49 protein-coding genes (1 of these 49 running past the window's edge) are annotated in these 57260 nt (G+C 60.8%); 28 read left to right on the forward strand and 21 right to left on the reverse strand.

The features are described from left to right. The coding region (locus ASD03_RS40140; RefSeq protein ID WP_210177767.1) for a hypothetical protein at window positions 1-297 on the forward strand (297 nt) is incomplete at its 5' end. 71 nt (window positions 298-368) lie between these two features. On the opposite strand, the gene traG is transcribed toward ASD03_RS40140, so the two are convergent. The 3 genes from traG to ASD03_RS17175 form a co-directional block, all read right to left on the reverse strand. Further along, window positions 369-2291, reverse strand: a complete 1923-nt coding sequence (gene traG, locus ASD03_RS17165) for a Ti-type conjugative transfer system protein TraG (protein WP_057214372.1) — start codon at window positions 2289-2291, stop codon at window positions 369-371. A 14-nt stretch (window positions 2292-2305) separates the two neighbouring features. Further along, a complete protein-coding gene (locus ASD03_RS17170; protein ID WP_057214376.1) occupies window positions 2306-2518 on the reverse strand; it encodes a conjugal transfer protein TraD in 213 nt (70 codons plus the stop codon). A gap of 73 nt (window positions 2519-2591) precedes the next feature. Continuing rightward, complete coding sequence (locus tag ASD03_RS17175) at window positions 2592-2792, reverse strand: TraC family protein (protein ID WP_057214379.1); 201 nt, start codon at window positions 2790-2792, stop codon at window positions 2592-2594. A gap of 199 nt (window positions 2793-2991) precedes the next feature. Between ASD03_RS17175 and traA the strand changes: the two genes are divergently transcribed. Beyond that, complete coding sequence (gene traA, locus ASD03_RS17180; RefSeq protein WP_347376827.1) at window positions 2992-7599, forward strand: Ti-type conjugative transfer relaxase TraA; 4608 nt, start codon at window positions 2992-2994, stop codon at window positions 7597-7599. Window positions 7600-7838: 239 nt separating this feature from the next. Here the strand turns inward: traA and ASD03_RS17185 are convergent, their stop codons facing one another. Beyond that, the gene (locus ASD03_RS17185; RefSeq protein ID WP_057214385.1) at window positions 7839-8081 is read right to left on the reverse strand and encodes a hypothetical protein; all 243 of its coding nucleotides are present in this window, start codon (window positions 8079-8081) and stop codon (window positions 7839-7841) included. A gap of 265 nt (window positions 8082-8346) precedes the next feature. Between ASD03_RS17185 and ASD03_RS17190 the strand changes: the two genes are divergently transcribed. Further along, window positions 8347-9801: a TrkH family potassium uptake protein gene (locus ASD03_RS17190; protein ID WP_057214389.1), complete on the forward strand. Its 1455-nt coding sequence runs from the start codon at window positions 8347-8349 to the stop codon at window positions 9799-9801. 137 nt (window positions 9802-9938) lie between these two features. On the opposite strand, the gene ASD03_RS17195 is transcribed toward ASD03_RS17190, so the two are convergent. The 9 genes from ASD03_RS17195 to ASD03_RS17235 all read right to left on the reverse strand — a co-directional run bounded on the left by ASD03_RS17195 (window position 9939) and on the right by ASD03_RS17235 (window position 21334). Further along, window positions 9939-12296 (reverse strand): Wzz/FepE/Etk N-terminal domain-containing protein, encoded by a 2358-nt coding sequence (locus ASD03_RS17195; protein ID WP_057214392.1) that lies wholly within the window; start codon window positions 12294-12296, stop codon window positions 9939-9941. A gap of 71 nt (window positions 12297-12367) precedes the next feature. Beyond that, complete coding sequence (locus ASD03_RS17200) at window positions 12368-13273, reverse strand: UTP--glucose-1-phosphate uridylyltransferase (RefSeq protein WP_057214395.1); 906 nt, start codon at window positions 13271-13273, stop codon at window positions 12368-12370. Window positions 13274-13277: 4 nt separating this feature from the next. Further along, window positions 13278-14294 (reverse strand): glycosyltransferase family 2 protein, encoded by a 1017-nt coding sequence (locus ASD03_RS17205; RefSeq protein ID WP_057214398.1) that lies wholly within the window; start codon window positions 14292-14294, stop codon window positions 13278-13280. Beyond that, window positions 14291-15217, reverse strand: a complete 927-nt coding sequence (locus ASD03_RS17210) for a glycosyltransferase family 2 protein (RefSeq protein WP_057214475.1) — start codon at window positions 15215-15217, stop codon at window positions 14291-14293. The genes ASD03_RS17205 and ASD03_RS17210 overlap by 4 nt, the downstream gene beginning before the upstream one ends. Window positions 15218-15234: 17 nt before the next feature. Continuing rightward, window positions 15235-16233: a glycosyltransferase family 2 protein gene (locus tag ASD03_RS17215; protein WP_025428867.1), complete on the reverse strand. Its 999-nt coding sequence runs from the start codon at window positions 16231-16233 to the stop codon at window positions 15235-15237. Then, window positions 16230-17432 carry a hypothetical protein gene (locus tag ASD03_RS17220; RefSeq protein WP_057214478.1) on the reverse strand — a complete coding sequence of 401 codons (1203 nt, stop codon included), beginning with the start codon at window positions 17430-17432 and terminating at the stop codon, window positions 16230-16232. The genes ASD03_RS17215 and ASD03_RS17220 overlap by 4 nt, the downstream gene beginning before the upstream one ends. A gap of 105 nt (window positions 17433-17537) precedes the next feature. Next, window positions 17538-18320 (reverse strand): glycoside hydrolase family 16 protein, encoded by a 783-nt coding sequence (locus ASD03_RS17225; RefSeq protein WP_025428865.1) that lies wholly within the window; start codon window positions 18318-18320, stop codon window positions 17538-17540. A gap of 2 nt (window positions 18321-18322) precedes the next feature. After that, the gene (locus ASD03_RS17230) at window positions 18323-19438 is read right to left on the reverse strand and encodes an acyltransferase (protein ID WP_057214401.1); all 1116 of its coding nucleotides are present in this window, start codon (window positions 19436-19438) and stop codon (window positions 18323-18325) included. Between the two features lie 411 nt (window positions 19439-19849). After that, window positions 19850-21334, reverse strand: coding sequence for a lipopolysaccharide biosynthesis protein (locus tag ASD03_RS17235; RefSeq protein WP_057214481.1), 1485 nt, complete (start codon window positions 21332-21334; stop codon window positions 19850-19852). Between the two features lie 124 nt (window positions 21335-21458). Between ASD03_RS17235 and ASD03_RS17240 the strand changes: the two genes are divergently transcribed. Then, window positions 21459-22424 (forward strand): glycosyltransferase family 2 protein, encoded by a 966-nt coding sequence (locus ASD03_RS17240; protein WP_057214402.1) that lies wholly within the window; start codon window positions 21459-21461, stop codon window positions 22422-22424. A gap of 85 nt (window positions 22425-22509) precedes the next feature. After that, window positions 22510-23460, forward strand: coding sequence for a polysaccharide pyruvyl transferase family protein (locus ASD03_RS17245; RefSeq protein WP_057214406.1), 951 nt, complete (start codon window positions 22510-22512; stop codon window positions 23458-23460). Window positions 23461-23504: 44 nt separating this feature from the next. Here the strand turns inward: ASD03_RS17245 and ASD03_RS17250 are convergent, their stop codons facing one another. Both ASD03_RS17250 and ASD03_RS17255 read right to left on the reverse strand, forming a co-directional pair. Beyond that, a complete protein-coding gene (locus ASD03_RS17250) occupies window positions 23505-24527 on the reverse strand; it encodes a glycosyltransferase family 2 protein (RefSeq protein WP_057214484.1) in 1023 nt (340 codons plus the stop codon). A 152-nt stretch (window positions 24528-24679) separates the two neighbouring features. Continuing rightward, on the reverse strand, window positions 24680-24964 hold the full coding sequence (locus ASD03_RS17255) for an exopolysaccharide production repressor protein (protein WP_057214409.1): 285 nt from the start codon (window positions 24962-24964) through the stop codon (window positions 24680-24682). 784 nt (window positions 24965-25748) lie between these two features. Here ASD03_RS17255 and ASD03_RS17260 point away from each other — a divergent pair. The 4 genes from ASD03_RS17260 (at window position 25749) to ASD03_RS17275 (ending at window position 30188) form a co-directional block, all read left to right on the forward strand. Then, window positions 25749-26429 (forward strand): sugar transferase, encoded by a 681-nt coding sequence (locus ASD03_RS17260; protein WP_057214412.1) that lies wholly within the window; start codon window positions 25749-25751, stop codon window positions 26427-26429. Window positions 26430-26573: 144 nt separating this feature from the next. Continuing rightward, on the forward strand, window positions 26574-27776 hold the full coding sequence (locus ASD03_RS17265; protein WP_272502213.1) for a polysaccharide biosynthesis/export family protein: 1203 nt from the start codon (window positions 26574-26576) through the stop codon (window positions 27774-27776). Window positions 27777-27888: 112 nt separating this feature from the next. Further along, on the forward strand, window positions 27889-29172 hold the full coding sequence (locus tag ASD03_RS17270) for an O-antigen ligase (RefSeq protein WP_057214415.1): 1284 nt from the start codon (window positions 27889-27891) through the stop codon (window positions 29170-29172). Between the two features lie 14 nt (window positions 29173-29186). Further along, on the forward strand, window positions 29187-30188 hold the full coding sequence (locus tag ASD03_RS17275; RefSeq protein ID WP_057214487.1) for an acyltransferase: 1002 nt from the start codon (window positions 29187-29189) through the stop codon (window positions 30186-30188). Between the two features lie 40 nt (window positions 30189-30228). Here ASD03_RS17275 and galE read toward each other — a convergent pair whose 3' ends face one another. Next, window positions 30229-31215: a UDP-glucose 4-epimerase GalE gene (gene galE / locus ASD03_RS17280; protein ID WP_057206363.1), complete on the reverse strand. Its 987-nt coding sequence runs from the start codon at window positions 31213-31215 to the stop codon at window positions 30229-30231. A 307-nt stretch (window positions 31216-31522) separates the two neighbouring features. Here galE and ASD03_RS17285 point away from each other — a divergent pair, with 307 nt between their 5' ends. The 7 genes from ASD03_RS17285 (at window position 31523) to ASD03_RS17315 (ending at window position 39083) form a co-directional block, all read left to right on the forward strand. After that, window positions 31523-33163: a TIGR04028 family ABC transporter substrate-binding protein gene (locus tag ASD03_RS17285; RefSeq protein WP_057214418.1), complete on the forward strand. Its 1641-nt coding sequence runs from the start codon at window positions 31523-31525 to the stop codon at window positions 33161-33163. Window positions 33164-33232: 69 nt separating this feature from the next. Continuing rightward, complete coding sequence (locus ASD03_RS17290) at window positions 33233-34177, forward strand: ABC transporter permease (protein ID WP_057214421.1); 945 nt, start codon at window positions 33233-33235, stop codon at window positions 34175-34177. Beyond that, on the forward strand, window positions 34174-35058 hold the full coding sequence (locus ASD03_RS17295) for an ABC transporter permease (protein ID WP_057214425.1): 885 nt from the start codon (window positions 34174-34176) through the stop codon (window positions 35056-35058). Before ASD03_RS17290 ends, ASD03_RS17295 begins: the two co-directional genes overlap by 4 nt. Beyond that, a complete protein-coding gene (locus ASD03_RS17300) occupies window positions 35055-36704 on the forward strand; it encodes an ABC transporter ATP-binding protein (RefSeq protein ID WP_057214428.1) in 1650 nt (549 codons plus the stop codon). The genes ASD03_RS17295 and ASD03_RS17300 overlap by 4 nt, the downstream gene beginning before the upstream one ends. A gap of 29 nt (window positions 36705-36733) precedes the next feature. Then, the gene (locus tag ASD03_RS17305; RefSeq protein WP_057214490.1) at window positions 36734-37780 is read left to right on the forward strand and encodes a putative FMN-dependent luciferase-like monooxygenase; all 1047 of its coding nucleotides are present in this window, start codon (window positions 36734-36736) and stop codon (window positions 37778-37780) included. Between the two features lie 60 nt (window positions 37781-37840). Then, window positions 37841-38458, forward strand: coding sequence for a CMD domain protein (locus ASD03_RS17310; RefSeq protein ID WP_025428848.1), 618 nt, complete (start codon window positions 37841-37843; stop codon window positions 38456-38458). A 19-nt stretch (window positions 38459-38477) separates the two neighbouring features. Continuing rightward, on the forward strand, window positions 38478-39083 hold the full coding sequence (locus ASD03_RS17315) for an alkylhydroperoxidase domain protein (RefSeq protein WP_057214432.1): 606 nt from the start codon (window positions 38478-38480) through the stop codon (window positions 39081-39083). 234 nt (window positions 39084-39317) lie between these two features. On the opposite strand, the gene ASD03_RS17320 is transcribed toward ASD03_RS17315, so the two are convergent. Together ASD03_RS17320 and ASD03_RS17325 are read right to left on the reverse strand one after the other, a co-directional pair. Then, a complete protein-coding gene (locus tag ASD03_RS17320) occupies window positions 39318-39728 on the reverse strand; it encodes a DUF983 domain-containing protein (protein ID WP_025428846.1) in 411 nt (136 codons plus the stop codon). A 186-nt stretch (window positions 39729-39914) separates the two neighbouring features. Beyond that, the gene (locus ASD03_RS17325; RefSeq protein ID WP_057214434.1) at window positions 39915-41312 is read right to left on the reverse strand and encodes a PLP-dependent aminotransferase family protein; all 1398 of its coding nucleotides are present in this window, start codon (window positions 41310-41312) and stop codon (window positions 39915-39917) included. Between the two features lie 616 nt (window positions 41313-41928). Here ASD03_RS17325 and ASD03_RS17330 point away from each other — a divergent pair. After that, window positions 41929-42582, forward strand: a complete 654-nt coding sequence (locus ASD03_RS17330; protein ID WP_244494647.1) for a pentapeptide repeat-containing protein — start codon at window positions 41929-41931, stop codon at window positions 42580-42582. A gap of 13 nt (window positions 42583-42595) precedes the next feature. On the opposite strand, the gene ASD03_RS17335 is transcribed toward ASD03_RS17330, so the two are convergent. Then, complete coding sequence (locus ASD03_RS17335; protein WP_057214437.1) at window positions 42596-43171, reverse strand: nucleoside 2-deoxyribosyltransferase; 576 nt, start codon at window positions 43169-43171, stop codon at window positions 42596-42598. A 225-nt stretch (window positions 43172-43396) separates the two neighbouring features. Here ASD03_RS17335 and ASD03_RS17340 point away from each other — a divergent pair, with 225 nt between their 5' ends. Next, complete coding sequence (locus ASD03_RS17340) at window positions 43397-43816, forward strand: acyl-CoA thioesterase (RefSeq protein WP_057214496.1); 420 nt, start codon at window positions 43397-43399, stop codon at window positions 43814-43816. Window positions 43817-43837: 21 nt separating this feature from the next. Here ASD03_RS17340 and ASD03_RS17345 read toward each other — a convergent pair whose 3' ends face one another. Then, window positions 43838-44797, reverse strand: a complete 960-nt coding sequence (locus tag ASD03_RS17345; RefSeq protein WP_057214440.1) for a LysR family transcriptional regulator — start codon at window positions 44795-44797, stop codon at window positions 43838-43840. A 141-nt stretch (window positions 44798-44938) separates the two neighbouring features. Here ASD03_RS17345 and ASD03_RS17350 point away from each other — a divergent pair, with 141 nt between their 5' ends. The 9 genes from ASD03_RS17350 (at window position 44939) to ASD03_RS17390 (ending at window position 53495) form a co-directional block, all read left to right on the forward strand. Next, the gene (locus ASD03_RS17350) at window positions 44939-45721 is read left to right on the forward strand and encodes an ABC transporter substrate-binding protein (protein ID WP_057206382.1); all 783 of its coding nucleotides are present in this window, start codon (window positions 44939-44941) and stop codon (window positions 45719-45721) included. A gap of 80 nt (window positions 45722-45801) precedes the next feature. Further along, window positions 45802-46449, forward strand: a complete 648-nt coding sequence (locus ASD03_RS17355; RefSeq protein WP_057206385.1) for an amino acid ABC transporter permease — start codon at window positions 45802-45804, stop codon at window positions 46447-46449. A 13-nt stretch (window positions 46450-46462) separates the two neighbouring features. After that, window positions 46463-47122, forward strand: coding sequence for an amino acid ABC transporter permease (locus ASD03_RS17360; protein ID WP_057214443.1), 660 nt, complete (start codon window positions 46463-46465; stop codon window positions 47120-47122). Next, window positions 47119-47883 carry an amino acid ABC transporter ATP-binding protein gene (locus tag ASD03_RS17365; RefSeq protein WP_057214447.1) on the forward strand — a complete coding sequence of 255 codons (765 nt, stop codon included), beginning with the start codon at window positions 47119-47121 and terminating at the stop codon, window positions 47881-47883. The genes ASD03_RS17360 and ASD03_RS17365 overlap by 4 nt, the downstream gene beginning before the upstream one ends. An 8-nt stretch (window positions 47884-47891) precedes the next feature. Next, a complete protein-coding gene (locus ASD03_RS17370) occupies window positions 47892-49529 on the forward strand; it encodes a N,N-dimethylformamidase beta subunit family domain-containing protein (protein ID WP_057206451.1) in 1638 nt (545 codons plus the stop codon). A gap of 12 nt (window positions 49530-49541) precedes the next feature. Next, window positions 49542-50909 carry an aspartate aminotransferase family protein gene (locus ASD03_RS17375; RefSeq protein ID WP_057206390.1) on the forward strand — a complete coding sequence of 456 codons (1368 nt, stop codon included), beginning with the start codon at window positions 49542-49544 and terminating at the stop codon, window positions 50907-50909. Between the two features lie 10 nt (window positions 50910-50919). After that, entirely contained in the window at window positions 50920-51867 is a 948-nt protein-coding gene (locus ASD03_RS17380) for a 3-keto-5-aminohexanoate cleavage protein (RefSeq protein WP_057214450.1), read from the forward strand. 61 nt (window positions 51868-51928) lie between these two features. Next, window positions 51929-52441 (forward strand): GNAT family N-acetyltransferase, encoded by a 513-nt coding sequence (locus tag ASD03_RS17385; protein ID WP_057214498.1) that lies wholly within the window; start codon window positions 51929-51931, stop codon window positions 52439-52441. Between the two features lie 22 nt (window positions 52442-52463). Further along, complete coding sequence (locus ASD03_RS17390) at window positions 52464-53495, forward strand: histone deacetylase family protein (RefSeq protein WP_057214452.1); 1032 nt, start codon at window positions 52464-52466, stop codon at window positions 53493-53495. Between the two features lie 34 nt (window positions 53496-53529). Here the strand turns inward: ASD03_RS17390 and ASD03_RS17395 are convergent, their stop codons facing one another. Beyond that, window positions 53530-54480, reverse strand: a complete 951-nt coding sequence (locus ASD03_RS17395; protein ID WP_082555511.1) for a LysR substrate-binding domain-containing protein — start codon at window positions 54478-54480, stop codon at window positions 53530-53532. 263 nt (window positions 54481-54743) lie between these two features. Between ASD03_RS17395 and ASD03_RS41130 the strand changes: the two genes are divergently transcribed. Next, window positions 54744-57260: the 5' end (the start) of an Ig-like domain-containing protein gene (locus ASD03_RS41130; RefSeq protein ID WP_057214501.1), read on the forward strand. 3420 nt of this gene lie beyond the right edge of the window; only the first 2517 of its 5937 coding nucleotides appear in the window; the start codon lies at window positions 54744-54746; its stop codon lies beyond the right edge, outside the window.

Consider the following 57260-nt stretch of genomic DNA (forward strand, 5'->3'; position numbering starts at 1 on the left):
CTGGTTCAAGAACCGAACGGCAGATGCCTGTCGCGCGGAAGGAAGAGATTTAGCCGATCGGCGCAAATGCCGATCAATAACCAACCGAACCCAAGGAAAGCCGCCAATCGAAGGCGTTTCGCCCCTTGTGTTCTTTCATTGGAGATGACGATGACGATCGAACAGCACATCGAGGAACTGCGCGCTGAATTGCAGTATTGCCCGGACGCCGAGGAGCGCCACCAGATCGAAGCCGAACTGGAAGCGGCACGGCAGGAACTCGTCCGTCGCAACACCGATGACCCGCCTCCAGAATAGAGGCCGTGCGTCATCTTGCTTCGACCGCAATCTTTTGGACGTATCGCCGAGCGGTGACAGGATGTGATCGTTCAGGTCGCCGGTGCCTTGACGAACCGGTTGGGTTCGACCGCCGCATTCATGTCTTTTCTCCGGAAATAAATCGCCCGTCCGCAACGCAACGGACTGTGACCCTGGACAATGATGATCTGCTCGTCCTTGCGCATCGACTGGATGATTTCGTGCGGCATAATCAGCGGTCTGCGCTGAAGGCTGACACTCTCTGACCGCCTCGAAGCTTTGTCAGAGCTGCTCCCGCCGATATTGCGGGACCGGCCCTCGACCTCAACGGTCATTTCGCCACATTGAGCGGAAACGTTCCGGGCCGTGTCGAGCGCCTTGATTGCCGCATAGGATGCAAAGGCGCATCCATCGATCCATGAGGTCGCGCCATCACGGCCGAAGTGCTTTTCGAGCTGGCCGACCGATTGATACATCAACATCAGCGTGATGCCGTATTTCCGGCCGTAGTCGCGGGCATCCTCGAGCACGCGCATGAAGCCGAGCAGATCGATCTCATCGAGCATGAAGAGTGCGCGGCGGTCGAAGGCCCCGTCGGCCTGGATCATGGCATTGATCAGTGAACCGACGATGACGCGGGCAATGCCCGGATAGCTGCGCAGGATCGAGGCGGGAATGTTCAGGAAAACGTCGATCGCGCCCTTGACGATATCACCCGATTTGAATGCCGTCCCGCAGACGAGCGCGGCATAGTCGTCGAGCGATAGCCATTGTGTATCCTTCGACGCGGTAGAATAGACGCCACTGAAAGTCTGTTCCGTCATATTGGTGAAGACGCCCAGCGTCTCGCGGACAAAGGCCGATTGCGATGTTTCCTGAATGTCGCGCAACATCGCCAGGACTGACGGTTCGGGCTCGGAAACAATCTGGCGCAGACTGCGAAGATCGCGACGGCCGGCATAGTCCGCAGAGAGCATGATGTGCGCCAGCAAACCTGTCAGAAGATTGTGCGCCTGGTTCTGGAAATATGACCCCGTCGATGTTTCGATCCGAGAGCTTTCCGACAGAAGCATGTGAGCAACCGCGACGATGTCCTCTTCCTTGGATTTCGAGGTTTCAATCCAGTCGAGGACGTTGAAGCCCCAAGCGGGATTGGATGGGCCAAGTACGATGCAGTTTCGTTTGAGCTTCGTTCGCCGATGGGCAACAACCATCGGCGCTACTTCGGTCGAGGGATCGAGGCAGATCAGTGGTCCGGTATAGCGCAACGCTGTCGGAATAACATTGCTCGTGGTCTTGTATCCGCCTGAACCAGCGAAAAACAGCATATGAGTGGAATCGAAATCTTGCCTATAGGTGAGCAGCGGTGCCTTGCCGCCTTTCCCCCAGGTTGACCGGTCGTCAGGCCGAAAGGGGACACGGTGGATCGTCTCGAGATCGACCCGGTAGCGCTCGCCAATGACGATTTCGCCATCCGCCGGAAACTGAGTGGCGGCGGCAGACATAGACAGCCAGTCGGCGTCGCCGAAGGTGCCCCGCCGGGCTCGTTTTACCGGTCCACCGATGATTATGGACATACGGGCGGAGATCGCCACGATGGCAAAGCCGCCGATTGCGCCTGCGGCTGCGTAGAGATCGAGATAGGAAAACGCCGCTGCCCAGCTGACCACTCCAGTCTGAACGAAGGGGGACAGTCGGGCGTGTTCCCGCACAGCGTAAAATCCGCCAATGCAGAGAAACGTGATGACATTGACAAGCGCGATCGGTCTGCGCCGGTGCAGAGGCAAGATTGCCACAGTAATGAGCCCCGAAATCGGTCCAAAGAAAAGATTGGGAATCGGGGACGCACGCATGAACCAATAGGCATACTCGGGCGCAACCATAGTCGCCATCGTCGGCCACTTGTAAGCTGTGATAAGCAAAGTCGCGAGGCTCACTGCTATTGGCACGAGTGCCAGCAGGACCATCGGGCTGAGTCGTCGTTTCGCCGCCATCCCGCACTCTCTGTTTATAGTTTGATCAGTGCGCGGGCCTCCGCCCGAAAGGCCTTCGCACCGAGGGCGCATAGCCGATCATGCTCCGCCGCCCCGACTGGAACCCGGCTCGCCTCGATCAGCGCTCCGAGCAGAAACGCCCGATCGGCGTTCCTTAAGCCTGCCTTGATGACCAATCCGCCGAGGATGATCTTTTCGCGGGTTTCGCGCTTGCGCTCTTGAGTCATCCTGCGTTGCAGCTTCCGTTCGAGAAATACAATCCGCTGGTCAAGCCGCCTAAGCGGATGGACCGTCGGCCCCTCAGACCCTTTCGCGAAATCGCGTGACGATCTCTGCAAAAATGGCGTCGAGCTCGCTGTCGGGAATGTCGAGTTCGGCGAGACCGGCTTTCTGCGCCATCCGGGCGAAACGCTCGTTGGCTTTAACCAGTAGGTTCTTGCGTTTCGCCCGCAGTGTTTCGATCTGAGCGTCGATATCGGAAATGGTTGTTTTTGCGCGCACCTTTCGTCCTTCCTCTGTCTGCGATGAGACGCGATTATACTGTCTTAAATTTAGTAGTCAAATCGTCGGAAATGAGGTATTGGAAAATGAAACTCCGAGCCAAAGATGAATCATGAAGTGCTACTAAGTAGGCGGATGGCGCAATATACGTCGCAGTTGCGACGCGCTTGGGAGGGGAGCTTGACCTGAATTGGCTATCATGTTTGTGAGGGCTCAGGTGATCAGCCGGAGTGCCGGACGCAGTATCATCTCTGCAGCTGCCTATCGTCATCGCACCAAGATGATGGACGAACAGATCGGCAAGGAATTCCGCTACTATGGCGATGCTGCGGAACTGGCGCATGAAGAACTTGCTTTGCCCGCCGAGACACCCGCATGGCTGAAGGCGGCCATAGATGGGCGGACGATCGCTGGTGCCAGTAAAGTGCTTTGGAACGCGGTCGACCGTTTCGAGACGCGCTGCGATGCGCAGCTTGCCCGCGAGATCATTCTCGCGCTTCCGGTGGAATTAAACCGCAAGGAGAACATCGAACTTGTGCGCGACTTCGTGCGGGAAAACCTCACGTCGCGGGGAATGGTCGCCGATTGGGTTTATCACGACAAGGACGGCAATCCGCATGTTCATATTATGGCAACGCTGCGCCCTTTGGCCGAGGAGGGGTTCGGGCCAAAGAAAGTCGCGATCGTCGGTGAAGACGGCCAACCGGTACGCGTCAAAACGCCCGACCGACCTGAGGGGAAAATCGTTTATCGGCTGTGGGCAGGCGACAAGGAAGCGATGAAGGAGTGGAAGGTTGCCTGGGCGGAAACGGCAAGCCGCCATCTGGCGCTTGCCGGTCATGACTTCCGCCTTGATGGTCGTTCCTACGATGAACAAGGACTTCGCGGACTGGAGCAACGGCATTTCGGTCCGGATCGTGCTGCGCTTGTTCGTAAAGGCGTCGAACCCTATTCTTCACCGACTGCATTGGCCAAGCGCTATGAGATTGCCGACCGGCTCACGGATGATCCGACCTTGTTGCTCAAGCAACTCGCCATCGAGCGATCGACCTTTAACGAGAGGGATATCGCCCGCGCGCTACATCGTTATATCGACGATCCGATCGTCTTTGCCAATATACGCGCCAGACTGATGGCATCGGACGATCTGGTGATGCTGCAGCCGCAACGGCTAAACAGTGAAACCTGCAAAGTAGAGTGTCCGGCGGTGTTCACGACGCGCGCTCTGGTCCGAACCGAATATGAAATGGCACGCTTGGCAATTAAGTTGTCGAAGATGAAAGGCTTCGGTGTCTCTAAGTCCCGCGTTGACGCTGCCGTTACATCAATTGAATCTGAAATGTCTGCCGGTGGTGTTCGGCTCGCAACAGAGCAAATCGATGCCGTCCGGCATGTTACCGCCGGTGGCGCAATTGCCGCGGTCGTCGGTGTGGCCGGCGCCGGTAAATCGACATTGTTGAGTGCCGCCCGTACTGTTTGGGAAAATGAGGGGCGGCGTGTCGTCGGTGCGGCACTGGCCGGCAAGGCTGCTGAGGGATTGGAGGAAAGTTCCGGTATTCTCGCCCGCACCATCGCCTCCTGGGAACGTGCCTGGGAGCGAGGTAACGATCTTCTCGGAAAAGGGGATGTGCTGGTCGTAGACGAGGCCGGAATGGTGTCGTCCCAACAAATGGGGCGTTTGTTGAAGCGTATCGAGGTCGCGGGCGCAAAGGCGGTGCTCATTGGTGATCCGATGCAGCTTCAGCCGATTCAGGCCGGTGCGGCTTTCCGAGCGATTGTCGAGCGCATCAACTCTGTAGAGCTGGCCGGTGTCCGGCGGCAGAAAGAGGAATGGGCGCGTACGGCCTCCAAGCAATTTGCCCGCGGCGATGTGAAAGCGGCGCTTGCCGCTTATGGCGAACGCGGGCATATCGTTAGCGCCGAGACCCGTCAGGCTGCCATCGAGCGCATCGTCGTAGACTGGACAGCTGCACATCGCGAATTGGTAGCGAACGCCAGGGCGGAAGGTCGCAAACTTCGTGGCGACGAACTGACTGTACTTGCGCATACCAATGACGACGTGAAGGTGTTGAACCGTTCTATTCGCAATGTGCTTTCGACGGATGGACTGTTGTCGGACAGCCGGCCGTTCCTGACCGAGCGCGGTATGCGGGAGTTCGCGGTTGGTGATCGGATCATCTTTCTCGAAAATGCCCGGTTCGTCGCGCCGCATGCCAAGAACCTTACTGTTCAGCACGTGAAGAACGGCATGCTCGGGACGGTTTGCTCGACGGCAGCCGGAAGCGGGACGGCGCTGCTCACGGTGCGGCTCGACAATGGACGCGATGTCGTTTTTGCCGAGGATACCTATCGCAATGTCGATCATGGCTACGCCGCGACCATCCACAAAAGTCAGGGTTCGACTTTTCATCGCGCCTTCGTGCTGGCGACCGGCATGATGGACCAGCATCTGACGTATGTCGCGATGACCCGCCACCGCGATCGCGTCGATCTTTATGTTGCTGCGGAGGATTTCCAGCGGAGGCGGGAACGCGACAGAGCGCCGCGTGCCGACTACACCGACGGGGTTAGCGGCGAGCTTGTCGAAACAGGAATTGCGACGTTTCGACCGCGCGACGATGTAGGTCCAAGTCCCTATGCCGATCTTCGTATTGAAGATGGAATGACTCATCGTCTGTGGGGCGTCAGTCTGCCGAAGGCGCTGAAGAATGGCGGGGTGCAGGTCGGCGACACCGTAATGCTTCGAAAGGATGGAACAGAGAAGGTCACGGTCAAGGTTCCAGTCAACGATGAAGACACTGGCAAAAGACGCTTCGAAGAGCGTGTTGTCGAGCGCAACATCTGGAGAGCGGGTCTGATCGAAAAAGCAGAGGACCGACAACGACGGATTGCCAAGGAAAACCGTTTGCCGGACTTATTTCCGCAGCTGGTTATACGGCTCTCGCGTTCGGGCGGAAAAACGACCACGCTCGATTACGTGACGCAGGATGCATACCGATCACTGGCAGAGGACTTCGCGAAGCGTCGCGGAATTGAGGTAGTGTCTGGCTGGAGTCTTGTTGAGAAGGCGGATCGTACACTGAGCTGGCTTTCCGATCAGCGTGGTCGAGTGGTTAGACTATGGCAACGCGCCAACTCCGCGCTTGATATTGCGGCTGAGCATGCCGAAGGCATTGAGGCAAGTAGCAGTGCAGCCAGGCGGCAGGTTCCTAAGGTCAGTGCGGATGAGGATCCAGAATTACTCCCGGCAACGATTTCGTTCTCGCGGACACTCGAGGAAGATGCTCGACTTGCGCACCTCGCATCACCTGCCTGGGCGGAGCAGGAAGCGATCATCATGCCTTTGCTCAAGCGGATTTACCGCGATCCGGCGGCCGCGCTTGCGCGGTTGAACGAACAATCCTCGAATACCGCCAAGGATCCGCAGCTGATCGCAGACCGGCTTATTCGATTCCCGAAAGCACTCGGGAAACTGCGTGGCGGCGCTAACCTTGTCGACGGTCAAGCGGCCAGGAAGGAGAGGGCGGCGACCTTGTCAGCTGTGCCAGAGCTCGCGCTTTTGGCGCGAGCTCTGGCGACGGAGTTTCGTAGCCAAGAAGAGCGCTTCCTCAACCGCGAGCGAATGCGCAGATTGCATATGAGCTTCGTTGTTCCGGCACTTTCCAAAAATGCAAGAGCGCGGCTTTTGGAGATCGAAACGGCCTGGGAGAAAGGGGGAGATGAGGCATATCGATCCGCTTTCCGGATCGCCACGGAGGATCGCTCAGTGGTCCAGGAGGTCAAGGCCATCGACGATGCACTGACCCGTCGGTTCGGATGGCTTGCGTTTTCCGACAAGGCAGATGGCTTCGCTAAGCGCGATACGGCGATGCGTTTTCCGGAAAGCATGGTGGAGGAAAGGCAGGCCGAACTGACTGTGCTGTTTTCGGTCGTTAGACGGTTTGCGGCGGAGCAGCGCATGATAGAAAAACATGAGCCCGCTCAACTCATCGCGCCGGCAGCATTTGCTCCGCAGTATGCGGTCGCGTGCTTGCCAATGTTGCCAGCTGTAACCGAATTCAAGATCCGTGTGGAGGATGAGGCGCGGCTCAGGGCGGTGGAGGCCCAGCATTACAGGCAGGAGAGAGCGGCACTCGGGCGAGACGCAGTTCGGATCTGGCGCGATCCGGCCACCGCGGTTACGACGATCGAAAGCCTTGTAACAATGAAGATCGACCCCGAACGCATTGTGCATGCCATTGTCGCTGATCCCGCCGCCTATGGCGCCTTGCGTGGCTCGGACAGGGTGTTGGACAGGCTCCTGGCAGCAGGACGAGAGCGTCGGGAAGCGATGCAGTATGTCAATATCGCTGCCGCCTCCATTCGCGCCATGGGGCGCTCCTACGCCGCCGCCTACGAGGCGGAGTTTTTGGCGGTCAGGACTGAACGAAACCGCATGAGTGTCGCTATACCAGGGTTGACCAAAGAAGCTGAGAGTGCGCTCCGTCGTTTGACGGACCAGACGGCGAAGAATGCGAAGCATCTCGCGGGGAAGGTTCGGGCGCTTAATCCGGAGATCCGTGCGGAGTTCACGACTGTCTGCAAGGCGCTCGATGCACGTTTCGGACCGGGAGCACTCGCCCGCGGCGACAGACATGCGATTAAAATGGTGCCGAAGTCGCAATGGGCGGCATTTGAGGCGATGCGCCATCGTATGCGCGGGCTTCTGCGCGCCACCGGCGCCTACGAAGCTGAGGAGGCAAGCGTCGGGAACCAGCGCCGCGCCCTTGCCAGATCGGGCCGACGGGAGCCGGAGAGCGGCACATGACTATGATCCGGCGTATCAACGCCGGGGCCACTTCTAGTGTATCAAATCACGCAGGATCTTGCGGCATTGACAGAAGCTCTCTTTCCAAGCTGGCACCGTGCCCGACGATGCACAACGTTCCAGCCATCCGAGCTCTGAACAAGGTCGGGCGATGTTGCCGCGAAGCTCTTTAAAGCCGAGCGCGCACAATCCCCTCGCGGAAAAATTCTGCGCTGCAGCCAACTCGGTGCTGATGATCGCTAGCGCCGCGCCGCGCGGCTGCTCGCCGGCTCCAGCCCTTTGCCGCGATAGGCCACGGGGATGCCCACTGTCTCGTGGGCCGTTGCCAGCGTTTCGAGCCAGGTTGCCAGTTCGGTGGGTACCTTCTCGTCGCCGGTCTCCATCGCCTCGATCCACGCTAGATTGCAATGGAGCGCGCTCGCGAGATTGATCGGCGTCCAGCGAAGGGCAAGTAGGCATTGGGTAAATCGCGCGGGGGTCATTTCAGGGCTCAAGTTTGCAGGGGCGTCGGTTCGATGAGGCTATACACGCAGAAATAAGTCAAGGTGATGACTTGTCGCGCCACGATGATGTGATCGCGTTCTGGTCCACAGCAATCGTCGACACTAGGAAAAACTGCTGTGATCGTTAAGCGGGATGTCCAACTTGCGTTCGTCGGCGCTGGCCGCTAATCCCGATGTTGATGGCAAGTGACAGCGACTCGCGCGGGCGAGTGGACAAGGACAGCCAAGACCGGGGCATTGACCGTTGAACGCGACCATTTACCAGTCTGCCATCAACATTGCCGCAAAGGTCGGCCTCTATCTTTCGCTCGCGATGTTCATTCCGGCGCTGGTCGATCTCTATTTCGGCCATCCGGACTGGAAGGTTTTCGCTGTTTCGGCGTGTCTGATGGGTAGCCTTTCGCTGGTCACAATGGCGGCTACGCAGGGCGGACCACCGGCATTCAACCGGAAAATGGGCTTTCTGCTCGTCAACCTGTTGTGGCTCGTCGTCTCGTTTGTCGGTGCCATTCCATTCTGGCTATCCTCGGTCAATCTCGATTTCGCCGAGGCGCTGTTCGAGTCTGTCTCTGGCATCACCACAACCGGCTCAACTGTCATTGCCGGTCTGGACAATGCGCCACCCGGTATTCTTGTTTGGCGTTCGCTGCTCCATTGGCTCGGCGGCATCGGGATCGTCGCGCTCGGGCTGTTCGTCATGCCGTATCTGCGCGTCGGCGGACTGTCGTTTTTCAAGATGGAATCGTCCGATACCACCGAGAAGCCGTTTGCGCGCATCGTCACCTTCACTCGTGCCTTTATACTGATCTACATCGTCCTGACGGTCACCTGCGCGATCATCTACGGCTATCTCGGAATGGATCGCTTCGATGCGATCAATAACGCGATGTCGACGATTGCGACCGGGGGCTTTTCCACCCACGACGCCTCGCTCGGCTATTTTAACAGCCTGCCGATCCTGTGGGTGGCGACCTTCTTCATGACGGTCAGCAGCCTGCCGTTTTCCGTGCTGATCATCTTTATCGTGCGCGGCCGGCTGGACACGCTGAAGGACCCGCAGATCATTGTTTTCCTTTCCTACCTCACTGTGCTCGCGATTGGGGCCAGCTTGTTTCAACGGTTGGAAAACGGCATCGACTTTCACGAGGCGCTGGCGCATTCGTTCTTCACGGTATCGTCGATCCTGTCGACAACAGGCTTTGCCAGCGATGACTACATGCTGTGGGGCGACTTCATCGTCGCACTCGCCTTTGCAGCGACCTTCATGGGCGGGTGTTCGGGCTCGACCGCTGGCGGCATGAAGGCATATCGCTTCATCATCATCTTCAATTCCATTCGGGCAGGGCTCTATAGGCTCATCTACCCGAACGCGATCCACACGGTTCGCTACGGCAAGGCGCTGGTCGATGTCGACGTGCAGCGGACCGTCTTTTTGTTCTTCACGGCCTACATGATGATCTGGGCCTTCGGCAGCCTGGCCATGGGCGCTTTTGGCTATGACCTTTTGACGTCGGCGTCGGCGATCGCCACGGCGCTTTCAAATGTCGGTGCCGGGCTCGGCCCGATCATCGGGCCGGCTGGAAACTTCTCCACCTTGTCCGATCCGGCGCTCTATCTGCTGTCGGTCATGATGCTGCTCGGCCGTCTCGAGATCCTGACCGTTCTGGTCATCCTGACGCCGCTGTTCTGGAAGGATTAAGGCACGAGCGTTTCCGGGTTGAACGAAATTGCATAAACGGCTGTATCTCTTTGTTATTACGCATTTCTTGACGGGAAACCGCTACGCACTTGCCCTGGAAATGCTCTGAGAGCCCAAGCGAGTCGGGCTCTCGAGGTTCAGACCGGCTCCACTTCGCGCCGGGTCGCTGAGTTGTCGACGTAGTATTTTTCGAAGCGGTGGCGATAGTGTTCGGCTGCGCCGAAGTCGCTGTATTTCGCCAATTCCCGCATATCCGTCTTGTTGAGGATGACGCCGAGGATCTTCGAGTTGATCTGCGGTTCGGCGTGGAGCAGGTCGCGCACGAGCCGTGACGGTGTGCGGCCCCATTCGGCCACGAAGAGGAAGCCGTCGGCAAGCGGCGAAAACGCCTTGCCATCAACGACAGGGGCGAGTGCTGCGAGGTCGACGATCACATAGTCGAAGGACTTGCGCGCGTTCGCGATCAATTCCTCCATGGCCGGCGAGGCGAGCAACTCGTGGCTGTCATGCGGGTAGTGGTTGGTGGCTTCGCCACCGACCGGGAAGATCGCAAGCTTCGTCTTGTGGTCGATCTTGATACCGGCCGGCCAGGATGTCTCGCCGGTTAGCGCCTCGACAAGTCCGGTCTTGGGCGCCGGCGTGATCATCTTGCTAAGGCCGGGCCTGCGGATATCCGCATCGATCAGCAGCGTCCGCTTGCCGCTGGCGGCGAGAAGGGCGGCAAAATTGGCAGCGACGATTGATTTCCCTTCATCGGGAACCGCCGACACAATGCCGACCACACGGCAGGCATTTCCATGCAGCATCTGGTCACAGGCGAGCTTGGCGTTGCGGAACGTCTCGGTAAAGGAGGAGCGCGGCGCGTCGAGCACGATGCGGCTGACGCGTTCGAAGGGCACCGGCTCCGGTGTCGGTTGTGGTGGTCCCTTGTCCTTCACAAACCGGGCACGCATATGGTCTGTGGCTGTCGCCGGGCGCGGGCCGATCAGCGGGACATAACCGAGCGCCCGATGCCCGAGGATCGAACGGACGTCGCCTTCGAGACGGAACGTGCGCTCCCGGAATTCCTGAAACGCCGCAAACGCCCCGCCTGCCATCATGCCGAGCACGGCGGAGAGGGCCAGGATCATCGTCTTCTTCGGGCTTGAGGGCGAAACAGGCACGCCGGCTGCGGAAATCACCCGAGCCTTGGCAATCGGGAAGGAGCGCTGTTGTGCTGCCTGCTCATAGCGGCCGAGATAGGATTCATAGAGTGTCTTCAGAGCTGCGGCCTTCTGCTCGAGTTCGCGCAGATGGACGAGCGAGCGGTTTGCGTCGGAGTTCCGGCCGGTGGTTCCCTCGATGTTTTCGCGCAACGAGGCTTCGCGGGACCGCGCGACCTCGTATTCATTGCGATAGCTCGAGGTCAGCTGCTGCAGTTCCTGATAGATCTGGCGGCCGATATCGTTCTTCTCCGCCCGCAGCGATACCGCCTGGGGATGATCGGCGCTAAAGCTCTGGGTCACCTCCTGCTCGCGTTTGCTGACGGTCAGATAGCGGGTCCTGAGGTCGCGGATCACCGAATTGTCGCCGTCCTTCGACGAGATCGTCGCATTGTCGACCGCCTTTTCAGGGCCCTGTTCGACGATCGCCTGAAACTGCTTGTAGCGGGCCGAAGCGGAGGCCGTGTCGGCCTGGGCAATGATCAGCTGGCTGTTGAGATCGGCGAGCTGCTGCTCGGACATCAGTTCTCCCCGCGCCGAGGTCAGCCCGTTGTCGGTTCGGTATTGTTCGACTTCCAGCGAAGCGACCTGCGAACGCTGCCTCAGGTCGGCCAGGCGCTCCTGCAACCACACGGATGCCCGTTCGGTCGCCTCGAAATTGGCGTTCAACTGGTCGGTCAGGTAGGAATCGGCATAGGCGCGCACCACCTGCGCTGCCAGCTGCGGATCGCTCGAACGGTAGGCAAGGGCAACGACCGAGCTTCGCGAGACGCGTTCGACGGCGAGGCCCTGCTGGATAAGCGCGGCTGCCTTCTGTCGCCGGCCGCTGCGTGCGGCCTCTTCCGAAACCGCAGAGCCGCCCGTAAACACACCGGTGATCGATTTCATCCAATCCTTGACCACAGCGAAAGCCGAGCGTGGCGGATTGACGATCGTGTCGTTGTCGGCAAGGTTGATCTTGTCGACGACGCGCAGAGCCAATTCGCCTGATTTGAGGATCTCGACGGCGCTGGCAAGTTGGGTATCGAGCAGCTGGCTGTTTTGTGGGGAAGCTTCTTCTTCCGCGAATTTCGAGAGGTTCTCGTCGAGCAGGATCTGCGTCATCGAGGTATAGTTCGGCGTGGCGAAAAGCAGGTAGACACCGCCGAGAACGACGAACAGGGCGACGAACAGCCCGACTGTCTTGCCGCGACGAACCACCACCGAAAAAAGCCGGTCAAGGTCGATGAAGCCATCGGATTCCTCGGCTTCGCGGGGCAATACGCTACTGAACGGTAGACTTCTTTGTTTCATTGGGTCGCTCTGTCCGTTTTCATATAGCTATCGGCCGGSGCCCCCACATCTCGGGGCGCCGGAAACCGGGTTTATGCCGCGCGGATGCGGCCTTCGTGAGACAAAACCATGTCCCTGACGGATTCGTAGACCAAATCGCCGATATCCGAACGAGCAAGAGCGAAGGCGACGTTCGCCTCGATGAACCCATGCTTGGAGCCGCAATCGAAGGTTCGGCCATCATAGGGGTGGGCGTGGAACGCCTGGTCCTTGGACAGGTTCAGCATGCCGTCCGTCAGCTGAATTTCGTTGCCGGCGCCGCGCTGCTGACGGGCGAGAATGCCGAAGATCTCAGGCTGGAGAACGTAGCGACCGTTGAGGTAGAAGTTCGAGGGCGCCTCTCCCGCTTTCGGCTTTTCGACCATTTCGGTGACCGCGAAACCATGCGAAACGGACGTTCCCTTGCCCACGATGCCGTATTTGGAGGCATCCTCCGGCGCGCATTGTTCGACGCCGACGACATTGCCTCCGGTTTGACGATAGAGATCCATCAGGCCAGCCATGCAGCCGCGCGCGCCATAGGAAAGCATGTCGGGCAGAAGCAGTGCAAAAGGCTCGTCGCCGATCAGGTCGCGCGCGCACCACACGGCATGTCCGAGGCCGAGCGGCGCCTGTTGCCGGGTGAAGCTGACGGAGCCGGCCCTGGGCAACATGGCTTCGAGCTCGGAAATCTGGGCGTTCTTGCCCGAGCGCGTCAGCGACGAAATCAGCTCGGGCGTATCGTCGAAGTGGTCTTCGATCGCCTGCTTGTTACGGCTGGTGACGAAGACGATATGTTCGATGCCGGCCTCGCGGGCCTCATCGACGGCATATTGCACGACCGGACGATCGACGATCGTCAGCATCTCTTTCGGCACAGCTTTGGTCGCGGGAAGGAAACGCGTGCCGTTGCCGGCAACCGGAATAACTGCTTTTCTGACAGTTCTGATACGGTCCATGGCATTATCCTTTTCTCGTGTGAGGGCTTTTGCCCGAGGTGGATCGTTCAGCCGCCACCGTCATTGTGGCGGGCTTCAAGCGCGACAGCGGCGCAACCAGGCGGCGCAGTCGCACGGCGATCGGCATCCTGAGATGCCGGAGCGCGCGGGGGTTGGAGAGCGCGGTTCTGATGGCGCCGCCCAGCGATCTGGATTTGATGTGTTCAACGAGTGCCAAGAAGGCGCGCGCCTCGTAAAGGCTGCGGCTGCGCTTGCGCTGCATGGCCATCGCGCTTGCGTCGATGGCGTGGGTGCTGAGGAAGTCTGTGTCGGCGGCGATCATCGCATCGACGTGGCGCAGTTCCAGCACGCGCGAGATGGAGCCTTCGCGGATGTGATAACGATAGCCGGCGGACGGATCGACGACACAGCGCCCGCCTTCGGCAAGGGCCGAGGCCAGCAGGATATAGTCTTCGCCGATGCGGATCTCTTCCTTGAAGCGGAGGCGCTTTTGCTCAAGAAACCGACGTTCGAAGATCGGCTTCATGTAGCCGAAATTATAGGTCGACCTGAAAAGCACGTTGGATTCGATGAAGGCGGCAAGGGTGAGAACCGGTGTATTCTCAAGCGTCGTGTCGTCAAACATCCGTTCGCGCCGGCCATCAAGGTTCAGAACCTCCAGATTGTCGACGGCGATATCAGCGCTTTCGCGGCGTGCCCGTGCGATCATTCGCGCAAGTCTTCCGGGGCGAACCGTGTCGTCGGCATCGAGGATGGCGACCCATTCGCCGCGGGCTGCGTCGAGACCGGCGTTGCGCGCGCCGCCAGGGCCCCGGTTGGCCGGAAGTCGGATCACCCGGATACGCGGATCGGCGATAGCCTCGAGGACAGCCGCCGTATTGTCCTGCGACGCATCGTCGACGACGATGACTTCGACCGAGACATCTTCCTGGGCGAGCGCACTGTCGATTGCGCGCGTGATTGTATCAGCCGCCTTGAAGGCCGCGATGACGAAGCTGACATCTGGATTGGTTGTCGTCATGGCGCCGCCACTTCCGATGTGCCGTATTGCTCGAGCTCGCGAACGCCGAAAAGGCCGCTGACGACGCCGGCATGCATGACGGCACGCAGGGCATAGCGCGAACGCGCGACCGGCGAGGCGAGCAGGATGAGGCTTGCGGCAGCGCAATACCCGCACTTTGCGGCGGCACGAACGATCTCGACGGCTTTTCCGCTGCCTGCAGAGGCCTGTGCGAGCAGGCGTCCATGTGTCTGGCCCGAGCGAAAGCGTCGTTTTGCCAACCATTGGAAGCTGGCGCGCTTTTCCGGCACTATTTCGTAGACCAGGGCATCCGACGCATAGGCCAGACGGCCGCCGGCCTTGTGCATATGGGTGAAGAACTCCGTATCTTCACCGCCGGTTCGGCCGAGCGCGAGGTTGAAACGCCGGCCGGCAAGTGCCGGCGTTTTTCGATCGAGCAAGACGTTGCAGGTGTAGCCCGTTATGATCTCGCCGCCGACCCAGACGGGTCGCGTCGAGTGGAAGTCACCGCGGCGCATCCAGGACGGCGCCGAAAGGTCATATTCGGCTCGGACCGGGCCGAGAACCGCCTCGGCCCCGGTGGCTGAGGCCGTCTCCAGCAGACGCACCAGCCAGTCGCGAGCAACCGTTTCGTCGTCATCGACGAAGGCGAGGTAGTCGCCCGATGCGTTATCAAGGCAGGCGTTACGGGCGATCGAGATGTTGCTCGCCGGGCAATGCACATAGTCGATCCCGAAGGGAATTTCCGACCTCAATGCGTCGACAAGACCTTCGGCACTTGGCTGTAGATCGTTGTCGGCGACGATGATCCGAATTGCCGTCCCATCCGGCACGGTAATGGCAGCCAGCGAACGCAGGGTTTCGGCAAGCTCTCGCCGGCGAAACGTGCAGACCGCGATGTCGACCCGAAGGCCGGCGGCCATTTTCTTCGTTGCCTCAATCATGGTGCGACCCGCCTGTTGCGAAGGTCGAGCAGCTCGCGCCAGAAACCGGCGGACCAGGCGAAATGCATCACCATGGCCGAAACCGCTGCCAGCGGGCCGTAGGGGTTTTTCTGGCCGAGCGCCATCCAGGCCCCGTAGCCGATGCAAGCTGCAGCCCAAAGTACGACCGGCACGGCGGCGACCCAGTTGATGACGGCGAGCAGGGCGCCGATTGCGATCGGTGCCACGGCGAGCGGCAACAATTGACGCAGGCTTGGCGCGACGCGATGCTTCAGCACGTTGCGGGCTCGCCCGCGGCCGTAGCTGAAATACTGCCGAAACAGCGGCCCGATCTTTGCCCGGGGGTAATAGACCATGCTCGTTCTGTCGGTCATCCAGATGCGATAGCCGGCCTTGCGGAACCGATAGTCGAACTCGGCATCTTCGTTGTGACTGAAGCTCTCGTCGTAACCGCCGATCGCCTTGAAGGCTGCAATGCGCATCAGCGCATGATGGCCGTGGTCGGCCCAATGGCTTGTGGCCCCGAGCCGGTGTTTGGCGCCGCCATTTCCGAGCTTGGAATTCTGGGCATAGGCCGTCGCCTTCTGAAACGGCGTGAAGCCGACTGTCTCCATGGCAACGACGACGGAGTCGGCGCCGGTTGCGATCACTTCGTCGACGAGCTTCTGGCAATAATCATCAGGATAGGTGCCATGCGCATCGATGCGGATCAGAAAGTCGAAGGATGAGCCATACTCGGCCACCGCAAGATTGATTGCGGCGCTCTGGATGCGCTTGGGATTATCGAGCGCCAGGACGGACGGATCGCCTTGGGCCAGCCGCGCTGCGATTTCGCGGGTGCCATCGGTACTGCCGCCGTCGGCAATCAGGATGACCGCATTAAGTGGCGCCAGTGACGGACGAAGCTTGTCCACCAGAGCTTCGATATGTTCAGCCTCATTGAGGCAGGGGATGACGATCAGGCTGCGCGTCGACGTCAGATCTGTTGTGTTCATGACAAACCACCTTCGTTTTGACGGGCTTGAGAAAGGGGCGTCGCGGGCTCGGGGGCCGTCGATGAAATTGCCGAAAGGCGCCTCACGAGGTTCTCGCAATCGGTGTGGCGAAAGACCCAGGTGTCGGTGTTGCAGGCGGCAACCCGCCCAGACGCATCGGCGTGGCTGTTGGCATCGACCGCTCCAAGGAGCGAAACGAGGTTGTCCGGCTCGGGTTCATCAAGCAGAAAACCAAGACCGCGGACCGCCAGAAAACGGGCCGTCTCCGTGCCGCGCATGGCGATCGGAACCCGTCCGTGTCGGCAGCCCTCATAGAGCCGGTTCGGAAGCAGCCATTTGGAGTTCTGGCCCTCCTCGAAAAAATCGATCGCCCAGGTGAAATCGATCTCGTCGTAGATCGCGCCGAGGTCTTCCGGGCTGCGGTAAGCGCCGTGGAAGGTCATGTGCGGCTCATTGCGAATGAAACCGTCGAAATCGTCGAACTCGGAATAGGCGGGCCGGCCGCGTAGTACGATCTCGAAACGGCCCTCCATGCGGCGCGAGAACGTCGAAAGCAGTTCGAGCGACTTGCGGCAGCGTAGCGCACCGAACCAGCCGATCCGCCAGGGGCCGTCCGGTCGCGCTGTGGGGGCCGCGGAAACCTGCAGGCAATCTCGATCGCCGAGCTCCAGCACCTTGTTCTCCAGCAGCATGACTGGCGTCTCCAACCCGGAGAGTGGGCGGAAATAATGCTCGACGAAGGCGGGAGAACTGGTGATCAAAAGGCGCGCATTGCGTCCGAGATAGGCTTCGCTGGCGCGCATGGCGCGTCCAGCCACGTCCTTGCGCAGAAGCAGGCGGTGAATGTCGAGGCATTCATAGACAATAGGGACATCACCGCCGAACATGGAAACCGCCTTGTTGGCGACGGCGAGCATGTCGAGGTTGCGGGCGATGATCAGGTCGGGCCGGCCGACCGCGCGCAGCTTGGCGGGTAGCGACAGGCAGGCCTTGGTGATCGCTGAGACCCGCTGGGCAAAGCGACCGTCGCGCGTCGTGCCGAGCTCGATCGGATCGATGCCCTCGATCGCGGCCAGTGCGTTCGCGCCCCGGCGAAAGCCGGCCAGCGTCACGCGCGCACCGCCTGCCTTCAACATCAGGATTCGACGGCGAACCGCGGGGTCAGCCAGATCCTGCGCGAAATAAAGTATCTGCAGCATGAAAACATCCGTTTTCGTGCTTAGCCCGAGCCAAGCTTGATTCAAGAAATCGTGCATCGCAACGGTGGCGTTGCGATGCACGGATGCGGCGGCGTTGTGCCGTCCTCAGTTCAATTTGCAGGCGACGGACTCGGCGAACTGGCACTTGTCGTTGGGTGCGGTGAAGGCGATCCGGTCAACCTGCAGCGCTGTCGGCCCCTTGTAGTTAAAGGTGCCCATCCAATCGCTGAGGGTGTCGGTGCCCCACAGGCTGAAGAAGATCTTCTGGGCGTTGGACGGGATCTTGGCGGGATCGGTCACTTCGTGAACCAGTTCACCATTGACGTAGTAACGGATACGCTCCTTCTCCCAGACGAAGGCGTAGTCGTTGAAGCCTTGGTTGGCGCCGCCCGGTACGTCGGCGAGCTTCTCGTTGCCGCCCTTGGCGGAGACGTACTGATTGAGCTGCACCTTTGCCGGGTTCTTGCCGAGCACTTCGAAGTCGATCTCGTCATGCGCCTTTTTGTCGGCAGGACCGATATAGGTAAAGAAGGCTGAGTTCAGCCCCGATCCGTCGGCGGACTTGATGCGGGCTTCGTAGGTCCCATAGCCGAACCGCTTGCGGGTCTGGACCTCGCCGCAGGCATAGTTGCGTTCGCCTGTCTTGCCCTCCTCGAACTTCAGTTCAAGGATGCCGTCAACGACCACCGCCTGCTCCTTCGACCAGGTGCAGTTCTGGTGCGGCCCGTTGTTCCAGCCATCCGAAACATACCAGTGGCCGGTGTCGAGCGTGTCGAAGTTGTCGAGGAACGACGTGCCGGTGGCACCTTCCTGTGCCATTGCGGAGCCGGCAAGGCCGGTGGCGAGACATGTGAGAAGGGCGAGGCGGTGAGGTCTGATCGATCTCATGGTCAGGTCCTTTGCTGTGGCGAGTAGTCGGAGCGACGGCCGGTATCCGGGCGCGCGTTGGCTTGGGAGGAGCCGGTGCGGCTGCCGGTCAGGACGGCGGTGAGGCCCGGTGCCAGGCGCTTGGCAAGCCCATGCGCGGCAACGAGAATGGCGATCGTGATGAACGGGATCGTGAAATAGAACAGGCGATAGTCGGCGATCTCGGTGCGATTCCAGACCATCCAGGAAACGATGAGCAGGGGGTAATGGGCACAGAAGATCCAGAAGCTGAGGCCACCGGTACGCGCCAGGCGTTCGCCGAGCCGGGTGCGCACGAGAAGCGCTGAAACGGCCCAGGATCCGACGATGCCGGAAAGTGCCGTTAGGCTGCGCAGCATATCGACCCAGACCGGGAACTCCGGACCGGTCTGGTAAAGAACGATCGAGAGCGCGACAGCGGCGGCGAGGAAAACGGCGGTGATCGATCGGGCATAGGGGTCGAGCAGCTTGGTATCGATGCGATGCAGGCTCAGATAGATACCGGTGCAGAAGCCGAAGAGGATGGATTTCTTCAGGAAGATGCCATTCGGCAGCGGGAGCACGGCGAAGGCGAGCAGAACACCAAGCGTTTGCAGCGGATAGCGCTTGATCAGCCAGGCCAGCAATGGCGAGAGCAGGATGCATAGCAGCAGATCGCGCAGAAAGTAGAGTGGAACGTTGATCGGCAGCGCCTCAAGTGCGAAAGCAAGGCTCAGCCATTCGCGTGGCGTGGCATTGACCACATCGGGAAGGTAGCCGAAGCCAATATTCTTGAGCTGCGCCACATAGACGAGAGCGAGAAACGCGAGGTTCCACAGAAGGAAGGGAAGCAGCACCGTGCGCGCCTTGGTCCGAAGAGTCTTCTTATAATCGAACGTGTCCAGACCGCGTCGGAACATGAGATAGCCCGAGATCGCGCTGAGGCAGGGAACGCCGACGCGAAACAGGCTGTCGCCCAAAAACACGCGCAGCCAGTCCAGAAACCCATAGGTTCCCAGGAACGGGCTGGTTTGCGGATCATGCGGCACATGTACGAAGACGATGCCCGAGATCAGCACGATGCGCATCAAATTGATCCGCGAGGAAATGTTCGCGTCCATAGCCACGATATCCGTCACTCCTATCTGCCAGCGTCATTTTCGGCGCCGTTTCAACAGAGCAGACTAGAGCCCGCATCGATTAAACTAGGGCAGGGGCGTGGATAAAAATATGGCGCTGCAACAAAAGAATCAGCCATGATTTGTTGCGGTGCAGCATTCGCCACATTTCGAGTTAGCGGCAAAACAACAGGGAATCGACCCCTTCAATCCTTAAAAGCGCACGTATTGTCGCATGTTGTGGAATATGCTCATATTCTCATGAACCAAAGTCTGTGATTGAACACACGCCGATTAATTGCGATCAAAAATTGCAGATTTTTTTTCGTTGATCATTGTCAAATCGGAGTTTTTTTGCTGCCGGCGGCGCGAATTGCGGCGAGTGTAAGGCAGGGCCGAGCTCGCCATTTACGATCATTCCGCAGGTTCTGGCGAAACACCCACCGCGCCGCGCTGGCGGATCATCCGATGTAGTTTCACCAGCAACTGCCGCTCGGTCAGAACCATCAGAATGAGATAGATGAGACCGCCGATGGCAGCCCCGATCAGCACCTGCAAGATGGCGTTGGGAACCAGGGGGCCGAATCGCTCGAGCAGAAAACGCACGGCAAGCGCCATGGCAAAGGCCGCAAACATCGGCCGCGTTGAGACGAAGAAGCCTCTCACGAACGGCATATGGTCGGCCCGGAAGACCACCCATGAATATCCGACCAGCGTCAGAACGTTGACGATGCAAAGCGCGATCATCGCGTCGATCAGTGAGCCGTTGATGGCCCCATACGCGACCGCGCCGGTGGTGATGACAGCTCGGATCACAGCCCACCAGAACAGGACGGCGCCCTGGCCGATGCCTTTGAGATAGGGCACGTAGGTGCTGCAGGGGGTCAGGATGCCCTTGGACAAAGCCAGAAGGCCGAGAACGGGCCAGGCCGCCGCCCATTGGCTGCCGAAGAGGACGAGCATCGCTGGTTCGGCGAGCGCCCACAGCCCGAACATCATCGGAGCAAGCAACACCGTGGTGACCTGCGTGCTTAGCATCAACGCCTGCGACCGGCGCTCGCGATCCTCGCCCATATGGCTGAAGGCGGGGAAAAGCACACCCATGACAGCTGAAAGCACGATCTGGTTTGGAATGCTGGAGAACCGGTTGGCGGCGGAATAGGCGCCGGCATCGGAAAGACCGAGATAGCGGGAGATCACCACCATTGGCGACTGGAAGGTAATGAAATTTGCGATTTCGGAGCCCATCATGCCGAGACTGAAGCGGCTTAATATCCATACGCGCCGAAACGAGAAGACCAGCCTCGGTACGTAGCCGGAGACGGCATAAAGCCCGAAAAGGCGGATCAACGCCGATACGAAGAGCTGCCCGAGGAGCGACCACACGCCGAAACCGGCGAGCGCCATGGCGACGGCGACGAGAGCGCCGAGCGTTTCCGAAATCATGCTCCAGGCGGCATCCTTGCTGAAATTCATGCGCCGGGCCAGGAGCGCATAAGCGACATCGCCGCCGAGCTGAAGCGGAATGAGCAGGCTCATCATCTTCAATAGGTAGGCAGCTTCCGGCGCCCCCAGCAGCGTTGCGAGCGGTGCGGCAAAGACAAAAAGCCCAAGCGCCATTGCCATTGAAATCGCCAGATTCGCCCAGAATGCGGAATGGACAAGGTCCATTTCCTCGTCGCGCTGAATGATCAGCGCGGAGGCCAGACCGGCGCCGCCGATCATTGCCAGAAACTGCACGACGGTGAGTGCGACAGCGACTGTTCCGAACTCTTCAGGCGTCAGGATGCGCGCAAGAATAGGCACGGTGACAAATTTCAGCCCGAATGTGCCTGTCTTTGAGAGCACGCTCCAGCCGACGTTACGGGTGACGGATTTGGCATTGACGGTTGAGGGCATGGCGAACATCCCGTGAGCCCTTTGAAAGAATGAGTGACAAAGGACAAGCGATAGACATACGGCCGCGACCCAGTGGGAGGAGACCACGCAAGACTCTTTGTAGAGAAGCCTCAGGGGCGAAAAGATGGCAAAGCTGACGATTATTATACCTTACTACCAGAAGGAGCCGGGCATCCTTCGGCGGGCGCTTTCGTCCGTCTTCGCCCAGACATTTCAGGACTTCCATGTTTTGGTCGTCGACGATCAATCTCCTTATCCTGTTGATGAGGAGCTGGCGCCGCTCAGCGAAAACATGCGCGAGCGCATCACCATCGTGCGCCAACCCAACCAGGGACCGGGCGGCGCACGCAACACCGGGCTCGACCATGTTCCTGAGGATTCGGAGTTCGTAGCATTCCTTGATTCCGACGACGTCTGGACGCCGGATCACCTCAGAAATGCCTATCAAAGCCTGACGCGATTCGATGCCGATTGTTATTGGGCGTCGATAACGGGAGGCGATGCATTCTACTACCATTTTGGAGTCGCCGATCTCCTGAAGAGCGATACCTGCATCCGGCTGCAGGAGAGCCCGCTGGTCGTGGAAATCCCCGATCTATCCAACGTCATGCTGAGGAATTGGAGCTTTCTGCACCTTTCCTGCATGGTGATCGGGCGCTCGCTGTTCGAAACGATCCGCTTCGATGCCGCACTCCGGCTGGCAGCCGAGGACGTGCTGTTCTTCTGCGATTGCGTGCTGTCGGCGCGACGTGTGGTCCTTTGCGATGCCGCGGGTGCGGAACGCGGCGAGGGCATCAACATCTTCCATTCGATCGACAACGATTCGCCGGAATTTCTGCAGCAGCAGTTCAACACTTTCGTGGCGCTTGAAACGCTTGAGGGCCGCTTTTCGCGCCGGCCGCAGGAAATCGCCTCGATCCGCTCCTATCAGCATACGGCCCGCCGTCAGGCATTGTGGAGTCAGGCTCGGCGCCTGCGTCGCAGGAAGGTGCCACAGTTCAGGCTGCTTGCCCGCTGGGTATGGCGCGATCCGAAATTGTTGCAAAGCGCCCTTGAACTGGCCGTCGGCAAACTGTCACCGCAACACTGATCACGAAGACAGCATCCCTCAGAAGGGAGAAAGACCCGCCGCTTGCGGCGCCGGACACATTTTTATTTGAGAGAAGGGACCGCTTATGAAGCCCTATTACTGGGAATCACATCACGGAAATTTTGGAGACGACCTCAATCTTTGGCTCTGGGATTTCCTCTTGCCTGGTTTCCGCGACAGCCATGACGACATTCTGCTCGTCGGCGTCGGTACGGTGCTCAATCGAGCGTTATTACCCGACGGCATGCGAAAATTGGTGCTTGGCAGCGGCTTTGGCTATGGCACGCTTCCGGATATGCGCGATACGGCGGAATGGGACATTCGTTGTGTGCGCGGCCCGCTGACGGCCGAAAAGGTCGGTATCGAACCCGAACGCGGCATTGTTGACCCGGCGGTGATGGTCGCCGAGATGCCGGAGTTCCAGAACTTGCCCAAGATCCACAAGCGTAGCTTCGTGCCCCATTGGGAGAGTGCGATTGCCGGCATGTGGCCGACGACCTGCGGCACGGTCGGCCTGCACTACATCGACCCGCGTGGAGAGGCCGGAGCCGTGATCCGGGAGATCGCGCAGTCCGAGCTGATCGTGGCCGAATCGATGCACGGAGCGATCCTCGCGGACGCCTTTCGCGTTCCGTGGGTCGCGGTCTCGACTTCGAACAGCATCAACAGCTTCAAATGGAACGATTGGGCCCGGACGGTCGGGGTCACCTATCGCCCTCGCCATGTCCCGGTTTCAAGCCGGGCGGAAGCGATGATCAAGGGGACCCGGTTCTGGGGCATGGGTTTTGATATCGCCGAGACCTATGGTGAAGACCCGAACCGGCGGCAGATCGACGGAGACCTGGTCGTCGGAGCGACCCAGCCAAGGCAAACTTTCTTGCGTGGAGCGGCCAAGCAGCTTCTGGCGGCGCCGTCGACGTTGGCATTGTGGCAGGCAAGCAGAGCGCAGCCGCAATTGAGCGAAGACCGCGTCCTGGCCGAACGCAAGGCACGCTTCCGCGACGTACTCGATACAGTTCGTCGCGATTATCTCTAAGGGCTGAGATCAAGCGGCGCCCCGAGCGGGCGCCGTTTAGCCTATCATTGGCTCAACTCAGCGGAAGCTGGGAGCAGGTAGCGCAGCCGCCCCGAGCCGCCGAGTTCCACCGGAGCGTCCGGCTTGCCCGATCGCATACGTTCGGTCTTATCGGCAAAGATCCCACCGGCGACTGCCGGAACGGCCCCCGGCTTGCCGAGCAGGTAGGTGACGGCAGCCATTGGGCCGCCCTCGCGCTTCAGGTCGAGAAAGCGCCGATGTTCGTAACGTCCCCGGATATGGCGTTCATGCCGGCGGATCACGGCCGTCGCTTCTGCACTCAATTGATTGTCGGCGAGGATGGCACGGTCGGCCTCATAAAGGCGCTTCAGGTCTTCGGTGCGGTGACTACCGCTGAGCGAATTGCCACGCACGATCGCCGCATAGCCGCAGCTGTGGATGATCTTGTAGCGTGCACCCTTGGCAAGCGCCCGCAGATAGAGGTCGTAGTCTTCCCCGAGGCGGAGGGTCTCGTTGTAAGCGAGTTGATGGCTGGACAGGAACGCACGCCGCATGAGGGGTTTGAGAAAACCGATCTCGCCACGCCTGACACCGCGGCGCGAGATATTGCCTTCGACGAAGCCGGTGAGATCGAGAAGGCGCGGCTCCGGTTGGAACCGGCCCACGTCGGCCGCTGCGCTGGCGGCAGCCGTCTCGTCCATGAAGGCGATGTTGTCGGCGACAAAATCCCAATCCGAAACCCCAAGAAGCTGGGCCAGCCTGCCGGGCAGAAAGAAATCGTCGGCATCGAGGATGGCGAGGATAGGCGAGCGGCTGATCGAGATCGCGTGGTTTCGTGCTGCAGCCGGCCCCCTGTTTTTTTCAAAGCGCACGACGTTCAATCGCCCGGTGTCATCGGCAGCGGACAGGGCGGCTGATGCGGTCGTGTCGGTCGAGCCGTCGTCGATGACGATGACCTCGGCCGTTTCCGGCTCGGCCAGAGCCGAAGCGACGGCCCTTGCGATCGTTTCGGCGGCATTTTTTGCGGCGATGATGACACAAACGTCCATCGTTGCAGCTGCGGTCATTGTGGCCTCCAGCGTTACGTCGGGCATGGCCGGCATTGGTATTCCTTGCTGGCCCGCCGCACGATGCAACGGGATCATGTCGCAACCGCGTCAAAACGTTGACATTTTTGTTGTAGGCATCGCGGGCGGCGAGGGGAGCTCCCCACCGTGCCCTACGGGTTGAAGTGACCCGGCCTGTTCAAACGCCCCGGCGAAACCTTACCCGCCTGTTTTTCATCGGTCGTTGCGCGTGCGTTCTCGGCCGCCTGCCTGTCGCGCTCGCGGGCCTTCTGCCAGACGAGAAAAACGACAGCCAGAAAATACCCGACCTGCATCAAGACGGCGCAAATCAAGGTTTGAAAAAGGGTCGAGGTAAGCGAACCGTTCAGCAGATAGGTGACGATGGCAAAGACCGCCAAAGCGCCAATCATGCTCGCAAAGACGCGTGGTGCGAACATCGCGCTACCTTGCCTTCGGGGCTGTTGTTGGTGTCTCCATATGAGCTAAGGCCCTTCCCACCACAGAGGTTCAATATATTGGCGGTTATCCCTCGGTTCAACCGACAATAACCGCACATGCGATATAAGCCGCTATAGCCCCTAAAATGTTTATGTCGCCTTTAGAACAGGCCGCCTCCAATCAAATTCCGTTGATTGCACGGCGTGGGGCGGATGCAAGGAATCAGTTTGCGGCCGGCCATATCGAGGTTGGTTAGGGGTTTAACGGGGCGAAATGTGTCGCTCGATATTCCACCCTCCGTGGGTTTCGCCCTGTTTCGCTCGTCTCGAAGTTGGCCTCGCTCTCACTTTGTTATCAACTTTTGTTACAAGATTCGCGTTTGTGAAGGTTTTGTGCGTGCAGTGCAAAAGAATGCTGCGCCGCAAAAAGCGCCCGTGAATTTGACGGATTTCAATTTACAGAGGGGGAAAATCTTCTGATGCAAGACGAAAGCAAACATCACTAGTTCAAGGTAAGGCCAATTTTTTCATGAGTAAATTCGGTTTGCCCGCGAACTACATCGAAATCGACTGGAAGCCACTTGGCTCGCCATGAATAGATGATCTTCGGTCCCGAAGAAATATTACATATTCGCGATCGATGATATACGTCCGCGAACCGCGGGCACGGCACCGGCCATCATTTCGCCTTTAAAAACCAAATTCTAACCATACACTCATTCTTGGATACGAGTGCGCCCCCACAGGGGACCGACCAATCGCCAACGTAAATGGAGTCTTCTCTATGAAGTCTGCGACTCGATCGGCCAATTCGCCGTTTTTCAGTACCGCAGAGTCGGGAGCATTTCGTCCGGTAGGAGGAATATCGAAGCGTGGCTTTGATATTTTCACCGCTTCACTGGCTCTCGTCTTTCTCAGTCCGCTCTTCCTGCTCTTGATGATGCTCGTCAAGTTTTCCGATGGTGGATCCGTTTTTTACGGTCACCGCCGTATCGGCCATAACGGCCGTGCATTCCGCTGCCTGAAATTCCGCACGATGCGGGCAGACGGAGATCGGCTCTTGCAGGACTATCTCCGCAACAATCCGGGCGCCTACGAGGAATGGCGTGCGACGCGCAAGCTTCAGGACGACCCGCGCGTGACCATTGTCGGCAGCGTTCTGCGCAAACTCAGCCTCGACGAGTTGCCGCAGCTGATCAACATCATCCGTGGTGAGATGAGCATCGTCGGCCCGCGCCCTGTCGTGGAAGACGAACTCGAACTCTACGACGCCGCAGCCGTGTTCTATCTGCAGTCTCGCCCGGGTCTTACCGGCCTGTGGCAGATCAGCGGCAGGAATGACGTTTCCTATGCCGCCCGCGTCGCCTTCGACACGCACTATGTACAGAACTGGTCGCTGATCCGCGACTTCTTCATCGTCGTCAAGACGATCCCCGCAGTCTGCTTTTCTCGCGGCAGCTACTGACAAACGCTGCGCCACGGAGCCTGACGACCTCGTCGTCGGACGCCGGCGCGCGCGACCAGCAACCGGGAAACCGTAATGAAACATCAAATTGCCAAGGGGAGATCGCGTATCTCCCTCCGAAAGCCGTATTCTCTGAAGGTCGCCATGCTGGCGGCCATAACTGTGTTCGGCACCTTGCCTGTCCATGCCGACGAGTACCATCTCGGCGTCATGGACAAGTTGAAGATCCGCGTGGCCGAATGGCAGACCGCAGAAGGTGCTGTGCGCGACTGGTCGGTGGTCAGCGGCGAATACACCGTTGGTGCCTCCGGCATGGTCTCCATCCCCTTCATCGGCGATCTGCCGGCGGCGGGCAAAACGACCAACGAGATGAGCGAGGCGATCGGCCTCAAGATGCAGACGCTGTTCGGCCTGCGTGATCGGCCTTCGGCGTCGGTCGAGCTCGCGCAGTATCGTCCGGTCTATCTTTCCGGAGAAATCCAGAAGCCCGGTGAGTACCCTTACGTGCCGAACCTGACGGTCCTCAAGGCCGTCAGCCTTGGCGGCGGGTTGAGACGTTCGGAAAGCGGACAGCGCTTCGCACGCGACTACATCAACGCACGCGGAGATTCGAGCGTGCAGGTCTCCGAACGCAACCGGTTGCTTATCCGGCGCGCGCGCCTGCAGGCGGAGATCGCCGGCAAGGAAAAGATCGAATTGCCGAAGGACTTGAAGGACGCGCCTGACGTCGCCGGCTTGCTTGAAAGCGAGACTGCATTGATGGTTTCGCGCGACAAAAGGCAGAAACGCCAGCTGGCGTCGCTGGCCGATCTCAAGTCTCTGCTCGAAAGCGAAATCCAGGCACTGGCGAAAAAGTCAGAAACGCAGAACCGTCAATTGGATCTGGTGATCGAGGACCGGGACAAGATCGAGGGGCTTGCCGAAAAGGGGCTGGCGCTGAGCGCGCGCAAGCTCGCGCTGGAACAGCGCGTGGCGGAGCTGCAGTCAGCTGTTCTGGATATCGACACGGCGTCTCTGAAGGCAAAGCAGGATGTCAGCAAGGCCACCCAGGACGATACCAACCTGCGCAACGATTGGGATGCCCAGCTTGCCCAGGACCTGCAGAACACCGAAGCTGAGCTCGATACGCTGTCCATCAAACTTGGCACCAGTCGCGACCTCATGACCGAGGCGCTGCTGCAATCGGCCGAGGCGGCACAGTCCAAGGACGACATGTCGGACGCTGTCATCAGCTATTCGATCGTCCGTGAAAAGGATGGCAAGGCGCAACAGATTGCCGCCGACGAGAACACGCCGGTGCTGCCGGGCGACGTGATCAAGGTCGAAGCCAATCTGGCGATGCGCTAGAGCCTTTCCAAGGAAAAGTGCGAAGCGGTTTTCCGTCAGGAAATGCTTGGAAATAAAGAGATGGAGCGTTTCTGTGACTCTGTTTAACCCGGCTACGCTCTAAGGAATCGTGATGAGGATTTCCAAGGCAAGCCTCGTTTCTCCTGGTGCAAACCAGACCTACGGTACGTTTGCGCTGGCGATATCGTTCTTCGTCTTTGCCTATTCCTCGCGGTTCGGGCAGGCGTCGATCCTTGTCTACTATGCGCTGTGGCTGCCGTTGGTGCTCGTCGACTATCGAAGCGTGCTCGGCAATTACGGCAGATATATCTGGATCCTTGCCTTTGCCGTCTTTGCCTGCCTTTCCGTCTTCTGGTCGGCAGCGCCCGGGATGACGGCAAGGACGGGAGTTCAGTATCTCTCGCATGTCGTTTGCGCGCTGATTGCCATGCGCACGATCGACATCCGCACGCTCGTGCGCGGCGCACTGGCGGGCGTCGGTATCGTGCTCACCTATTCGCTGCTGTTCGGCGTCTACCACCTCGATCCGCTCGACGGTACGTTCAGCTTTGTCGGCGCCTTTTCCTCGAAGAACCAGCTTGGCTTTTACGCCTCACTCGGGATCTACTTCGCCTTCATCGCCCCAGTCGCGCTCAGGGAACGCGGGCTTTGGCTCGCCGCCGCCGGGGCCGTCGGGCTGATATCAGCCTATTCGCTGCTTGCCTCGCAATCGGCGACGTCGGTTCTGACGGCCGTCGCCATCGTTGGCTGCTGGCTCGGCATGCGCGCCGTGGGCATGCTGTCGCCCGGTCATCGCAAGGGACTGTTCTTAGGTGCTGTTGTCGTCGGCGGGATCACCGCCGTCGCTGCGACCTACGGCGGCGGCGTCGACCTCGTTCTCGGCCTCTTCGGCAAGGATTCCACGCTTACGGGGCGAACCTACCTTTGGCAGCAAGGGATACAAGCCGCTTTATCCTCGCCTGTCGTCGGGGTGGGCTACCAGGCCTATTGGGTCCAGGGCTTCTCCGAACCCGAACGTCTCTGGGAAGAGTTCTTCATCGCCACCCGCTCGGGCTTCCACTTCCACAACACCTTCATCGAGGCGATGGTGGAGACCGGAGCAATCGGGCTCGTGCTCCTCTGCAACGTGCTTCTGGTCACTGTCTTCGGCCATATCAAACGGTTGCTGGCCTACGACCATCACACCGAATCCTCGGTGCTCTTCGGCGTCGCCATGCTGCTTTTCGTGCGGGCGTTTGTCGAAATCGACATCATGAATCCCTATCACGTCGGTTCGTTCCTGCTCTACTTCGCAGCTGGCAAGCTGACGATCAGGCAGGGCCGGCGCGTCGTCACCGAGCGGCGCCTTGCAGAGGGCAGGGTGTTGGCGAGCCATCATCCGCAGCTGAGGTTCTGATGGCACCAACGCCGATGAAAACCATCCACGGCATCCAGTATCTGCGTGCGCTTGCGGCGCTGGGGGTCGTGCTCTTTCACGCAGCCGAACGGACAGGCCATCACTTCGCGATCGGCGCGGCCGGGGTCGACGTCTTCTTCGTCATCAGCGGCTTTATCATGTGGGTGATCAGTGACCGGCGCCCGGCCACGCCGCTGGCATTCCTTAGAGAGCGGCTACGCCGGATTGCGCCGATCTATTGGCTCGCCACCTTGGTGATGATCGGCGGCGGCGTTGCCGGCCTTTTCCCGAACCTCGTGCTGACGCTCGGGCATATCCTGGCGTCCTTGATGTTCATTCCCGTGCGTTCGCCCAGCAGCGGCGAGATCTGGCCGGTGCTCGTGCAAGGTTGGACACTCAACTTCGAAATGTTCTTCTACGTCGTCTTTGCGGCTTCGTTGATGCTGCCAAGACACCGCCGGCTACCGGTGATGGCAGCGCTGTTTGTGTCGCTTGTATTGCTGGGTCTCGCGATCGATACGCAAAACGCGCTGTTTTTAACCTATACGCGCCCGGTCATCCTGGAATTTGTCGCCGGCATGATTGTCGCCGAATTCTGGCTGCGGGGCAGGGTTGCCGGTCCGGGCCTCGGCATTGTGCTTGTCTTAAGCGCATTCACCGGATTTGCAGCCCTTGCCGTCCTGCGCCTGCCGTTTGACGAAAGAATATTAGGCCCGCTGGCGGTCATGCTTGTCGTTGGCACGCTTGCGCTTGAAGCCGGCGGCTGGTTTCAAAAATGGACATTACCGACGTTGCTCGGCGATGCCTCCTATTCGATCTACCTCTGGCACACCTTCGCCATATCGGTCGTCGTCAAGGCTGCTGCGATGATCGGTCTGAACTCAGTGCTGACGCTGCTCTGCGCTTTGGCCGCTGGCACGCTGGCCGGTATTGCGGCCTATCTCCTGATTGAGCGTCCGCTTCTTCGACGTACCCGCTCCAGATTGCCTCTGAACCGGGTACGCGAGGCATCCTAGCCATCTATGCCAGGGGTGCGATCAGTCGAAGTCGCTGATGTCAGGCGCCCTGGTTGCGGCGGGAATGCCAGTTCCAGGCCGTGCGCGTGATTGCCGCCAGGTCGTATTGCGGCTCCCAGCCAAGGACTTCGCGAGCCTTGTCGTTGTTTGCGACAAGCGTGGTCGAATCTCCCTCACGGCGATCGACATAGTCGATGCCGAAGCTGCGGCCCGAGACATCGGTAATGGCGTTCAGCAGTTCCTTCACCGTCGTGCCGGTGCCCGTACCGAGATTGAGTTCGACGCTGTCGCCGCCTTCAAGCAGGTATTCGACGGCGCGAACATGGGCGTCGGCGAGGTCGAGGACGTGGATATAGTCGCGCACGCAGGTGCCGTCGCGGGTGTCGTAGTCCGTGCCGAAGACCTTGAAGCCGTCGCGGCGGCCAAGAGCGGCATCGATTGCCAGCGGGATCGCGTGTGTCTCGGGTTCATGCCACTCGCCGATCCGCCCTTCCGGGTCGGCACCGGCAGCGTTGAAATAGCGCAGGATGACCGAGCGCAGGCCCTTGTACTGGCCATAGTCCTTCAATGCCTGCTCGCAGACCCACTTCGTGCGGCCATAGGGGTTGATCGGGGCCTGGCGGTGCTGTTCGTCGATCGGCACGCTCTCCGGCAGGCCGTAGGTGGCGCAGGTCGACGAGAACACGAAGGCTTCGATGCCGGCGGACAGTGCTGCCGACAGAAGGGTCAAGGTCCCGATGACGTTGTTGTCATAGAACGAGACCGGATCCTTGACGGATTCCCCGACCTCGATCATTGCGGCGAAATGCAGGATCGCCCGCGGCTTGTGGCGTGCAAGCACCTCATCGAGGCGCTGGCGGTCGCGGATGTCACCCTTTTCCAGAACACCCCATTTGACGAACTCCTCGTGGCCGTTCGACAGATTGTCGTAGACCACGGGTTCGAACCCCTTGGACGCAAGCTGAAGGCAGGTGTGCGAGCCGATATAGCCGGCGCCGCCGACGACAAGAACCTTGTTATTTGTCATGAATATCTCAATCTCGGGCTTGGAAGGAATTGGCAAAGTTTTCAATGAACAATGGCCGAATTGTCAATGGCTCGTGGCGCGTTTCGCGCGATCGTCTGCTCTCTTTCCGCACCATGATCCACATGCCGCTTGATCCCAGCAAAAGAAGGCAGGGAGGCGGCCGCGGGTGAAATATCTCCATCGGCTCTGAGGCGGAGATGCTTCTTTCGCTTCGCGCGAAACATATAGCATATTAATTTACTAGATTTAGTTGATAAGCCGACGCCTAGTCGTACGATAGCCTACAGACATCCAAAGGAAGGCTCCCATGACGACGAAACTGAAACGGCTCGCGCTGACGCTGGCGACACTCTCCGCCTCCGGCTTTTTCCTGCCCGGCGCTTTTGCACAAGGTGCAGGCGATCCGATCAAGGGCGGGACGCTGATCTATCTCGAGCAGCAGGCCCATACCAATCTCTACCCGCCGGCTGGCGGCTTTTACCCAAATGGCGGCATCCTCAACCAGATCACCGACAAGCTGACCTACCAGAACCCGAAGACGCTCGAGATCGAGCCTTGGATCGCGGAATCGTGGACGGTCAACGCTGATGCGACCGAATACACCTTCAAGATCCGTCCTGGCGTCACCTTCTCCGACGGCACGCCGCTGGATGCCGCTGCCGTCGCAAAGAACTACGACGTCTTCGGGCTCGGCAACAAGGAACTGAAGCAGCCGGTCTCGGAGGTCATCAACAACTACGCGCGCAGCGCGGTCATCGATCCGCTGACCGTCAAATTCTACTTCAAGAAGCCGTCGCCGGGCTTCCTGCAGGGCACGTCGGTGATCGGCTCCGGGCTCGTTGCCGCAAGCACGCTGGCGCTTCCGTTTGAACAACTGGGCGATGCCACCAAGATCATCGGCTCCGGTCCGTTTGTCGTCGACAGCGAAACGATTGGCAAGGAGCTGAACCTGAAGGCGCGCGAAGAATACGCCTGGGGTCCGGCAAAGCTGGAGCATCAGGGGCGGCCCTATCTCGATGGTATCACATACATCATCACCGGCGAGGACAGCGTGCGCATTGGCGCTCTGCTGGCGGGCCAGGCCGATTTCATCCGGCAGGTCCAGGCCTATGACGAAAAACAGGTTGAAGCGCAGGATTACCAGATCTACGCGCCTTCGACGCGCGGCGTGAACAACAGCGTCGTCTTCCGACCCGACAATCCGCTCGTCGCTGACGTGAGGGTCCGCAAGGCGCTGCTGCACGCGACCGACGCCAAGGAAGTCGTCACCACGCTGTTTTCCGCCAACTACCCACAGGCGACGTCAATCATCGCCTCCACGGCGCTCGGCTATCGCGACATTTCGGCAAAGCTTTCCTTCGATCCGGGAAAGGCAAAAGCCCTGCTCGATGAGGCCGGCTGGACGGTCGGCGCCAATGGCCTGCGCCAGAAGGACGGCAAGGAACTGGTGCTGACCGCCTATGAATCCCTGCCGCAGCCGCAGAACAAGGAAACCTTGCAGCTTGTCGCCCAGCAATGGGGCAAGCTCGGCGTCAAGCTGACCGTGCTTGCCGGCGACAGCGGCAGCAGGATCGTCGACGATCTCGATCCGCTCAAGACACCGGTTTCACCGGCCATGGTCGGGCGCGCCGATCCTGACGTGATCAAGAGCCAGTACTACCCAAAGAACCGTGACGTCCTTCGCCAAAAGGGCGGCCAGAGCGACAAGGTCCAGAGCTTCGCCGATGACAAGCTGAACGGCCTGCTCGAGGCGCTTGCTTCGGAGCCGGACCGCGAGAAGCGGTTGGCGATTGCCGGCGAGGTTCAGGACTATGTCGTCGACCAGGCCTATGCGATCCCGATTTTCGAGGAGCCGCAAGCCTTTGCCGGTGCGCCTTACGTCCAGGGCGTCGCCTTCGAGGCGGTTGGCCGCCCAAGCTTCTACAGCACATGGCTTGCCGAACACTGACATCGACCGATCGGCCACGTCCATTGCCGTGGCCGACCCTCGCAATGAGATCAAGCAGAGGAACGGCGAATGTCCGGATATTTGCTCAACCGCCTGGGGCAGGCGTTGTTCGTCCTATGGGCGGCTTTTACCATCTCTTTCGTATTGCTTCAGGCGATGCCCGGTGACGCCATCCTGATCAAGTTTCAGAACCCGGAACTCGGGCTCAACCCGCAACAGATCGCCGATATCCGGGCGTCCTACGCCGCCGACAGCGCCATCTGGGTGCAGTATCTACAGACGATCGGCAGGTTTCTCACCGGCAACTTCGGCTATTCCGTTCAAGCGGGCGTTCCGGTCAGCACGATGCTTGCGACCCACCTGCCGGCGACGCTGAAACTCGCGTCTCTTGGTTTCGTCCTTGCCGCTGTCTTTGCCGTCGCAATCGCCTTCGTTTCGAGCCTCACGCCCTTCGCCTGGCTCCGCGGTGCACTCCAGTCCGTGCCGTCGCTCTTCATCTCGATCCCGACCTTCTGGCTCGGCATCATGCTGATTCAGATCTTCTCGTTTCGTTTGAACCTCGTACCGGTCATCAACCCCGGCCCTTGGCAGGAACTCATCCTGCCCGTCGTCACGTTGGCAGTGCCGATTTCCGCGCCGCTCGCCCAGGTCTTGGTGCGCAACATCGACGATGTGCTCACACGCCCCTTCGTCGCGGTTGCTCGCGCCAAGGGGGCAACCCGCCACTGGGTCCTGTGGCGCCACGTTGCCAAGAACGCGCTGCTGCCGACGCTCACCATTGCCGGCGTGCTCTTCGGTGAACTCATCGCCGGCGCCGTCGTCACCGAGACTGTCTTCGGCCTTAACGGCATCGGAGGGCTGACGGAAAGGGCGGTCGGCAGCCAGGACGCGGCCGTGCTCCAGGCGATCGTTGTGCTCTCGGCCTTGGCCTTCGTCGTCATCAATCTCATCGTGGATCTGCTCTTTCCTGTGCTCGATCCGCGTCTTCGGACAAAAGCAGGAGCCACCGCATGACCACGTTCGATACAATCCACGATGACGCCATCGCGTCAGGGCACGGACACCGGGTGGGCGGGCGCTTCTCGCTCCCCCATTTCATCCGCCGGTTGCCAGTGGGCCTGGCTTTGTCCTGGCTGGTTCTCGCCATCGCCTTCCTCTGGGCAGTCGCTCCGTGGCTTTTCACCATCTACAATCCGCTCGAAGGGGTTGGTGGGGAACAGCTTCGGCGGCCGGACGCCAGCCATCTGCTCGGTACCGACGCGCTTGGGCGCGATCTCTACGGCCGTATCGTCTACGGAGCGGTTCATTCGCTGACCGGTGCCTTTGTCGCTGTGGCACTTGGTCTTGTCATCGGTACGGGCCTTGGCGTGGTCGCCGGCTCGGTCGATCGGCGGCTTGACGATGTGATCATGCGGCTTGTCGACGTTTTGCTGTCTATCCCGCCACTGCTGTTGTCTCTCAGCATCATCATCCTGCTCGGCTTCGGCACGGTGAACGCGGCGATCGCCGTTGGCGTCACCTCTGTTGCCGGTTTTGCCCGCTTGGCGCGTTCGGAAGTTGTTCGTGTCCGGCGCAGCGATTATGTCGAGGCGGCTTTCGGCAGTGGGGGCACCTTCACCTCCGTCCTCTGGCGGCATGTGTTGCCGAATTCGTTGACGTCGGTTCTCGCGATCGCCGCACTGCATTTTGGATCGGCGGTGCTGCAGATCTCGACGCTCGGGTTCCTGGGCTACGGCGCACCGCCGCCGATGCCCGAATGGGGCTTGCTGATTGCTGAGGGCCGAAACTACATCTCGACCGCCTGGTGGCTGACGACCGCGCCCGGCATCGTCGTCGTTCTGGTCGTTCTGGCCGCCAATCGTGTCAGCCAATCCTTCGGCAAGGTAGCCGCATGAACACCTCAATCGCTGCATACCCACCGGTGCTAGAGGTCGAGAACCTGTCGATCTCCTACCATGACGGCGTCGCCCATCGCCGTGTCGTGCACGATGTTTCGTTCCGGATCGAGCCCGGCGAGGTGGTCGCGCTGGTCGGGGAGTCCGGCTCCGGCAAGACGACGACGGCGCAATCGATCATCGGCCTGCTCCATGCCAATGGCCGCATCGACGGCGGCAGCATCAAGCTCAACGGCACCGACATTTCCCGCTGGTCAGATCGACAGCTTGATGCCGTGCGGGGGGCTAAAATCAGCCTGGTACCACAGGATCCGGCAAGTTCGCTCAATCCGGTCAAGACGATCGGAGCGCAGGTTGGCGAGATTCTTCGCATCCATGGCGCTGCAAGCGGTCGCGAGCTGGAAGCGCAGGTGATTTCGCTTCTGGAGCGCGTCGGGCTGAGCGAGCCTGCCCTCAGGGCGAAGCAGTATCCGCACGAGCTTTCGGGCGGCATGCGTCAGCGCGTGCTGATCGCGATAGCGGTCGCGCTGAAGCCGCAACTCATCATCGCTGATGAACCGACAAGTGCGCTCGACGTGACGGTGCAGAAACGCATCCTCGACCTGATCGACGAATTGCGCGCCGAATACGGCACATCGGTTCTGCTTGTGACCCATGACCTCGGGGTTGCCGCCGACCGAGCCGACCGGCTTGTCGTACTGCAGGGCGGCCGGGTCCAGGAAGTCGGCGCGACCAAAGGCGTGCTTGCCGCACCGCGAAGCGCCTACACACGGCAACTGATTGCCGACGCGCCGTCGTTCTCGGCCGTTGCGCGCAGGGCCCCAGCGACCGCGCGCGAAAAGCCCGCATCATTAGACGATGATGTCGTTATCGTCGAAGGCCTTGTGCAGGACTTCGTTCGCCCCGATGGCGATGGCAAATCCTTTCGCGCCGTCGACGGTCTCAGTTTTCGGGTCCGTCGCGGCACAACCCATGCCATCGTCGGCGAATCCGGCTCCGGCAAGACCACCACCATCCGGGCGATTGTCGGCTTTCAGAAACCGACTGCGGGGCGCATCGAGATCGATGGCACCGATCTCTCGTCACTTCGCGGCGAAACGCTGCGCCAGTTCAGGCGCAAGATCCAGCTGGTCTACCAGAACCCTTATGGCTCGCTTGATCCGCGCCAGACGGTGTTCGACATCGTTGCCGAGCCACTTCTGAATTTCGCCAAGCTCTCGCGACCGGCGCGTGAGGAAAAAGTCCGGGCAATCCTCAGTCGCGTCGGCTTGCCGGAAGCGGCGCTTGGCCGCCGCCCTCACGCGCTTTCGGGCGGTCAGCGACAACGGGTGGCAATCGCCCGCGCACTCGTTCTCGACCCCGACGTCGTCGTTCTCGACGAGGCGGTCTCGGCTCTCGACGTGACGGTGCAGGCCCGCATCCTCGATCTTCTCGACGAACTCCAGCGCGATCTCGGTCTGACCTACCTGTTCGTGTCTCATGACCTCGCGGTCGTTCGGCAGATCTCGGACACGGTGTCCGTGCTGAAGGACGGTCGTTTGGTCGATGGAGGATCCGTCGAGGACGTCTTCGAAAGGCCGGGCAGCGACTACACCCGCGAACTCATCAACGCCATCCCCGGACAAAAACGAGCAGCCCTCGTCTGACGACGCAGGAATGAATGACAGGACAGAAAATGACGAATACGACGCCACGCAAGCGACTGGGGTTCTTTACGCGTCTCCTCGACGACGTGCCCGCCGGCGCGCGCTATCATTATGCGGCCGAGCAGATCGCGACCGCCGAACGTTTCGGCTTCGATACCGCCTGGGTCGCCCAGCATCACTTCCATGCTGACGAAGGCGGTTTGCCGGCGCCACTCGTCTTCCTGGCACATGTCGCCGCGCAGACGTCGCGGATCAGGCTCGGGACTGGCGTCATCACGCTGCCGCTTGAAAATCCGATACGGGTTGCCGAGGATGCGGCTGTGCTTGACCTCCTGTCGTGCGGGCGGGTCGAAATCGGCTTCGGCACCGGTGGTACGCCGTCTTCGTTTACGGCCTTCGGCCTCGAGAGTGCCGAGCGCGGAGAAATCTTCGCCCGGCATCTGCGCGTCGTTCTCGACGCCTGGGCCGGACGCAGCCTTTCAGGCGGCGACCAGCTTTATCCGACGGCGCCGCAATTGCTCGACCGGATCTGGCAGGCCACGTTTTCCGTCGCCGGCGGGGAGAGGGCAGGGCGGGCCGGCGACGGCCTCATGCTGTCGCGCACCCAGCCCCGGACCGCCGAACGACCGGATGCATCGCTCGCCGAATTGCAGAACCCGATCATCAACGCCTATCTCGCGGGATTGCCGGCAGGCAGCGCACCCCGAATTTTGGGTTCACGTAGCCTGTTCGTGGCAGACAGCCGCGCGGAGGCGTTGCGCCTGGCCGAAGTCGGCTTGCGTCGCGGTGCGGAGCGGTTGATTGCGGCCGGCCACAAGCCGACGGGCAACTCGCTCGCCGAACTGATCGCCGCTTTCGACGTCCATGTCGGGACGCCCGACGACGTGATTGAAAGCCTCCGTGCGGATACGACGCTCGATCGGGTTACCGACCTCGTCTTCCAGGTTCACTCCATCGATCCGCCGCACCCGCTGATCCTGCGCTCGATCGAGCTGATTGCAACCAAGGTCGCACCGGCGCTCGGATGGGCACCGGAGGAGAAATTCGCCCCCCGACGCCTCGGAGCCGTCGGCTGACAACGCCGATCACCGCAGCGGCACCCGGCGCGCCGCTAAACTGAAGGAAGGAGACTTACCGTGACCACATCGACACCCGATATTATCGACCTGCTGGCCGGCATCAAGCCGGGCTCATCGCTTGATCGCATCCGCACCCAGCGGCCGGAAACACGCGAGCAGGCGCAGAAGAGCTATCTCGCGCTCTTCGAACCCGAAAATTTCGGCGACGTCTCTCATGCCGAACGGCAGGCAATTGCCAGCTTCGTCGCGGGATTGCATCGGCATCCGGATATTTTTGAGTTCTACGTCAGCCCACTGGAGGAAGGCGAAGCGAACCGCTGGGTGGTCGAGGTGTTGAAGGCCGAGATCGGCGCGGCGCAGGCCGTCGGCCCCTATGGGCGATATCCGGCCGGCGCTTTGAGCGTCGAGGACGCACCCGGGCCGATCTACCAGGTCTCTGATGCCGGGCGTGAAGCGCTCGGAGCAAAGCTTGCGGCAGCCTTGGAACATGCGCATCTGCTTGTCTTCCATCTTCGTGACGCGAGCCCCAGGGCGCTTCAGGCGCTGATCGATGCCGGCTGGACGACGAACGGCATCGTGACGCTGTCGCAGCTTGTCGCATTCGTTGCGTTCCAGATCCGGGTAATCGCCGGCCTTGGCCTGCTTGCGGCCTCCGCTAGGCGCGCTGCCGCCTGAGCCTTAGAAGGAGTTTGTCATGACTGACCACATCATCACGCCCACGATCGAAAATCGCCCAGTCGCGTTCACGCAGGCCGAGATCGGCTGGACGCCGTGGCTTGAGCCGCTTGCGGAGGACGACCTGACGGAGGCGCACCTTGCCGGTCTCGTCGAGGCATCGCGCGCAAAGTCGCCCTACTTCCGCTTGCTCGTTCGCGATCCCCAGGTTCTGGAGGCCCGGACGAAGACGGACAAGGACATCTTCTACAACACCCGCACGGGCCTGCCGCGTGCCGAGCGCGAGCTTGCAGCGACTGCGGCATCGCGGTCAAATGGATGTATCTTCTGCGCCTCCGTGCATTCGCGTTTCGCATCTCACCATTCCAAGCGGGGCGACGACGTTCAGAAGCTTCTCGATGAAGGTGTGGATGCAGATCTCGGCGAACGCTGGAACGCGATCGTTGCAGCCTCGGTGGCGCTGACGGCGACGCCACCCACATTCGGCGACGATCATATCGAACGCCTGTCTGCCGCCGGCCTCGATGAACTCGAGATTGCCGACGTGATCCACGGCGCCGCCTTCTTCAACTGGGCGAACCGCCTGATGCTCTCGCTCGGCGAGCCGACACCGGCGGTACAATGATCTGAGATTGAGGGGCGCGGCCAAGCATGCTGCGGGGTCCCGGCAAATGCCCGCATCACCGCGGTTGAACCGTGCCGATGGCTCGCACGGTCCGGCCATGCCGCATCGATCAGCGTCCAAGAAGGCCAACCGAACAAGGCGCGAGCATTGCTCGCGCCTTGTTGATATTCGTTATCGGTACCGAACCATGACGGATGGCCATCTGACGTTCAGTGCCAGCCAGGCAACGAAAGCCTATTGGGTCGGGGCGAGCGGTGGCTCGACCTGTCTGCGCACGAGCTTTCCTTCCTCAGCCTTGTAGAAAAACTGGCTTGAGACCAGCCATCCCTTGAGTGGTCGAAGTGGTGGAATGCACGTCAGCAACATGAATGGGCCGGTGACCAGAAGGTGTATCCACAGCGGGGCGCTGAATTGCACCTCCAGCCATACGCCGAGCAGCACGCTTGGCACGCAACCGAAGCAGATGACGAAGAAGGCGGGGCCGTCAGCGGGATCGGCGAAGGAGTAGTCGAGATCGCAGACCTCACACTTCTTGCGCATCTTGAGGAAGCCTTCGAACAGATGCCCCTGGCCGCAACGCGGACAACGACCGCGCAAGCCAGTTTGCATCGGAGGTATGGGAGGCCAGTCGTGATCCGAAGACATATGCGTTCCTTTCAGGCGTCTGCGGCGCAGCCATTCCGGCGCGCCAGCTGATATGCCTGGGTGCGGTCGACGAATGCTCCGTGCCGCCTCAGGCCTGCAGGGATTAAGACGCCTAAAAGCACGCATTGTCAATTTATTGTATGCATACATTGCTGCGACAATTTCGCCGGCCGCAAACGAAAGACCTCAAACGACGAGACTCGATGCAGCCGGAGATTGCTGAAGCAGATCTGCAATCGTCATCAGGCTGCGCTGCAACTCCTCGTGCGTCCGTGCCGCGCCAAGGCCGAGGCGCACGGCTTCAGGTGCTAGGTCAAGCGCGAAGGCATCGCTGGCCACGACGCTGATGCCTGATGCCCGCAGCCGACCGGAAAAATCGCCTCGCGTCCAGGGTAGTGGCAGGTGTAGCCATACGTGGAAGCCTTCCTGGTCCGTCTGGACAACGTCCCTTGGCAACAAGCGGCTGACCATAGTCTGTCGGATCGTCACTTCCTGGCGGATGGCGCCGAGGACCTCCCTTGCCGTCCCGTCCTCAATCCAGCGTGTTGCGATCGCGGCGTTGAAGGGGGGAGCCATGCCACTCGTCGCGCGTATCGCGCCCTCGATGCGCACGCAGCTTTGGCGATCCGGAACGACGAGATAGGCAATCCGCAGCGCTGGCGACAGGCACTTGGCGAGACCGGCAATGTGATAGACGAGGTCAGGCGCAAGTGCTGCCAATGGCAGCGGCGCGGCGATTGGTAGCGCTCCATAGGCGTCGTCCTCGATGATTGCTACGCCGTGGGTTCGGGCAATGGCAACGATCGCCTTGCGGCGCTCAAGCGGCAGTGTTGCTGTGGTCGGGTTGTGGAGCGTGGGGTTACAGTAGAGCGCTCTTAATTTCGTGCTTTTGCAAATCCCTTCAAGCTGTTCTGGTACAATGCCATTTTTGTCGATAGGAACGCCGACGATATCGATGCCGAGATGGGCGGCGAGCGCCCGTAGGCCGGGATAGGCAATGGTTTCCGCGGCGATCACATCGCCGGGCTTTGCAAGGCTGCTGATCGCGGCCAGCAGGGCGCTTTGTGCTCCTGCGCAGATCAGTACGCGCTCGGCTGGGATTTCTCCCAGGCGCGGCTGTAGCCAGTTGGCCCCGACAGCGCGATTGTGAAGCGTGCCGCCGGGCGCCTGATACCGCATCAACAGATCGAGCCCATGTTCGCCCTGCAGGCTGGCGATGTCGCTCCACAGGCGCATTGTCAGGGCCGCGTCGTCGAAAAGTGGCGGCAGGTTCATGCTCATGTCGACAAGGCCATCGGCTGCCGGCTGCAATCCCTTCATTCTTTTCGCCTTGACATAGGTGCCCTGGCCGACGCGCCCTTCCACCAATCCGCGGTGTCGCGCCTCGTTGTAGGCGCGACTCACCGTGGTGAAGTCGATGCCCAATGCGCTGGCGAGCGCGCGCTGGGGCGGCAGCCGCGCGCCTTCGGACAGGCGACCTTCGGCGATATCAGCTGCGATGGCGTCGGCAATAGCGATGTAAAGCGGTCCGTTCGCTTTCCGGATGGCCGGCAGCCAGGTCGTCTCCGATGCATCCGTCGTCATGGCACTACCTCAAGATCACATTGTATGGATATTGCATGTTTTACCATGCTGGCGCAAGCCGCCGTATTTCGGGGACGGGCTAGCGTGCTCGGGGCCACCGAATCGCTGCGTCGAGCGGCACAAACGGTTGCTCCATTTCCGTTACTGCGGAAACCTAGGAAGCTTTTCGACGTTCAACCTACCCGGCGCTCGACAGTTGAGCGTTCGATGCAGGCATTTGGTTGCATTTGTCCTGACTGCTCGCCGGGCGACCGCACCCCATCGCCGCTTGGGTTGCTGCCGAGGCTTGTAGGTTTCAGTCTTTTTCCCGCTCAAGGCAAATCTTGTTTGTCATATCGCGTGGCTGTCATTTGCGCGAAGGGCAACAATGTCATACGCTTAAGCCGTGACGCGCGCTTTGTATGGTTGTTTTCGCCGACGAAGCCAGCAAACGAGAAATGCAACAGAACCGGTCCATCCCAAGGGGCCGTGGAGCAGCGCCATGCATATCCCAAAGCCGAAGCCCATTCGTTCGTTTGTCGCAACCGGGGAGGGTGGGTTTAGCGACACAATCGGGATCAAACGCGCCATTCGCGCCTGTGGCAAACGGTCGGCCATCGGCCTCTCTGCATTTCTTGTGACGCTGGCGCTCTCGAACCTTGCCTATGCGGCGAACTGCAAGGATCCATCGGCGCCGGGCGCTGACTGGAGCGATTGCAACAAGAAACAACTAATGCTTGGCGGGATCGATCTCGAGGGTGGGAACCTGGTCAACACTGATTTCACCCTGACGGATCTGAGGGGCGCGAATCTCACGGCCGCAAACCTGGAGAAGGCGACGCTGGTGCGTTCGTCATTGGCCGGGGCCAGGGCCGACAAGGCGAATTTCGCCAAGGTTGAAGCCTACCGAACCAGTTTTGCCGGCATCTCGGCGGAAGGCGCTTCATTCAACAGTTCTGAACTGCAGCGAACGAATTTCACAGGAGCCAAATTGACGGGCGCCGACTTCGAGAAGGCCGAGCTCGGGCGCGCCAACTTCGAAAAAGCGGTGATCACGGGCACGCGTTTCCCGATGGCCAATCTGTCGCGCGCCACTTTCAGCGGCTCTAGCTTCGAGGGCCCGATCGACTTCACCGATGCGTTCATGTTCCTGACGCGCATCGAAGGGGTGGATCTGTCGGCCGCAACCGGGCTTGAGCAGGAGCAGGTCGACCTGACATGCGGCGACAGCGCCACCAAATTGCCGGCCGGGCTATCTACTCCGGCCAATTGGCCGTGCCCGGTCGACTGAACGGGGGTCGATCTCAACGGAGATGTTGCTTGGCGGCAATCGCCAGGCATTGCTTGAATGCCTCGAGATCGGTCAGCCGGTCGGCTTCGGCCACTTCGCGCTTTACGAAGGTTCCTCCGCGCGCCAGGATGCCGCCATCGAGCATCAGATTGTCGGCCATATCGAAATCCTCGATGCTCAACCCGTCATGTCCAGCCATGCGGCCGTCCGGGCGCAATGCGGCCGCGCCGCCGTAATGGCCGTGGAGGATGCGGTCGTAATAGCTGCGCGAGGTGTTGGTGTAGGCATAGACATGGCGGCCACGGCCGCACATGAAGCCAAGCTCGAAAACCGTGCCGACATCAGCGCTGATGCCACGAAACGGTGTCAGATTGGCGATGATCATGTCACTGGCCAGCATCATGCCTTCATCGACGCCATAGATCGCCACGCCGCGCGCATGCTTGGTTTCGGCCGGCGGAATTTCCAGGTCGCCCGGCACGAGTGGCGTAAAGCCGGCCGCACGGGCAAGTTCGGCCTTCCGTGCCTGGACCTCCACGGCATTGCTCAGGAACACTTCAGGCCCGGCCAGATACACTTTCACGATCATGCTCCTTGCAGATTTCCCAGTCCGTCTAGGGAGGGCAGCCTAAGGAGGTGGCAGGCATGCGCCTAGAGGGCGTGTTGGCGCCGCCGGCGCTTTCCCACCGATATTTCGTTACCCGTCAGAGCTGATTGCCGGAGCGTCGATCAGCGCATGGCATGGACAGGCGGCTTCGTCATCCGCTATCTCTCATCCGCTTTGTCCAGGCAAATCCATCAGCGAGGTCCATCGATGCCAAGTCAGCCTTTGACCACCTATGTCGGCGTTGCGCATCCGTGGATGTGCGACACGATGGGGCATATGAACGTTCGCCACTATGCGGCGATGTTCGATGATGCCAGCTTCCAGCTGCTTGGCCATATCGCCGGGATCGAGGTTGAAGGCGAGCCGGGCAGGGGCTGGGCCGACGTGCGGTCGGAAGTGGAATACAAGCACGAGACGAAGGCCGGCACCCTGATCACCATTCGCTCGCGGGTGGTCAAGCTGGGCCGTTCCTCCGTGACCTTCGAGCAGATCATGTCAGGCACGCTTGATGATGTTGTTCACGCCGTCAACCGAACGGTGACCGTTCGCTTCGATCTTTCGGCGCGCACGGCAATGGCGCTGGAGCCGGCGGCCCGCGCCCGCGCGGAGGCATTGCTTCAAGCGTGATCTGCCGCCCGCGGTCCGTCGTCAGTCCGTATAGATCCGCTCTTCGACAGGGGTTTCGGCGATCAACATCTGCAGCCCGGCAAGCAATGCCTTTTCTGCACGGTTCAAGGCCTTGTCGGGGTTCGTCAGCAGGAAGATGTCGATCGCCGGCGGTGCTTCATAGGGTGGCAGCCGCCACAACACACCATCGGCCACGTCGCGGCGTGCCACATGCAGCGGCAAGGGACCGACGCCGAGGCCGGCGACAATCATCCGGCGAACTTCTTCAAGGCTTGAAGAAACGCCAACGACGTTGGCATTGAGCTTGGCCTCGCTACGCAGAAGCGCAACGGGCCGCAATGCATCAGCGATATGGTCGGTGTGGAACGACACCGAGGTCTCCCCCTTGAGGTCAGCAAGTTTCAATCCTTCCCTGCCGAACAGCCGATGGTGCGGACCGCAGAAGAAGCCGAAGAACTCGCGAAAGACCAAGAGGTAGTCGAGCGCCGGGTCGCGGACGCTGACAAGGCAGAGGCCGAACGATGCCCGTTTCTCCCGCACCTGACGGGTGACTTCGCCGCTTGCGGCCACCGAGATGTTCAGTGTCGCGCGCGGATAGTTGCGATGAAATTCCATCAGCGCCCGGTCGAAGATCGGTGACACCACATGGCTGGCGACGGCGATCGTCACATGCCCGGTCACGTCGTCGCTGACCCCGCGCACCAATTGCGGCAGCTGGGATATGGTCCCGAAGACTTCGACCGCCTGCTCGTAGAGAAGTTGGCCGACTTCCGTCAGGTCGAAACGCGTCGCATCCCGTTCGACGAGCCGACGCCCGACACGGTCCTCCAGCCGCTTCAACGCGTTGCTGACGCTCGGCTGTTTCAGGTTCAGCCGTTCCGCGGCGCGCGTGATGCTTTTGACCTCGGCGATCACCACGAAGGTGCGCAGAAGGTTCCAATCGAGCTCCCAGACGAGCCGTTCGGATCGAGGTGTGACCATTCCTGAAATCTATGCCTTCTATTCCCATTATCTATTTGCGCAATGCTGATGCAAAGGCAATCATGAAATTCGGAAGGCGCCTCGATGCCCGTCCCAAGCGCACGAGAAGGCGCATTCATCCAGAGGAGCAAGGAACATTTCATGAAGACCATTTTCTCCGGCCTTTTGGCCGCTACGCTCACCATTGCCGCAACCTTCTCCGCCGTTTCGGTGCGCGCTGACGACCTCGAAGCGGTGAAGTCTGCGGGTGAACTGAAGATCGCGATGAGCGGGCAGTATCCGCCCTTCAACTTCGTCAATGAACAGAACCAGGTTGTCGGCTTCGATGCCTCGATCGGCCAGGCGATTGCAGAGCGCGTCGGCGTCAAGGGCACTCTGGTGACGACGGCTTGGGACGGCATCATCGCAGGCCTGCTCGCCAACAAATACGATACCGTCGTCGGATCCATGACGATCACGCCCGAGCGTGAGAAGGTCGTCGATTTCGTCGGTCCGTATTATCACGCCGGCCGCGCGGTGTTCGTCGCCGAAGCCTCCGCCGTTCAGAAGCTCGACGAACTCAAGGGCAAGACGCTCGGCGTCACGCTCGGGGAAACCCATGAGAAATGGGCCCGCGAACAGGGCGGCTGGGACGTGCGCACCTACAAGGGGCTGCCCGAGCTGATGATGGAACTGAAGAGCGGCCGGGTTGATGCGATCGTCGTCGACAACATTCCGGTCATGGTGGCCGTCAAAGAAACCGGTGAGAAGGTTCGCCGTCTGGAAACGCCTGACATCGAAGGTGGCAGCGTCGCCATCGGTATCGCCATCCGCAAGAACAATCCGGAGCTGAAGGCTGCAATGCAGAAGGCGCTCGAGGATATGTTGACAGACGGTTCCTACGAGAAGATTTCGATGGAATGGGTCGGTAGCGACATCCGCTGATCGCTGGCTTCTACCCGTCTCCGGCCGCCCTTTGACGGCAGCGGCCGGAGATTGTCGCGTTCTCCCCCCGGAGTTTTCCAATGGACTTTTCGCTGGTGCAGCGCGTCTTCCCGTTCTTCGTGGAAGCGGCGTGGATCACGATCGAGATATCGGCGCTTTCGCTGGCGCTCGGGCTCGTCGTCGCCTTTCTCGTGGCGGCGGCAAAGATGTCGCGCTCTTGGCCTTTGCGCGTCTTTGGTTCTGCCTATGTCAGTCTGTTTCGCGGCACGCCCTGCCTGATCCAGCTTTTCGTCCTCTATTTCGGCGGCCCGCAGATCGGCATCAATCTCGAGCCGTTCGCCGCCGGCGTGATCGGGCTTGGGCTCAATATCGGCGCCTATATGGCCGAAGCCATTCGTGGTGCGATCCAGTCGGTCGACCGCGGCCAGACCGAAGCTGCCCGCTCGATCGGCTTCAGCCGGTTCCAGACGATGCGCAAGGTGGTGCTGCCGCAGGCCGCACGGTTGATGATCCGCCCGCTCGGCGTCAACGCCGTGGCTCTGGTGAAGGGATCGGCGCTGGTATCGACGATATCCGTGGTCGAACTCACCTACACGGCCCAGCGCTATATCGGCTCGACCTACAAGCCGTTCGAGATCTTCGGCGTTGCCGCCGTGCTCTACATGCTCATCGTCTATGTCGTCGCGCGGATCGTCGATCTGCTTGACCGACGCTACGCCATAGCCTGAAGGGGAGGCGCGCATGCAAGGTCTCGATTTCAGCGTCGTCCCGCCCTATGCGGATATTCTCTGGATGGGGGTCTGGTGGACTGTCGTCCTTACTGTCTCCGCAGCGGCCATCAGCTTCATCTTCGGCGTCGTTTTTGCCCTGGTTGTTCTCTATGCGCCCAAGGCGGTGGCCTTGCCGGTGCGCGCCTTCATGTGGCTCTTCATGGGCACACCGCTGCTGTTACAACTGTTCCTGATCTACTACGGGCTGGGGCAACTGGGGTTCAAGATCCCGGCACTTGTCGCCGGCATCATCGGTCTCGGCCTGCACTTTGCCGTCTATAACGCCGACATTCTGCGCGCCGGTATCGTGGCAGTGGATGTCGGGCAGACGGAAGGCGCGCGCAGCCTCGGTTTCGACCGCTTTCAGACGCTGCGCTACTTCGTCGTGCCGCAGGCCGTGCGCAACACCATTCCGGCCATGGGCAACAACCTGATCGTGCTGTTGAAGGAGTCCTCGCTGGTGTCGATCATCGGCATTGCCGAGCTGGTTCATGCTGCGCAGCTGGCGATCAGCGAAACCTTCCGGCCGTTCGAATTCTACATCACGGTCGCCGCACTCTATTACATCCTAAACCTCGTGCTCGAAGCGGGTCTGCGCCGGGTCGAACAGAACGTGGAGGTATCACGATGACCGCCCAGCGACCCATGGTCGAAGTCAAGAGTGCTCGCAAGGCCTATGGCGAGCTTCAAGTCCTGAAGGGCATAGACTTGTCGGTTGCCCGGGGGCAGATCGTTGCGATCATCGGCCCGAGCGGCTCCGGCAAGAGCACGCTGCTGCGCTCGATCAATCATCTCGAAACGCTGAACGGCGGCGAGGTGTGGCTCGACGGCGTCCAGGTCAACCAGAGCCTGCGCGGCCAGGCCTTCGAGCGCCACATCAACGCGGTGCGCCAGCAGATGGGCATGGTGTTCCAGCACTTCAATCTCTTCCCGCACCTGACGGTGATCGAAAACGTCACGATGGGACCGATTATCCTGAAGGGCATGGCGAAGGCGGCTGCACGCGAGCTGGCGGTCGAGCTTCTGTCGAAGGTCGGGCTGGCGGAGAAGGTCGACGCCTATCCCTCGCGACTGTCAGGCGGTCAGAAGCAACGTGTCGCCATCGCCCGGGCGCTCGCGATGCAGCCGAAGGTCATGCTTTTCGACGAGGCGACCTCGGCGCTCGACCCCGAACTCGTCGACGAGGTCAATGCGGTGATGAAGCAGCTCGCCGCCGAGCACATGACGATGCTGATCGTCACGCATGAGATGCGCTTTGCCGGCGAGGTCGCCGACCGCGTGCTGTTCATGGATGGCGGTGTCGTCGTCGAGCAGGGTGCGCCAGCCGAGATTTTCCGCGAACCGAAACAGGAGCGCACGCGGGCTTTCCTCAAGAAATATCTGGCGGCGTGATGGATGCGATGAAGATGACCAGCAACCAATTCCCCGATTTCGGCCTGACACCTGAGCAGCGCCGCGAAGCGGTGCTCGGCCACTACTTCGAATACCCCGGAATGGATGGCGAGCGCGGCGAAATCTGGTGCTACACCGACGCCTATGCCTACCCGCCCGGTGCAACGGTCCGGCTTCAGGTGAGTTCGACCGCAGCCCTGTTCGAACTGGAGATCGTACGCGACGGCGCCGTCGAAACACCGGTCATGAAGCGAAGCGGCATTGCCGCCCGCTGGCAGGATACGCCGGACCAATGCTCGGTGGTCGGCTGCGGCTGGGAGACGACGCTTGAATTCCAGGTGGGCGCGGACTGGTCGTCCGGTGCCTATCGCGTCACCTTGACGGCTGAGGGCCGCGACCGTTCGCCCATTCGCTGTCACCATCTGTTTATCGTGCGCCCCGAGGCCGGCCGCAAGCCGGGCCGCGTACTGCAGGTGGCGGCGACAGGATCCTGGACGTCTTACAACACCTGGGGTGGATCGAACCATTATCAGGGCATCACCGGCCCCAATCGCGACCAATATGCAACGACTGTCAGCATTGAGCGGCCGTTCTGCCGCGGCTTCGTCCAGCTCCCAATCGATGCGCCTCGGGTGCCGCTGGAGATCTATTCTCCGATGGCAGTGGCGCCACGCTACCCGCACATGGAATGGGCCTATGCCAACGGCTATTCCAAGAAATATGCCTCGTCCGGCTGGGCAAGCTATGACAGTCATTTCTTCCGCTGGGCCGAGCGCGAAGGTTATGCTGTCGATCTCGCCAGCCAGCATGAATTGCATTTCAATCCGGAAATTCTCGACGGCTACGATTGCGTCGTCTTCGTTGGTCACGACGAGTATTGGACCTGGGAGATGCGCGACGCGGTCGACACCTATGTCGAGCGGGGCGGCCACGCCGCCCGCTTTGCCGGCAATTTCATGTGGCAGACGCGGCTGGAGGACGGCGGCAAGCGGCAGGTATGCTACAAATATCGCTCGCGTGCCGAGGACCCGGCCTACCGTTCCGCCGATCAGACGCGCACGTCCGGCTCCTGGGAGGCGGCAGAGATCGGCCGCCCCGGCGCTTCGACCTTCGGGCTCAATGCCACGCGCGGGCTCTATGTCGGCTGGGGCGGTTGTGCCCCGCGCGGCGCCCGCGGGTTTCCGGTCTATCGTCCGGAGCATTGGGCATTTGCCGGAACCGGTATCTACTATGGCGACATCCTCGGCGCCGAAGGTCATGCCTTCGGTTATGAGGTCGACGGCCTCGACTACATCATCCGCGGCGGTCTGCCGGAGCCGACGCAAGACAGCGGCGCCCCGGATGGTCTGGAAATCCTGGCGCTCGGCATGTCATCGCTGAAGGAAGAGAGCGCCGATATACCCGCCGACGATCAGTTCCTCTCCGACGCGGACGCTAAGTTCGTGGCGGAAACACTGATCGGCGATACCGGAGAGGCGGCAGTCGATCGCGTCAAGCGCGGCTGTGGCATGATCGTCAATTTCCCACGCGGCAAGGGCGAGGTGTTCCACGCCGGCAGCTGCGAATGGGTTGCCGCCCTGATGCGCGGCGACGCGATGGTCGAACGCGTCACCGCCAATGTTCTTAACCGTTACCTCAAACGCTGACAGAGACCCGACATGCTCAAGACGACAGCTTCCAACGAACGGCCCGCTTCACACCTGTTCTACCAGTCGCGTCTTCGCCGGCCGCTGGTCGACCGGGCCGAGGGCATCTATCTCTGGGATCAGGATGGCCGCCGGGTGATCGACGGTTCGAGCGGTGCGATGGTGGTCAATATCGGCCACGGCAATCGCAACGTGCTCGAGGCGATGAAGCGGCAGATGGATCGCGTGACGTTTGCCTATCGTCTCCACTTCGAAAACGAACCGGCGGAAGAATTGGCCCGCCGCGCCGCCGAAAAGCTGCCCGAAGGCATGGACAAGATCTTCTTCGTCTCCGGCGGGTCCGAAGCGGTCGAATCCTGCCTGAAGCTCGCCCGCCAATGGGCGGTTGCGACCGGCCAGAAGGACCGTTGGAAGGTGATTTCGCGGTTTCCGTCCTACCACGGCGGCACGCTCGGCGCTCTGGCGGTCACCGGTTATGCGGCGCTCTCCGATCCGTTCTCGCCGATGATGCGGGAAATGCCGAAAGTGCCGGCTCCAACAGCCTATCTCGACCGCGACAATCTCTCGATGGAGCAACGCGGCATCAAATATGCCGACATGCTGGAGGACAGGATCCAGTCCGAAGGCCCTGATAGCGTGCTTGCCTTCATCATGGAGCCGATCGGCGGCGCCTCGACCGGCGCCCTGGTCGCACCCGACAGCTATTACAAGCGCATCCGCGAAATCTGCGACAAGTACGGTATCCTCTTGATCCATGACGAGGTCATGAGCGGAGCCGGTCGTACCGGAAAATTCCTTGGCGGCGACCATTGGGATTGCAAGCCGGACCTGATCGCGCTGTCGAAAGGCTTTGCCTCAGGTTATTGCCCGCTGGGCGCCATGGCAGCACCATCGAGGCTGGTGCAGCCGGTGCTCGACGCCGGTGGTTTCCAGCATGGTTTCACCTATGCCGGCAATCCGCTCGCCTGCGCTGCCGGCCTTGCGGTGCTCGACGAGATCGATCGCCTGGGCCTGATCGACAATGCAGCTGTCATGGGTGGTGCGCTCAAGGCCGAACTGGTCGCGCTTTCCGAACGGTTCCCGTTTATTGGCGATGTGCGCGGCAAGGGTCTGTTGCTTGCCGCCGAGTTCGTTTCTGATCCTGAGACGATGAAGCCCTTGCCGAAGGAATTGAACGCACATCAGCGGGTCGTTGATCTCGCCTATGAGCGTGGACTGATCATCTATTCGCGGCGGACACGCGGCGGCGTCGAAGGCGATCATTTTCTGGTCTGCCCGCCGATGATCATCACCAGAGAGCAGATCGGCGAGATCGTCGCCATCCTCGGCGATGTCCTCGAGCAGCTTGCCGCTGAGCTCACTCTTCCCGTCAACCGTTGAGATCGACATCATGACGAAAACCAAGACGTCGCGCAGGAAGGTCATCATCACCTGTGCGGTGACGGGCTCGGTGCACACGCCGACCATGTCGCCCCATTTGCCGATCACGCCGGACCAGATCGCTTCGGAAGCAATCGCTGCGGCGGAGGCCGGCGCCTCGATCCTGCACCTGCATGCGCGAAATCCCGTAGACGGCCGGCCTTCCGCCGACCCCTCGCTGTTCATGCAGTTCCTGCCGCGGATCAAGCAGTCGACCGACGCCATCGTCAACATATCGACCGGCGGCTCGTCGCTGATGGCGCTGGAGGACCGCCTGGCGGCGTCCTTGCGGGCCGAGCCGGAAATGTGCTCGCTGAACATGGGGTCCATGAACTTCGCCCTGTTTCCGGCGCTCGACAAGCCAGTGGCGTGGAAACACGAGTGGGAGCCGGAGCTGCTGGAGGCGACGCGCAGTTCGATCTTCAAGAACACCTTTGCCGACATGGAGTTCATCCTCACCCGACTCGGTCAGGGATGCGGCACACGGTTCGAATTCGAATGTTACGATGTCGGCCATCTCTATTCGCTGGCGCATTTCCGCGACCGCGGTCTGGTCTCCGGTCATCTGTTCATTCAGTTCGTCTTTGGCATTCTCGGCGGCATCGGCGCCGATCCGGAGAACCTGACGCATATGAAGCGCATCGCCGACAAGCTTTTCGGTGACGACTATTCGTTCTCGGTGCTGGCCGCCGGCCGGCACCAGATGCCGATGATCACTATGGCGGCTGCGATGGGCGGCAATGTGCGGGTGGGGCTGGAGGACAGCCTTTACAATGGCCGCGGGCAACTTGCGACCAGCAATGCCGAACAGGTTCTGCGCATCCGCACCGTTCTCGACGCCTTGTCGCTGGAGGTTGCCACCCCTAAGGAAGCACGTGATCTTCTCGGCCTCAAAGGCGGAGATCAGGTGGCATTCTGACGCCGCTGGTAACAGGCGCGTCATCGATGCCATCGGCTCATCGGCAGCAAAGGGGACGGAAGTGACGACAACGCAAAGAAAGATCGCGGGCATCCGCATTCGCCCCGGTGAGGTTGAGGACGCCGGGGCGATGCACGGCGCGATCCAGGCTATGGGCCGCGGGCTCGATATGGCCGGCAAGGTCACCTGCACGGTCGATGACTACCGTCGTTTCGGTTTCGGCCCCGATGCCGGCTTCGGCAGTCTGATTGCTGAGGTTGAGGGAGAATTTGCCGGCCTTTGCCTGTTCTTTCCGATCTTCTCGACCTGGCGCGGCCGGCCCGGCGTCTTCGTGCAGGATCTGTATGTCGGCGATCGCTTCCGCGGCCTCGGTATCGGCGAGCGCCTGCTGCGCGAAGTGGCCTCGTGGTCGAGGGCGCGGGGCGGGGACTACCTGCGGCTGGAAGTCGATGTGGAGAACGAGCCGGCGCAGCGCCTTTACCAGCGGCTTGGCATTACCTGGCAGACGAAAGACCGCGCTCATGCCGCCTATGGCGAGGCCTTTGTGGCTCTCACCGAGGGACTGAAAGCTTGACGATGCAGGAACGGGAGAGAGCATGAAAGCCTTCTACGCACAGGAACAGAAGCGACACGACCCGAAGGCTTTCCTTTCGAGCGGGGCGCCGCAGCCGAACCCGGAGCAGCCCGAACGGGTTGAAAGGCTCCTGATCGGCGCCCGTGACGCCGGATGCTCCGTCGATCGGCCGCGCGACCACGGGCTCGCCCCGATTGCCGCCGTGCACACGCCCGAATATCTCGACTTTCTCGAGCATATCTACGCGCGCTGGCAGCGCATCGCCGAAGCCTCGGACGAGGTGATACCGAACATCCACCCGCTGGCCCGCGATGGCCGATACCCGGCTTCCGCAGTAGGGCAGGCCGGATATCACATGGCAGACACCGCATGCCCGATCTCCGGCGAAACCTGGGAGAGCGTGCGCTGGAGCGCCTGGAGCGCGGTCGATGCGGCAGATGCGGTGCTGGCTGGGGATCCCGCCGCCTATGCGCTCTGCCGCCCACCCGGTCATCATGCCTTTGCAGACGTTGCTGGCGGTTTCTGCTTCCTCAACAACTCCGCCGTTGCGGCGCAGCGTTTTCTGTCGAACGCGGCGCGCGTCGTGATCCTCGATATCGATCTGCATCACGGCAACGGCACGCAGGGCATCTTCTATCAGCGCTCCGATGTGCTGACGGTCTCGATCCATGCGGATCCGGTGCGCTTCTATCCCTTTTTCTGGGGACATGCGGACGAACGCGGCGAGGGGCCGGGCCTTGGCTACAACCTCAATCTGCCGCTCGAGCGCAAGTCCGGCGACGCCGATTTCCTCGCAGCCATCGACGTCGCCTTCCGCCGGATCCGCGCCTACGCGCCGGACGCGCTTGTCGTGGCGCTCGGGCTCGATGCGTTCGAGGGCGATCCCTTCGGTGGCTTGTCGGTCTCGACATCAGGCTTCGCAAGGATCGGCGCGGCGATCGCCGGTTTGGGCTTGCCGACGGCCATCGTTCAGGAGGGCGGCTATCTCTGCGATGCGCTGTCCGACAATCTGACGTCTTTCCTCACGGGCTTCGGCGCGACGGCCAAGCTCTGAGGCTGCCGTTACGTCAACGAACTGAAGCTATAATCTATTGTGTTAGGAACGACGCAGAAATTATTGTTTTTGTTGTCGCTTTCTGCAAAGGCAATGACGTTCTGAACGTGTCGCCCACTTCGGGCAACAGGCGGCTCGCCTCATCGAGGAAGCCGCGGATCAGCGGCAGATGACGGCGCTCCGCCAGGCAGATCGCGTACTCGTCGATGATCTCTCTCGCGTCGTCGATCGGCACGAACGAGAGCCTGTTGTCATGGCCGAATTCGAGATCGGCGACGACGCCACAGCCGACGCCATTGGCGATTGCCTCGCGCACGCCCTCGCGCGAGGAAATCTCGACGATCTGATGGATCGAGATGGAGTGGTCGGCGAGATTCTTCTCGAAGATCTCGCGGGTGCGCGAGCCGCGCTCGCGCATGACGAAGGAGAGACCTTCGAGTTCTTTCATGGTGACGCCGTCGCGCGATGCCAGCGGATGGGATGCCGGCACGCAGAGGCCGAGGCGCATGCTCAGAAAACGGACGCCATGGAGGCGCGGGTCGTCGGGGATCTGCGCGGTGATTGCGACATCGGCGCGATAGTCGATGATCTGGTCGATCACACGGGCGGAATTATCGACGGCTAGGGAGAATGTCAGTTTTGGTCGATCGATCTTCAACCGCGAGAGGATCGGTAGCGCCAGGATGGGGCCGTCGGCGGCAACACGCAGATGACCGCCAGTTGTGCCTGCCTCGCCGCGCAGGAAGGCGTTGGCTTCCTTCTCTGCTTGAAACAGGCGCGAGGTGATTTCGAACAGGCGCTCGCCATGGGCGCTGAGGCTGACGCCGCGCGCCTTTCGATCAAGCAGGTTCTGCCCGCATAATGCCTCCAGTTCCCGCACGTGCTGCGATAGGGTGGACTGGCTGATCGCCATGTCTCGGGCGGCCTGGGAGAAGCCGCCGGACTGGGCGACGATGTGAAACGCTTTCAATTGAGTGATCGACATTGCTTCCGGTTCTGTTGCCTGCGGGCATGGCCTGTTGGATCCGCGCGCGTATCATTGTCGCAAAAGCTGACAGGCACATGACACCGGCGGTGACCGCACCGATCGGTCCACTAAGAGGTGGGCGAAACCGATGGCAGCCATCGGAAAACGCTATGGCCGCTTTACGTTTTGTTAAGCAACTGTCATCTGCGCGGTAAGGGTGGCGGATAACGGTGACGCACGGCCAAGAGCCGATCCCGTTCACCTTTAGAGAGAAAGCCGACATGACTTCCTCCCCCAATTCGCTAGCGACTCCGATCCAATCTTCGTCCGATTGGCTCCTGAATATCCCGCGTGTGCAGGCCCAGCAGGGCATTCTCGTGTCGCCGGGCGGCACCGGCAATGCTTCGTCCTACAGTCTAGTCTATGACGTCTACTTCCCATCGGCTGGCTCCAGCGGCTGGATCCCGTTCCTGCAGACGGACGTCACCAACACGTCTGATGGCGATATCTTCGGCAAGGTTGGCGGCGAGAGCTTCGGCCTCGGCATCAACAGCGACTATCGCGGCGCGGCCAAGCTCGATGCCTGGAACCGAATTGGCCTGACGATCGACAAGGACGCCAGCGGCGGCGTCTCGATGAAGAAATACATCAACGGCGAGTTCGTCGCCGAACAGAAGATGACCGGCACGCTTGCCGCCCGCTTCACCATCGACAAGGCCAAGGGCTTCCTGATCTTCGCCGACGAAGACGGCGAGACGTCTTCCGGCTATCTCAGCAACTTCCTCTTCATCGAAAAGGTTCTGACCGGTACGGAACTGTCGGCGCTCGGCAATGCCAAGCCGGAGGGCATCGTTCCGGATGCGCTGAAGACTGATGCGCTGTCGTCCAACGGCACCGAGTTCCGTTTCGGCGAAGGCTCGACCACGCCGGCCTTCGGCCAGGGTTCCTTGAGCGGCCAAGGCACCACCGTGTCGACGACGACGCCGGCAACGGCCGGCATTCCGGCCGTCGGCCAGGACACGACGCCGAACCCGGGCTCCGTCGTCAAGACCACCGCCATCAAGGACATGATGGTCACGCCGGATGCGGCCGATGTGACGATCGACCTGTCGCAGCATTTCTCCGGTGAAAACCTGACCTTCACCGTCCAGAACAGCAAGGGCGAGGTGCTGAATGCCGTCCTCACCAATGGCAACAAGCTGGTGCTGGACTTCGCAGCGTTCGGTCACTCCGACGTCCGCGTGACGGCAACCGACGCCGCCGGCCATGCGGTCAGCGATGATTTCCGCGTCCGCGTCGCCGGTGCGAATGCCTATACGATCGCCGTCTTCCCGGATACGCAGGACTACACGTCCAACGATGGCATCAAGCACTTCTTCGGCGACATGACGCAGTGGCTGCTGGACAATCGCCAGAGCCACAACATCGTCTTCATGACCCATGTCGGCGACATCACCCAGAACAACCTGTCCGGCCAGTGGGACATCGCCGAAGCTGCCCTTCGCAAGCTCGACGGCAAGATCCCCTACGCCCTGCTTCCGGGCAACCATGACCAGGCCAATGGCGGCAGTGCTGCCGACCACTCGTCGATCTATCTCGACCAGCGTTTCTCGCCGGACAAGCAGGCAGAAACCAGCCCGGGCACCTTTGGCGGCGCCTACGATCAGGAGCTGATGAGCGCCCGCAACACCTACAGCACGTTCACGGCCCCCGATGGCACCAAGTGGCTGTCGATCTCGCTCGAGTTCGGTCCGCGCGACGACGTGATCCGTTGGGCAGGCGACGTCATCGAGGCCCATCCCGATTATCGCGTCATGCTCGCCACCCACTCGCTGACGAGCTATGCCGGCCGCCAGGACAATCTGGCCCTGCCGCTCTACGACGAAGGTGCAGGCTACGACTACGGCATGCGCACCGACCAGCGCGGCGCCAACGACGGCGAATATGTTTCGCGCGAACTGCTCGCCCGCTATCCGAACATCGTCATGACCTTCTCCGGTCACATCTTCGGCGATGGCGCTGAAACCGACATCACCTACAATCAGTACGGCGAGCCGGTCTTCCAGTTCCTGGTCAACTACCAGAATGGTGTGTCGCGCGAGATCACCGGCAACGGCAACGAAGCGAAAGGCAACAATGGCGGCAACGGCGCCATCCGCCTGATCACCATCGATCCCGACAACAACCGCATTTCCACCGAGACCTACTTCACCGGGTTCGACGACTACCTAGACGGCTTCCGCACCAAGCCGGAACTCGATCGCGACGGCCTGACCGGCTACTATCGTGGCCACCAGGAAGTGTTCGAGAACATTGACGTCAGCGGCGGCAATGCACGCGCCATGGCTGAAGCCGGTGACGACATCATCGCTGACGCTTCTGCGGGTGCCTCGTCCGCCAATGTCGCGCTTTCCGGTGCCAAGTCGCTGCTGCCGGCAAGCGTCAAGAGCTGGGTCTGGACCAACGAGAACGGCGACGTGGTGGCTGAAGGCAAGGACGCTAAGGCCGAGCTCGAGCTTGGCAAGCACAAGCTGACGCTGACCACCACCGATTTCAACGGCATCAAGACCAGCGACACCGTTGACGTAATTGTCCGTGGCGATCGCACTCTGTTGGTCGAAACCTTCAACGACGGCAATGCCAACGGCTGGGCAACCGATATCGGTGCGGCCAACGGCAATACCGGAAACTTCCTGTTGAAGGGAACGGTCTTCTCGCGTCCGACCGGAGCAGCCGGCCTTGCAGCACCTGAGGCCGCGCTCTTCGACCAAAGCGATGCCGCCCGCAACAAGCTGGTC

It is taken from the genome of Ensifer sp. Root127, from assembly GCF_001425225.1.
Classification (GTDB): domain Bacteria; phylum Pseudomonadota; class Alphaproteobacteria; order Rhizobiales; family Rhizobiaceae; genus Ensifer; species Ensifer canadensis.

What these genes read in the sequence shown, in the direction of transcription:
- ASD03_RS17305 (WP_057214490.1), top strand. Translation starts at nt 36,734, where the DNA reads ATGACGAATACGACGCCACGCAAGCGACTGGGGTTCTTTACGCGTCTC.
- ASD03_RS17270 (WP_057214415.1), top strand. Translation starts at nt 27,889, where the DNA reads ATGAGGATTTCCAAGGCAAGCCTCGTTTCTCCTGGTGCAAACCAGACC.
- ASD03_RS17395 (WP_082555511.1), bottom strand. Translation starts at nt 54,480, where the DNA reads ATGTCGATCACTCAATTGAAAGCGTTTCACATCGTCGCCCAGTCCGGC.
- ASD03_RS17285 (WP_057214418.1), top strand. Translation starts at nt 31,523, where the DNA reads ATGACGACGAAACTGAAACGGCTCGCGCTGACGCTGGCGACACTCTCC.
- ASD03_RS17260 (WP_057214412.1), top strand. Translation starts at nt 25,749, where the DNA reads ATGAAGTCTGCGACTCGATCGGCCAATTCGCCGTTTTTCAGTACCGCA.
- ASD03_RS17235 (WP_057214481.1), bottom strand. Translation starts at nt 21,334, where the DNA reads ATGCCCTCAACCGTCAATGCCAAATCCGTCACCCGTAACGTCGGCTGG.
- ASD03_RS17370 (WP_057206451.1), top strand. Translation starts at nt 47,892, where the DNA reads ATGAAGATGACCAGCAACCAATTCCCCGATTTCGGCCTGACACCTGAG.
- ASD03_RS17210 (WP_057214475.1), bottom strand. Translation starts at nt 15,217, where the DNA reads ATGGCCGCCGGCCTTCGGGTCGACATCGCGGTCTGCACGTTTCGCCGG.
- ASD03_RS17225 (WP_025428865.1), bottom strand. Translation starts at nt 18,320, where the DNA reads ATGAGATCGATCAGACCTCACCGCCTCGCCCTTCTCACATGTCTCGCC.
- ASD03_RS17215 (WP_025428867.1), bottom strand. Translation starts at nt 16,233, where the DNA reads ATGAACACAACAGATCTGACGTCGACGCGCAGCCTGATCGTCATCCCC.
- ASD03_RS17325 (WP_057214434.1), bottom strand. Translation starts at nt 41,312, where the DNA reads ATGACGACGGATGCATCGGAGACGACCTGGCTGCCGGCCATCCGGAAA.
- ASD03_RS17275 (WP_057214487.1), top strand. Translation starts at nt 29,187, where the DNA reads ATGAAAACCATCCACGGCATCCAGTATCTGCGTGCGCTTGCGGCGCTG.
- ASD03_RS17185 (WP_057214385.1), bottom strand. Translation starts at nt 8,081, where the DNA reads ATGACCCCCGCGCGATTTACCCAATGCCTACTTGCCCTTCGCTGGACG.
- ASD03_RS17360 (WP_057214443.1), top strand. Translation starts at nt 46,463, where the DNA reads ATGCAAGGTCTCGATTTCAGCGTCGTCCCGCCCTATGCGGATATTCTC.
- ASD03_RS17250 (WP_057214484.1), bottom strand. Translation starts at nt 24,527, where the DNA reads ATGACCGCAGCTGCAACGATGGACGTTTGTGTCATCATCGCCGCAAAA.
- ASD03_RS17340 (WP_057214496.1), top strand. Translation starts at nt 43,397, where the DNA reads ATGCCAAGTCAGCCTTTGACCACCTATGTCGGCGTTGCGCATCCGTGG.
- ASD03_RS17335 (WP_057214437.1), bottom strand. Translation starts at nt 43,171, where the DNA reads ATGATCGTGAAAGTGTATCTGGCCGGGCCTGAAGTGTTCCTGAGCAAT.
- ASD03_RS17380 (WP_057214450.1), top strand. Translation starts at nt 50,920, where the DNA reads ATGACGAAAACCAAGACGTCGCGCAGGAAGGTCATCATCACCTGTGCG.
- ASD03_RS17290 (WP_057214421.1), top strand. Translation starts at nt 33,233, where the DNA reads ATGTCCGGATATTTGCTCAACCGCCTGGGGCAGGCGTTGTTCGTCCTA.
- galE (WP_057206363.1), bottom strand. Translation starts at nt 31,215, where the DNA reads ATGACAAATAACAAGGTTCTTGTCGTCGGCGGCGCCGGCTATATCGGC.
- ASD03_RS17295 (WP_057214425.1), top strand. Translation starts at nt 34,174, where the DNA reads ATGACCACGTTCGATACAATCCACGATGACGCCATCGCGTCAGGGCAC.
- ASD03_RS17350 (WP_057206382.1), top strand. Translation starts at nt 44,939, where the DNA reads ATGAAGACCATTTTCTCCGGCCTTTTGGCCGCTACGCTCACCATTGCC.
- ASD03_RS17245 (WP_057214406.1), top strand. Translation starts at nt 22,510, where the DNA reads ATGAAGCCCTATTACTGGGAATCACATCACGGAAATTTTGGAGACGAC.
- ASD03_RS17300 (WP_057214428.1), top strand. Translation starts at nt 35,055, where the DNA reads ATGAACACCTCAATCGCTGCATACCCACCGGTGCTAGAGGTCGAGAAC.
- ASD03_RS17220 (WP_057214478.1), bottom strand. Translation starts at nt 17,432, where the DNA reads ATGCTGCAGATACTTTATTTCGCGCAGGATCTGGCTGACCCCGCGGTT.
- ASD03_RS17345 (WP_057214440.1), bottom strand. Translation starts at nt 44,797, where the DNA reads ATGGTCACACCTCGATCCGAACGGCTCGTCTGGGAGCTCGATTGGAAC.
- ASD03_RS17240 (WP_057214402.1), top strand. Translation starts at nt 21,459, where the DNA reads ATGGCAAAGCTGACGATTATTATACCTTACTACCAGAAGGAGCCGGGC.
- ASD03_RS17320 (WP_025428846.1), bottom strand. Translation starts at nt 39,728, where the DNA reads ATGTCTTCGGATCACGACTGGCCTCCCATACCTCCGATGCAAACTGGC.
- ASD03_RS17195 (WP_057214392.1), bottom strand. Translation starts at nt 12,296, where the DNA reads ATGAAACAAAGAAGTCTACCGTTCAGTAGCGTATTGCCCCGCGAAGCC.
- ASD03_RS17230 (WP_057214401.1), bottom strand. Translation starts at nt 19,438, where the DNA reads ATGGACGCGAACATTTCCTCGCGGATCAATTTGATGCGCATCGTGCTG.
- ASD03_RS17315 (WP_057214432.1), top strand. Translation starts at nt 38,478, where the DNA reads ATGACTGACCACATCATCACGCCCACGATCGAAAATCGCCCAGTCGCG.
- ASD03_RS17390 (WP_057214452.1), top strand. Translation starts at nt 52,464, where the DNA reads ATGAAAGCCTTCTACGCACAGGAACAGAAGCGACACGACCCGAAGGCT.
- traA (WP_347376827.1), top strand. Translation starts at nt 2,992, where the DNA reads ATGTTTGTGAGGGCTCAGGTGATCAGCCGGAGTGCCGGACGCAGTATC.
- traG (WP_057214372.1), bottom strand. Translation starts at nt 2,291, where the DNA reads ATGGCGGCGAAACGACGACTCAGCCCGATGGTCCTGCTGGCACTCGTG.
- ASD03_RS17365 (WP_057214447.1), top strand. Translation starts at nt 47,119, where the DNA reads ATGACCGCCCAGCGACCCATGGTCGAAGTCAAGAGTGCTCGCAAGGCC.
- ASD03_RS17255 (WP_057214409.1), bottom strand. Translation starts at nt 24,964, where the DNA reads ATGTTCGCACCACGCGTCTTTGCGAGCATGATTGGCGCTTTGGCGGTC.
- ASD03_RS17355 (WP_057206385.1), top strand. Translation starts at nt 45,802, where the DNA reads ATGGACTTTTCGCTGGTGCAGCGCGTCTTCCCGTTCTTCGTGGAAGCG.
- ASD03_RS17200 (WP_057214395.1), bottom strand. Translation starts at nt 13,273, where the DNA reads ATGGACCGTATCAGAACTGTCAGAAAAGCAGTTATTCCGGTTGCCGGC.
- ASD03_RS17205 (WP_057214398.1), bottom strand. Translation starts at nt 14,294, where the DNA reads ATGACGACAACCAATCCAGATGTCAGCTTCGTCATCGCGGCCTTCAAG.
- ASD03_RS17265 (WP_272502213.1), top strand. Translation starts at nt 26,574, where the DNA reads ATGCTGGCGGCCATAACTGTGTTCGGCACCTTGCCTGTCCATGCCGAC.
- ASD03_RS17170 (WP_057214376.1), bottom strand. Translation starts at nt 2,518, where the DNA reads ATGACTCAAGAGCGCAAGCGCGAAACCCGCGAAAAGATCATCCTCGGC.
- ASD03_RS17375 (WP_057206390.1), top strand. Translation starts at nt 49,542, where the DNA reads ATGCTCAAGACGACAGCTTCCAACGAACGGCCCGCTTCACACCTGTTC.